The sequence below is a fragment of the Spirulina sp. LEGE 11439 genome, assembly GCF_059821285.1.
Genome location: NZ_JCAMRX010000040.1, coordinates 1 through 57,671, shown reverse-complemented (window position 1 = coordinate 57,671; position 57,671 = coordinate 1). Strand labels below are relative to the sequence as shown.

General features: G+C 42.0%; 48 protein-coding genes and 1 pseudogene (1 of these 49 running past the window's edge). 29 read left to right on the top strand and 20 right to left on the bottom strand.

Annotation, left to right across the window (positions count from 1 at the left end; all coding sequences use genetic code 11):
• Nucleotides 1-868, bottom strand: the start of a protein-coding gene (locus tag AC6RV6_RS21850) for a glycosyltransferase family 2 protein (RefSeq protein WP_500242998.1). The gene continues 1,223 nt to the left of window position 1, outside the view; 868 of the gene's 2,091 nt are visible here — the first part of the coding sequence; the start codon lies at nucleotides 866-868; its stop codon lies off the left edge, out of view.
• Between the two features lie 190 nt (nucleotides 869-1,058).
• Here AC6RV6_RS21850 and nblD point away from each other — a divergent pair, with 190 nt between their 5' ends.
• The 5 genes from nblD (at nucleotide 1,059) to AC6RV6_RS21825 (ending at nucleotide 7,322) form a co-directional block, all read left to right on the top strand.
• Nucleotides 1,059-1,307, top strand: coding sequence for an NblD family protein (gene nblD, locus AC6RV6_RS21845; protein ID WP_500242997.1), 249 nt, complete (start codon nucleotides 1,059-1,061; stop codon nucleotides 1,305-1,307).
• A 403-nt stretch (nucleotides 1,308-1,710) separates the two neighbouring features.
• Nucleotides 1,711-2,499: a pentapeptide repeat-containing protein gene (locus AC6RV6_RS21840; RefSeq protein ID WP_500242996.1), complete on the top strand. Its 789-nt coding sequence runs from the start codon at nucleotides 1,711-1,713 to the stop codon at nucleotides 2,497-2,499.
• Between the two features lie 343 nt (nucleotides 2,500-2,842).
• The gene (locus AC6RV6_RS21835) at nucleotides 2,843-5,386 is read left to right on the top strand and encodes a CHAT domain-containing protein (RefSeq protein WP_500242995.1); all 2,544 of its coding nucleotides are present in this window, start codon (nucleotides 2,843-2,845) and stop codon (nucleotides 5,384-5,386) included.
• Between the two features lie 11 nt (nucleotides 5,387-5,397).
• Nucleotides 5,398-5,784 carry a hypothetical protein gene (locus AC6RV6_RS21830; RefSeq protein WP_500242994.1) on the top strand — a complete coding sequence of 129 codons (387 nt, stop codon included), beginning with the start codon at nucleotides 5,398-5,400 and terminating at the stop codon, nucleotides 5,782-5,784.
• A 41-nt stretch (nucleotides 5,785-5,825) separates the two neighbouring features.
• Nucleotides 5,826-7,322, top strand: coding sequence for a hypothetical protein (locus tag AC6RV6_RS21825; protein WP_500242993.1), 1,497 nt, complete (start codon nucleotides 5,826-5,828; stop codon nucleotides 7,320-7,322).
• 68 nt (nucleotides 7,323-7,390) lie between these two features.
• On the opposite strand, the gene rpsR is transcribed toward AC6RV6_RS21825, so the two are convergent.
• The 3 genes from rpsR to AC6RV6_RS21810 all read right to left on the bottom strand — a co-directional run bounded on the left by rpsR (nucleotide 7,391) and on the right by AC6RV6_RS21810 (nucleotide 8,463).
• Nucleotides 7,391-7,606, bottom strand: coding sequence for a 30S ribosomal protein S18 (rpsR, locus tag AC6RV6_RS21820; RefSeq protein ID WP_500242992.1), 216 nt, complete (start codon nucleotides 7,604-7,606; stop codon nucleotides 7,391-7,393).
• 83 nt (nucleotides 7,607-7,689) lie between these two features.
• On the bottom strand, nucleotides 7,690-7,884 hold the full coding sequence (gene rpmG, locus AC6RV6_RS21815) for a 50S ribosomal protein L33 (protein ID WP_500242991.1): 195 nt from the start codon (nucleotides 7,882-7,884) through the stop codon (nucleotides 7,690-7,692).
• A 45-nt stretch (nucleotides 7,885-7,929) separates the two neighbouring features.
• Complete coding sequence (locus AC6RV6_RS21810; RefSeq protein WP_500242990.1) at nucleotides 7,930-8,463, bottom strand: RDD family protein; 534 nt, start codon at nucleotides 8,461-8,463, stop codon at nucleotides 7,930-7,932.
• Between the two features lie 177 nt (nucleotides 8,464-8,640).
• On the opposite strand from AC6RV6_RS21810, the gene AC6RV6_RS21805 reads away from it, so the two are divergent.
• Together AC6RV6_RS21805 and AC6RV6_RS21800 are read left to right on the top strand one after the other, a co-directional pair.
• Nucleotides 8,641-10,641: a ribonuclease catalytic domain-containing protein gene (locus AC6RV6_RS21805; RefSeq protein WP_500243001.1), complete on the top strand. Its 2,001-nt coding sequence runs from the start codon at nucleotides 8,641-8,643 to the stop codon at nucleotides 10,639-10,641.
• A 76-nt stretch (nucleotides 10,642-10,717) separates the two neighbouring features.
• Nucleotides 10,718-11,107 (top strand): hypothetical protein, encoded by a 390-nt coding sequence (locus AC6RV6_RS21800; RefSeq protein ID WP_500242989.1) that lies wholly within the window; start codon nucleotides 10,718-10,720, stop codon nucleotides 11,105-11,107.
• Nucleotides 11,108-11,178: 71 nt separating this feature from the next.
• On the opposite strand, the gene AC6RV6_RS21795 is transcribed toward AC6RV6_RS21800, so the two are convergent.
• Complete coding sequence (locus tag AC6RV6_RS21795) at nucleotides 11,179-11,373, bottom strand: hypothetical protein (protein ID WP_500242988.1); 195 nt, start codon at nucleotides 11,371-11,373, stop codon at nucleotides 11,179-11,181.
• Between the two features lie 381 nt (nucleotides 11,374-11,754).
• On the opposite strand from AC6RV6_RS21795, the gene AC6RV6_RS21790 reads away from it, so the two are divergent.
• The gene (locus AC6RV6_RS21790; RefSeq protein WP_500242987.1) at nucleotides 11,755-14,082 is read left to right on the top strand and encodes an ATP-dependent helicase; all 2,328 of its coding nucleotides are present in this window, start codon (nucleotides 11,755-11,757) and stop codon (nucleotides 14,080-14,082) included.
• An 11-nt stretch (nucleotides 14,083-14,093) separates the two neighbouring features.
• Here the strand turns inward: AC6RV6_RS21790 and AC6RV6_RS21785 are convergent, their stop codons facing one another.
• The 5 genes from AC6RV6_RS21785 to AC6RV6_RS21765 all read right to left on the bottom strand — a co-directional run bounded on the left by AC6RV6_RS21785 (nucleotide 14,094) and on the right by AC6RV6_RS21765 (nucleotide 20,650).
• A complete protein-coding gene (locus AC6RV6_RS21785) occupies nucleotides 14,094-14,573 on the bottom strand; it encodes a helix-turn-helix transcriptional regulator (RefSeq protein ID WP_500242986.1) in 480 nt (159 codons plus the stop codon).
• A gap of 17 nt (nucleotides 14,574-14,590) precedes the next feature.
• Complete coding sequence (locus tag AC6RV6_RS21780) at nucleotides 14,591-17,200, bottom strand: tetratricopeptide repeat protein (protein ID WP_500242985.1); 2,610 nt, start codon at nucleotides 17,198-17,200, stop codon at nucleotides 14,591-14,593.
• A gap of 346 nt (nucleotides 17,201-17,546) precedes the next feature.
• Nucleotides 17,547-18,878 carry a TRAP transporter large permease gene (locus AC6RV6_RS21775; RefSeq protein WP_500242984.1) on the bottom strand — a complete coding sequence of 444 codons (1,332 nt, stop codon included), beginning with the start codon at nucleotides 18,876-18,878 and terminating at the stop codon, nucleotides 17,547-17,549.
• Nucleotides 18,879-18,930: 52 nt separating this feature from the next.
• Entirely contained in the window at nucleotides 18,931-19,461 is a 531-nt protein-coding gene (locus AC6RV6_RS21770; RefSeq protein WP_500242983.1) for a TRAP transporter small permease subunit, read from the bottom strand.
• A gap of 76 nt (nucleotides 19,462-19,537) precedes the next feature.
• Nucleotides 19,538-20,650 carry a TRAP transporter substrate-binding protein gene (locus tag AC6RV6_RS21765; RefSeq protein ID WP_500242982.1) on the bottom strand — a complete coding sequence of 371 codons (1,113 nt, stop codon included), beginning with the start codon at nucleotides 20,648-20,650 and terminating at the stop codon, nucleotides 19,538-19,540.
• A gap of 123 nt (nucleotides 20,651-20,773) precedes the next feature.
• On the opposite strand from AC6RV6_RS21765, the gene AC6RV6_RS21760 reads away from it, so the two are divergent.
• Both AC6RV6_RS21760 and AC6RV6_RS21755 read left to right on the top strand, forming a co-directional pair.
• Nucleotides 20,774-21,535 carry a YebC/PmpR family DNA-binding transcriptional regulator gene (locus tag AC6RV6_RS21760; RefSeq protein WP_500242981.1) on the top strand — a complete coding sequence of 254 codons (762 nt, stop codon included), beginning with the start codon at nucleotides 20,774-20,776 and terminating at the stop codon, nucleotides 21,533-21,535.
• 119 nt (nucleotides 21,536-21,654) lie between these two features.
• A complete protein-coding gene (locus tag AC6RV6_RS21755; protein WP_500242980.1) occupies nucleotides 21,655-22,896 on the top strand; it encodes a hybrid sensor histidine kinase/response regulator in 1,242 nt (413 codons plus the stop codon).
• 21 nt (nucleotides 22,897-22,917) lie between these two features.
• On the opposite strand, the gene AC6RV6_RS21750 is transcribed toward AC6RV6_RS21755, so the two are convergent.
• Nucleotides 22,918-23,415 carry a GNAT family N-acetyltransferase gene (locus tag AC6RV6_RS21750; protein WP_500242979.1) on the bottom strand — a complete coding sequence of 166 codons (498 nt, stop codon included), beginning with the start codon at nucleotides 23,413-23,415 and terminating at the stop codon, nucleotides 22,918-22,920.
• Nucleotides 23,416-23,435: 20 nt separating this feature from the next.
• On the opposite strand from AC6RV6_RS21750, the gene pheA reads away from it, so the two are divergent.
• Entirely contained in the window at nucleotides 23,436-24,386 is a 951-nt protein-coding gene (gene pheA / locus AC6RV6_RS21745) for a prephenate dehydratase (RefSeq protein WP_500242978.1), read from the top strand.
• On the opposite strand, the gene AC6RV6_RS21740 is transcribed toward pheA, so the two are convergent.
• From AC6RV6_RS21740 to mltA, 3 genes are all read right to left on the bottom strand, one after another.
• Nucleotides 24,378-25,016 (bottom strand): LON peptidase substrate-binding domain-containing protein, encoded by a 639-nt coding sequence (locus tag AC6RV6_RS21740; protein ID WP_500242977.1) that lies wholly within the window; start codon nucleotides 25,014-25,016, stop codon nucleotides 24,378-24,380. The two genes, pheA and AC6RV6_RS21740, sit on opposite strands and share 9 nt — an antisense overlap.
• 175 nt (nucleotides 25,017-25,191) lie before the next feature.
• Nucleotides 25,192-25,776 carry a Uma2 family endonuclease gene (locus tag AC6RV6_RS21735; protein ID WP_500242976.1) on the bottom strand — a complete coding sequence of 195 codons (585 nt, stop codon included), beginning with the start codon at nucleotides 25,774-25,776 and terminating at the stop codon, nucleotides 25,192-25,194.
• A gap of 132 nt (nucleotides 25,777-25,908) precedes the next feature.
• Complete coding sequence (gene mltA, locus AC6RV6_RS21730; RefSeq protein WP_500242975.1) at nucleotides 25,909-27,066, bottom strand: murein transglycosylase A; 1,158 nt, start codon at nucleotides 27,064-27,066, stop codon at nucleotides 25,909-25,911.
• Nucleotides 27,067-27,333: 267 nt separating this feature from the next.
• Here mltA and AC6RV6_RS21725 point away from each other — a divergent pair, with 267 nt between their 5' ends.
• From AC6RV6_RS21725 to AC6RV6_RS21715, 3 genes are all read left to right on the top strand, one after another.
• On the top strand, nucleotides 27,334-27,969 hold the full coding sequence (locus AC6RV6_RS21725) for a TMEM175 family protein (RefSeq protein ID WP_500242974.1): 636 nt from the start codon (nucleotides 27,334-27,336) through the stop codon (nucleotides 27,967-27,969).
• 72 nt (nucleotides 27,970-28,041) lie between these two features.
• On the top strand, nucleotides 28,042-28,500 hold the full coding sequence (locus AC6RV6_RS21720) for a hypothetical protein (RefSeq protein WP_500242973.1): 459 nt from the start codon (nucleotides 28,042-28,044) through the stop codon (nucleotides 28,498-28,500).
• Between the two features lie 228 nt (nucleotides 28,501-28,728).
• Complete coding sequence (locus tag AC6RV6_RS21715; RefSeq protein WP_500242972.1) at nucleotides 28,729-29,682, top strand: pentapeptide repeat-containing protein; 954 nt, start codon at nucleotides 28,729-28,731, stop codon at nucleotides 29,680-29,682.
• 266 nt (nucleotides 29,683-29,948) lie between these two features.
• Here the strand turns inward: AC6RV6_RS21715 and recA are convergent.
• Nucleotides 29,949-30,953: pseudogene (gene recA, locus AC6RV6_RS21710) on the bottom strand (recombinase RecA); the annotation flags it as partial.
• A 203-nt stretch (nucleotides 30,954-31,156) separates the two neighbouring features.
• On the opposite strand from recA, the gene AC6RV6_RS21705 reads away from it, so the two are divergent.
• The 9 genes from AC6RV6_RS21705 (at nucleotide 31,157) to AC6RV6_RS21665 (ending at nucleotide 44,883) form a co-directional block, all read left to right on the top strand.
• Nucleotides 31,157-32,818 carry a DUF3352 domain-containing protein gene (locus tag AC6RV6_RS21705; RefSeq protein WP_500242971.1) on the top strand — a complete coding sequence of 554 codons (1,662 nt, stop codon included), beginning with the start codon at nucleotides 31,157-31,159 and terminating at the stop codon, nucleotides 32,816-32,818.
• 107 nt (nucleotides 32,819-32,925) lie between these two features.
• Entirely contained in the window at nucleotides 32,926-33,969 is a 1,044-nt protein-coding gene (locus AC6RV6_RS21700) for a class I SAM-dependent methyltransferase (protein WP_500242970.1), read from the top strand.
• 63 nt (nucleotides 33,970-34,032) lie between these two features.
• Entirely contained in the window at nucleotides 34,033-34,752 is a 720-nt protein-coding gene (locus AC6RV6_RS21695) for an AzlC family ABC transporter permease (protein ID WP_500242969.1), read from the top strand.
• A gap of 31 nt (nucleotides 34,753-34,783) precedes the next feature.
• Entirely contained in the window at nucleotides 34,784-35,104 is a 321-nt protein-coding gene (locus AC6RV6_RS21690) for an AzlD domain-containing protein (RefSeq protein ID WP_500242968.1), read from the top strand.
• A gap of 159 nt (nucleotides 35,105-35,263) precedes the next feature.
• Nucleotides 35,264-37,045 carry a ShlB/FhaC/HecB family hemolysin secretion/activation protein gene (locus AC6RV6_RS21685; RefSeq protein WP_500242967.1) on the top strand — a complete coding sequence of 594 codons (1,782 nt, stop codon included), beginning with the start codon at nucleotides 35,264-35,266 and terminating at the stop codon, nucleotides 37,043-37,045.
• 44 nt (nucleotides 37,046-37,089) lie between these two features.
• Nucleotides 37,090-38,106 carry an L-histidine N(alpha)-methyltransferase gene (locus tag AC6RV6_RS21680; RefSeq protein ID WP_500242966.1) on the top strand — a complete coding sequence of 339 codons (1,017 nt, stop codon included), beginning with the start codon at nucleotides 37,090-37,092 and terminating at the stop codon, nucleotides 38,104-38,106.
• 66 nt (nucleotides 38,107-38,172) lie between these two features.
• Nucleotides 38,173-39,684, top strand: coding sequence for an alternate F1F0 ATPase, F1 subunit alpha (locus AC6RV6_RS21675; RefSeq protein WP_500242965.1), 1,512 nt, complete (start codon nucleotides 38,173-38,175; stop codon nucleotides 39,682-39,684).
• Nucleotides 39,685-39,710: 26 nt separating this feature from the next.
• Nucleotides 39,711-40,592, top strand: coding sequence for a F0F1 ATP synthase subunit gamma (locus AC6RV6_RS21670; RefSeq protein WP_500242964.1), 882 nt, complete (start codon nucleotides 39,711-39,713; stop codon nucleotides 40,590-40,592).
• Between the two features lie 493 nt (nucleotides 40,593-41,085).
• On the top strand, nucleotides 41,086-44,883 hold the full coding sequence (locus AC6RV6_RS21665; RefSeq protein WP_500242963.1) for a DUF7149 domain-containing protein: 3,798 nt from the start codon (nucleotides 41,086-41,088) through the stop codon (nucleotides 44,881-44,883).
• A gap of 20 nt (nucleotides 44,884-44,903) precedes the next feature.
• Here AC6RV6_RS21665 and AC6RV6_RS21660 read toward each other — a convergent pair whose 3' ends face one another.
• Entirely contained in the window at nucleotides 44,904-45,950 is a 1,047-nt protein-coding gene (locus AC6RV6_RS21660) for a PDDEXK nuclease domain-containing protein (protein ID WP_500242962.1), read from the bottom strand.
• Nucleotides 45,951-46,069: 119 nt separating this feature from the next.
• On the opposite strand from AC6RV6_RS21660, the gene AC6RV6_RS21655 reads away from it, so the two are divergent.
• The 5 genes from AC6RV6_RS21655 to AC6RV6_RS21635 all read left to right on the top strand — a co-directional run bounded on the left by AC6RV6_RS21655 (nucleotide 46,070) and on the right by AC6RV6_RS21635 (nucleotide 50,266).
• Nucleotides 46,070-46,870 (top strand): CobW family GTP-binding protein, encoded by an 801-nt coding sequence (locus tag AC6RV6_RS21655; protein WP_500242961.1) that lies wholly within the window; start codon nucleotides 46,070-46,072, stop codon nucleotides 46,868-46,870.
• Entirely contained in the window at nucleotides 46,867-47,682 is an 816-nt protein-coding gene (locus AC6RV6_RS21650; protein ID WP_500242960.1) for a metallophosphoesterase family protein, read from the top strand. The genes AC6RV6_RS21655 and AC6RV6_RS21650 overlap by 4 nt, the downstream gene beginning before the upstream one ends.
• Nucleotides 47,683-47,739: 57 nt before the next feature.
• Entirely contained in the window at nucleotides 47,740-48,753 is a 1,014-nt protein-coding gene (locus AC6RV6_RS21645) for a CobW family GTP-binding protein (protein WP_500242959.1), read from the top strand.
• 133 nt (nucleotides 48,754-48,886) lie between these two features.
• Entirely contained in the window at nucleotides 48,887-49,549 is a 663-nt protein-coding gene (folE, locus tag AC6RV6_RS21640) for a GTP cyclohydrolase I FolE (protein ID WP_500242958.1), read from the top strand.
• Nucleotides 49,550-49,564: 15 nt separating this feature from the next.
• Nucleotides 49,565-50,266 (top strand): metallophosphoesterase family protein, encoded by a 702-nt coding sequence (locus AC6RV6_RS21635; RefSeq protein WP_500242957.1) that lies wholly within the window; start codon nucleotides 49,565-49,567, stop codon nucleotides 50,264-50,266.
• A 37-nt stretch (nucleotides 50,267-50,303) separates the two neighbouring features.
• Here the strand turns inward: AC6RV6_RS21635 and AC6RV6_RS21630 are convergent, their stop codons facing one another.
• From AC6RV6_RS21630 to AC6RV6_RS21620, 3 genes are all read right to left on the bottom strand, one after another.
• Complete coding sequence (locus tag AC6RV6_RS21630; protein WP_500242956.1) at nucleotides 50,304-52,202, bottom strand: tetratricopeptide repeat protein; 1,899 nt, start codon at nucleotides 52,200-52,202, stop codon at nucleotides 50,304-50,306.
• Between the two features lie 288 nt (nucleotides 52,203-52,490).
• On the bottom strand, nucleotides 52,491-53,498 hold the full coding sequence (locus AC6RV6_RS21625) for a CobW family GTP-binding protein (protein WP_500242955.1): 1,008 nt from the start codon (nucleotides 53,496-53,498) through the stop codon (nucleotides 52,491-52,493).
• 321 nt (nucleotides 53,499-53,819) lie between these two features.
• A complete protein-coding gene (locus AC6RV6_RS21620; RefSeq protein WP_500242954.1) occupies nucleotides 53,820-55,850 on the bottom strand; it encodes a GAF domain-containing sensor histidine kinase in 2,031 nt (676 codons plus the stop codon).
• 278 nt (nucleotides 55,851-56,128) lie between these two features.
• Between AC6RV6_RS21620 and AC6RV6_RS21615 the strand changes: the two genes are divergently transcribed.
• The gene (locus tag AC6RV6_RS21615; RefSeq protein ID WP_500242953.1) at nucleotides 56,129-56,572 is read left to right on the top strand and encodes a hypothetical protein; all 444 of its coding nucleotides are present in this window, start codon (nucleotides 56,129-56,131) and stop codon (nucleotides 56,570-56,572) included.
• A 1-nt stretch (nucleotide 56,573) separates the two neighbouring features.
• Here AC6RV6_RS21615 and AC6RV6_RS21610 read toward each other — a convergent pair.
• On the bottom strand, nucleotides 56,574-57,671 hold a 1,098-nt coding region (locus AC6RV6_RS21610; RefSeq protein ID WP_500242952.1), incomplete at its 5' end, for a sensor histidine kinase.

Below are 57,671 nucleotides of genomic sequence, written 5' to 3'. Positions count from 1 at the left end.
TTGGCACGGCTTCCACTTGGAGAAAATCGCCATAGGGGAGAATCAAAACAGTACCGATCGCTAATAATAATACGCTTGCCCAAAGGAGAAAAACTTGAGGGGGATTCATTCGTTCTAAAAATAATTTTCCCAAGGTACTGAGAATAATCGTCCCGGCTTTAAAACTGCCCGAAATCGTCCCGGAAATCTTCGATCGCCCGCCTTGTCGGGGATAATAATTCACAGGGAGTTCGCAAATCTGCAATTGATGTTCGATCGCTTTCACCTGCATTTCTACCGTCCAACCAAAGCCCCGATCCTGCATTTGTATCGCTTCTAAAGCCGATTTGCGAATGAGGCGCAAGGGTCCCAAATCTCGATAACCATAGCCCCAACCGAGTTGAATGAGAAACGTCGCCAATTGATTGCCAAAATGCTGTACGGGGGTGAGATTTTCGCGTCCTTGTTTTGTTGCCCCCCGATCGCCGAGAATGAAATCGTAGCGATCGCAACAAGCAAAAAATCGCGGTAATTCTTCGATCGCATCACTCCCATCCCCATCGCAGAACAAAATCCATTTAATTTCTCGGGGAATATCCTGTAATCCCCGCCAGCAGGCGCGTCCGTACCCCGGTATCGGCTCGCTAACCACCTCAGCCTCCGCAGATCGGGCAATCTCTGCACTGCGATCGCGGCTGCCATTATCCACCACGCGAATGTGACTCAACCCGATCGCTTGTAATTTGCCAATCACCTTCGCGATGGTGGCTTCTTCGTTACAAACGGGGATAATGACTAAAATTTCGTTGAACCTTGTAACGCGGGCATCTGTTGGGGTTTCTCCCTCGATAAAAGTAATGGGGGATAGATTAAAGGTGCTGGCAGTCATTGTTAAGACCGTAAGAGAGGAAGGCGATCGCTTCACAATTTAAGGCCATTCCCTGAATTCTCTCTGAGAGCCAGTTTAATTGAATTTGAGATTATGTATTATTTTACACGCAAAAAGTCAAGCAATTGCAATAAAACGTTAGAATGAATTCGCATCCAACTCGGTCTCTCAATTGAGGAGTGAATGATTGATGACAGCAAACACCAACCCAGACAATCGCCAAACTTGCCCGGTTTGTCACGTTGCGATTACCCCAGACGATAAAGTCTATTTTTCCTCTGGCAAGCCCGGAACCCGCGCCCGCCTTTACGCCCGAGTCTGTCAGTATGCCCAGCAAGCCGGCTGTATCAACCAAGATCGAGAAGCGATCGGCACTTTGACTAAAGCGGATGGGTTTAGTACCGGGGAAGAACTCAAAAAACTTTTAAAACTCAATTAACCTGAGTTCGGGTTAAGCCAAAACCCTAAATCCTTGCAAAACTAAACCTTAGAGCGTGTCAACCCCCGTAAAAATTCACTGAACTTGCTGGGTAAGCGGAGCATGCGCGGGGGGCATGGGGGCGGCGCTTGCGACCCCATTGGGGGGTCTGGGGGGCTAGTCCCCCAGAAGAACTTCTCCCAGTCAAGTTAACAATCAAAACAACTTAATCTCTGGCTAATCCAAGAATATTTCTTAACCCGAACTGATGTTCAATTAAGACGATAAAAACAAAATCGATCGCGGGTAAAATGCTTGCGATCGCTTTCCTGTTCGGGAAAAGGCTGATTGTTGCGCTTTATTGACGATCTCATCCCCCTCGATTGTCGATAAGATAGGAGAAATCTCGCACCGATCGCCCACCATGAAAAAATCAGCGCATCCGTCAGCTTTTGCGATCGCCATTTCCCTCGCGATCGCAACCTTTTCTGTTGCAACTCCCGCAAAAGCCGAAAATTTACAAGCTATTCGTCAACTTCTTTCTCGTAAAGAATGCGTTCAATGCGATTTGAGGAATTCCAGTTTAATTTTGTCGGATTTACAAGGAGTCGATCTACGCGGGGCAGATTTACGTTTTGCTAATCTCAGCCAAGCTAACTTAAGTAGAGCTAACTTAAGTGGAGCTAACTTAAGTGGAGCTTCTCTTAATGGTGCTAATTTGTCCGGTGCGATTTTAGTGGGAACGATTTTTGCCGGAGCCGATTTGCGAAATGCTTATTTAACGGGAGCAAATTTCTCGGGGACGCGCTTTGATGGAGCTTATATCCAAGGTACGGTTGGTTTGCCTTACTCGAGAGAGAGCGTAGAATCTCTTTATGCGCGAGGAATAGCAGAAGCCAATCGTAACAATTATGTTGGTGCGATCGAATATTATAATCAAGCCTTGCAAGTAAATCCTCAATTTGCCGTCGCTTATTTGGGGCGGGGGTTTATGTTATATCGTTTAACGGATGAAATGGGAGCAATGCGAGATGTACAAATTGCGGCTCAATTATTTGAGCAACAGGGCAATGAGCAAGGGGTACAAGCTGTAGAAGAGTTTGTGAAGTATGTTAAACATCAAAACAATCCTACCAGTGGAAGTGGACTAGGAATTGATTTACTCAACATTCTTGGCGGAATTGGTTCCTCTATTTTACCGATACTATTTTAACCTGAGTTCGAGTTAAGCTAAAACCCTAAATCTTCGAGAAACTAGGCTTTAGAACGTATCAACACCCGTAAAAATTCACTGAACTTGCTGGGCAAGCGGAGCATGCGCGGGGGGCATGGGGGCGGCGCTTGCGACCCCATTGGGGGGTCTGGGGGGCTAGTCCCCCAGAAGAACTTCTCCCAAATAAAGTTAGCAATCGAAATAGATTATCTCTAACTAATCAAAGGAGTATTCTTTAAACCGAACTGACGTTATTTTAAATTTGTTACGGGTTGATGTTCTTCCACTCACAAAACTTTTGCGGCATAATTGGGAGGAACTTGGAGTAACTTTGCCTGAAATTATGGGACCAGAAGATTTAGAAACTCGGTTGGCTGCGGGACGCGATCGCTGCGATCGGGGGGACTATGCAGGTGCATTGGAGATATTTCAAGCCGCTTGCAAGGAAGCACCGGATAATGCTGAGGTGTTGTATTTGTGCGGTGTGACTTATTTTCATTTGGAGAAATATGAGGACTGTATTCAATATTGCAACCTAGCTCTAGAGATTAAGCCAGAATATCCTTTAGCTTTAGGATTGCAAGGTTTTGTTTATAAACAACTTGACCAAGATGAGCAAGCCAAAGCAAATTTTGAGCAGGCTATATTGATTGAACCACAAAATGATGAAGATTGGCGAGGTAGAGGCATGACCTTAGCTCAACTAGAGAGATATGAAGAGGCAATTTCTAGTTATGATCGAGCCATAAAAATCAAATCGAACTCTTACGTAACTTGGCATAATCGAGGAATTTCATTATTTTATTTAGAAAAATATGAAGAAGCAATTGATAGTTATGATGAAGCTATAGAAATTAAACCTAATTATTACTTTTCTTGGCATGAACGAGGAATTTCATTATCTAAGTTAGAAAAATATAAAGAAGCAATTGATAGTTACAAGAGAGTCCTAAAAATTAAACCTGATTATCACTTGGTTTGGTATAATCAAGGAATCGTGTTGTCTAAGTTAGAAAAATATGAAGAAGCAATTGATAGTTATGATGAAGCTATAAAACTCAAATCTGATTATTACGCTCCTTGGTTAAATCGAGGTAGATGCTTTTACTTTCTCAAACAATATGAAAAGGCTATCTCAAGTTTAGACAAAGCTCTAGAAATTGAACTTAGCGAAGAACTAATTTGGCAAAATTGGTATCACATTGTTCAACGTCATCGAAACCCTTTCCCTTATTTGCTCAAAGCCAAGAATTTATGCAATAAAACTCTTGATTCTTTTTCTTTTACTGAGTCTCCAGAGAAATATATTATAGTCTTACAACAACTCATAAAACTTTGTCATTACCTCGACGATAAACAAACATTTCAACAGCGTATCGAACAAATATCTCAACTACTCGAAAGAATTCTACAGGATACGGAAGTTCGAGAAAAATTCAATTCTGTTAATTCTGCACGAGCGTTTGCCCTATTCTATCAACTCCAACTCGATCGCAAAGCCAACTCTACCAACCCCAAAGATATCATCGAAGCCCTCAACATCGCCGAACAACGAAAAAATACTTGTCTCCACTGGCTGCAAAAAGGTTGGATTGATAGCCTTCCCCAAACCACCTACTCAGATATTAAACAACTCCTCCAACCGAAAACAGCCCTGATTTACTGGCATATCAGTCCCGTTGCAATTACAACCTTTATCCTCAAATATAACCAAAATCCCATCACTCTTCCCTATCCCGAATCAAAGAACATCAAACAAGATCGAGGCTTTGCTTTTTGGCGTTCTCCCACCAAACCCTATCCCCCTGCTTTAGAACAACTCCAACGCTTTGAAGAATGGTTAAAAAAATGGCAAAATGCTTATGAAACTTACGATCCACAAAAACAAAAGACCCCCGATGAAAGAAAATTAACACCTTGGTTTCGAGATATGGAATCGAGATTAAGACAACTCTACAATATTCTCAATATTACAGAACTAGCGCCTCATCTTCAAGGAATAGAGCGCGTCATCCTTATTCCTCATCGTCAACTCCATTTACTTCCCCTCCATAAACTCTTTAATAATTATATTGTCACCCATCTTCCCAGTGCGAGAATTGGTCATTACCTGCAAAACAATCTCAGTAATAATCGCAATAATCAAGACAACAAAAAACCAATACCTTTACCGTTTCTCCTGAACATCGAACAAGCCAACGAACTCCCTTTCGCCTTCCTCGAAGCAGAAACCCTCAATCTCTTCTTTCCTCATCACAAAACCTATCGAGGAGAACAAGTCACCCACCCACAAATCATCGATGCAGTTGCCAATAATCAAGGCATATTCCACTTTACCGGCCACGCCTACCATAATATCAATAATCCCCTACAATCTGCCCTCATTCTCGCCAACGACCAAGAATTTACCCTAGAAGATATCTTCCACAACGAAACCTTAAAATTGAGCAATTATTTCCTCATTTGTCTCTCCGCTTGCGAAACCGGAATCACCAGCCAACAAAACCTCATTGATGAATATGTCGGATTAGTCAGTGGCTTTTTAAAAATGGGTGCAAACTATATTCTCAGTACCCTCTGGACAGTAGAAGAACGCGCGACAGGACTCCTTTTAAGCAAATTTTACGACTACTACCAACAAACCCAAGATCCTCCCCAAGCCTTGAAAAACGCCCAAAACTGGCTCAAACAAGCCACTCATCAGGATATCGCCGATTGGTATCGCGACCTCGCCAACAGGTTTTTAAAAACCGATCGCCCCGAGAAATTGCAACGTTTCTTAGCAAGAGAAGCCCGACGAGAAACAGACTTAGCTAAAATAGAATTCACTCCTCCCTATCAAAATCCTTATTATTGGGCTGCTTTTATCCTCACTGGAATTCATTAACAAATTCAACCATGAACGCAACTTCGATCGCCAACCTCGATCCCCTCGATCGCCAAATTCTCCAAGCCTTTATCTCTGCATTGAGCCAATTCAATGACCCTTTACCCGCTTCTCTCGTTACCAAAATCAATCAAGTCGGTCGCGATTTACAGCACAACTCGATTGACTCCATTTCCACCTTAGAAGAAATCGCCCACGAATACAATCCTCTCAAGGAACTTTACGAACAAACCTGCATCAACTTGCAGAGAGACTACGAACCTCAAGAACTTCCTCGACGCAAACGATCCGAGAATTTAAACACTCATCTTAACCAGCAATTGACCAACTTGATCATCCCTTCCTTAACCAGTAAAGATCCTGTTGAGGAAGCCAAGAAAAGGAAAAAAGAAGAATAGAGCGATGTAATTCCTTTAATTATCCTACCTTTACCAATGAAATGACATATAAAATCAGTAACTTGACTCTCGATCTCTTTTTCTTTAATATTCGTCAAGGATTAGGAGACAACCCAGAAACACAACAAAAACGAAAACAAGAATTTTTAAAAAACTTTCCTTTTCCTCGTCTCCAAGAACAATTAGAAATTGCCTTAAATCGCGAAGAAGAAGCCCCGAATCCAAAATATACCGAACTACTTAATCTAGCAAGATATCAAGATTCAATTTACTCAATCGAGAATGGTTTTATTCGATCGCCAGATTTGCAGAACATTGAAGGTTATTACTTTCCCGTACTCATGGGCGATATTTATGGAGTTTTACTCGAACTAGAACTCAATGAGAAAAATATTGCGATCGATTATTTTAAACGACTCAAAGCAGAAGTTTCTAAGCCGGGTCATTCAATTTCCTCCCCATCCCCCAAAACAATTGAAGGAAATGTAGGAAAAACATGGTTGTTGTCTTGTCAAACAGAATATCCTGAAAAATCTGATGCGATCGCTAAAGCTATCTATAGAGAATTTATCTCAGATACATTAACAAATGATGATGATATTGAGTATTATTGGCGAGAAAATTGTACGCGACAAAAAGAAAATTTAAAATTCTTAGGTGCAAATCTATATGAGATTTGGATCCCTCCCCAGCGCTGGGATAGCATGAAAAATAATCATCATATTGCGATCGCAATCTATCCGAGTACAGTTGACAAAATTGCCGGATTCACTGATATATTGGGAGAACTTTATGACTATTGGATGTTAGCATTTGCCCATCGCAATAAAATCTTATACGCTTATATTCAAACGCGACGCATAAAACGAGAACTAACCGTTAAATTTGGAGAAATTCGAGAAGCGATCCAACTTGTCAAAAGTAAACCAACGTTAAAACAACTGCAAAATCATTTAGAAAGCAAAATTGAACCTTTTTCAGAATATGTTTATCAAATCAAAGAACTAAAAGGACAACTCAATACTATTAGAATTAATATGCGAAACTATTCGGAAAATATTAAATGGTTAGAAAAAGAAGGACAAAAGATAAAGACTCTCAAAGCCGAGATCGGTGACACAAACCTCACTCCTTTATTAAAATCATTTACCAACAATGGCACATCAATTTATGAAGATCAAATCGAACATGATTATGATAGTTTGAGTGCAGGTATCGAAATGATCGATACACTTCTCAACACCATTCGAGGAATTGTTGAAACCAGACAATCTCAACGCGATCGCAACTTTCAAGAATTAGTCGGAATCATCGGAATTGGCTTAGGATCTGCATCTATCACCGCCTCAGCCGTTTCCTCGTTTGTACCGCAACAGATTGAAGAATGGCAAACTGTAGCAACAGTCATTGACTATTTGCCTATTCCTAAATCCTTAATTAATCGTCCTGTCATTGCGCTGTCCTTGAGTGTGCTAAGCGGCATTTTCTTTGCTTTAATCACCTCAATTGTCGTGTATTCATTGAGAAAAAAGAGATAAAATCCCCCCATCATAAAAAGCGATCGCCAAAGTGCGATCGCTTCTCAGATAAAATAAAGGAAATGAACCTAGCTTTCAATATTGATATAAGGTAAAAGTGCCATATATCTAGCACGCTTAATCGCTAAAGTTAAATCCCGTTGTTGTTTCGCCGTTAAATTGGTAATGCGACGGGGAAGTACTTTTCCGCGTTCGGTGATGAACTTGCGAAGTAATTCAATATCCTTATAATCGATGGGATCGCCCGGTTTAATAGGGGAAAGGCGCTTGCGGTAATAAGCCATGTTTTCTCGGTTATCCTAATGGTTGACGAATGGTTGACGAATAATTAATTAACGGTTAACTAATTTTTACAGGCACGAATCAATTATTTGATTTCTTTGTGGACGGTATGCTTATTGCAATGAGTGCAGAACTTCTTCAATTCCATCCGTCCGGTGGTATTGCGACGGTTTTTCATAGTCGTATAGCGAGAAACCCCTTTCGATCGCTTATCGGGGTTCGTGCGACATTCCGTACACTCTAAAGTAATGATGATCCTAGCGCCCTTTTTGCTTGCCATAATTTAAGAAATTCCATTCGTGTCTAATATTTTTAACGCAACTTCTCATTTTCGCATACGATAGCGCAGATCTGCAAGCAATCTTCGCAAACGAATATCGAGAGAATATCCCCGCTTGGTTTGTACCATCACCGTCCCCGTGAGGCGATCGTGAAAGGCTTGATTCCAGTCATCATCAGCATAGGCGATCGCACAATCGACAATCAAAGGCGAAACCAACAGCAAAGTCGTAAACGGGTTGAGAAAGAACAAATTGAAACCAATAGAAGCAAACATCGCCAGTCCCCCCACAATGCCCTCGCGCTTAGCCAGTTCAAAGATATCCGGCACCTTGCGAAAGCGGAGATTCAACACCTTGATATCCATGCACCAAGATCCCAAACTCTGACCTTCATTTTTATCCACCACCACCACCCGCAAAAGCAGCCAAACCAAGAAAAAGACGATCGCTTGGACGGCACCCTTTCCCGCAAAAGAACTCAGTAGCCATGTCACCGTTAAATCGATCGTAAAGGCATAAAAACGTCGTTCAAAAGGAACGCGAGGAAATTTTTTCGGAGCAAGGCGATCGGGCTGCATAGTGTTTGAGAGACCGGGAGAGTGAGATCGTGCCAGTTTGTCCCAGATATTATTAGCTTATCAATCACCGCGTTAACATGGGGAAAAATGCGATCGCAACAACCCATAAAACTCGAACCCCTGTTGCCTGTTGCCTGTAAGATAAGAAAAGCAATTTATGGGAGAAATAAGGAGCGGGTGGACAAAGGAACGCTGATCGAATTCAGGTTGCACGGAGAACGTCGGCTAGCCGTCGCAGAGCGTCCTGAAGGGAAAAAAAATTGGATATTTGTGGACGAAAAGGGTCAGTCTCACTCCCTCAAACCCCAACGGATCGAGTACGAAATTGCCAAAGGCTATGAAGCAACAGAGATCCCTGCTTTTCTCGAGTCCATCGCACCTTATCTCGATCCGGCTAACTTAGAAGTCGCGTGGGAGTTATTGATAGAAGAAAGAGAAGGCGTGACTCCGGCAGATTTGGCGCAACTGCTTTACTCAGAAGATACCCCAACAGTTTGCTATGCAGCCTATGTGCTGTTAGCAGACGATAAAATGTATTTTAAACGCAAAGCCGATCTCTACGAACCTCGCCCCAGCAGTCAAGTTGAAGAGATTAAACACCAAATTGCCGTTCAAGAACAAAAACAGCGCGATCGCGAAGAATTTTTAGAACGACTCAAACAGGCACTCACCGGGGAATCCCTAAAATGGCCCGATCGCGATCGCCTTCGTTTGGAATCTCTCGAAAAATTTGTCCTTCAACCCGAGCAAACCCATCGATCGGCAAAAGAAATCCTCGAAATGCTCGATCGCTCCCCAACTTCCGAAGCAGCTTTTAAACTATTAGTAGAGTTGGGTCGATGGTCGGTTCACGAAAACTTATTCCTTCGGCGGAGTGCTTATCCCGTGCAATTTTCTCAACCCGTCCTCGCAGTGGCCCGAGGGCGTTTAACCTCCCCCCCCGAGGATATCGATCGCGATCGCCTCGATCTCACGCATCTGAAGGTTTACACCATTGATGATGAAGCAACCGAAGAAATTGACGACGGGTTAAGTGTGGAAGCGATCGACGGGGAAAATCAGTATAAGTTATGGATTCATATCGCCGATCCCACTCGCTTAGTCTCATTGGGAGACGAATTGGATCTCGAAGCACGCCGACGCAGTACCAGTTTGTATTTACCCACCGGGACGATCCCCATGTTTCCCAAAGAACTCGCGGCCGGTCCGATGAGTTTGGTACAGGGTCAACAATGCGCGGCGCTGAGTTTTGCCGTCATTTTAGACGAAACAGGAGCCCCGCAAACCTATAGCATTCATGCCAGTTGGATTAAACCGACCTATCGTCTCACCTATGATGATGTCGATGAGATGCTGGAGTTGGGAGTCAAGGCGGAACCAGAAATCGCCCGTTTGGCCGAAGCTGCTTTGCTGAGACAACAATGGCGCAAGTCTCGCGGGGCGATCGATATTCGGATGCCGGAATCTTCTATTAAAGTTAAAGGAGAGGACGAGATCGCGATCGAGCTTTTAGACGATGCTCTCTCTCGTCAACTGGTGGCAGAAATGATGATTTTAGCAGGGGAAGTGGCGGGACGCTATGCCAAAGATCGCAATCTTCCCTTACCCTTTCGAGGACAGCCTCAGCCAGAATTACCCCCAGAAGAAGAGCTTTTGCAATTACCAGCCGGCCCGGTGCGTTTCAGTGCCATGCGACGGTGTATGCCTCGCAGCGAAATGGGAATTACTCCCTCTCGCCATGCTGGGTTGGGACTCGATACCTATACCCAAGTGACTTCTCCCATTCGCCGCTATACGGATTTATTGGCTCATTTTCAGCTTAAAGCACATTTACGCGGGGAGGCTTTGCCCCTCACCGGGGAAGAGTTACAGAGTATTATGTTTAGCGTCACGGCTTCCGCCTACGAAGCCACCCAAGTAGAACGTCAAACCAATCGCTATTGGGGGTTAGAATATTTGCGTCGCAATACGGAAGAAGTTTGGCAAGTATTAGTCTTGCGTTGGTTGCGTGAAGACGACCGATTATGCTTGATTCTCTTGGAAGATTTGGGCTTGGAATTACCCCATCGCGTTTCTCGAGCCGTGGCCTTGGGCGATCGCTTTGAAGTTCAAGTCAGCAGCGCCGATCCTCGTTTAGATACGATTCGCTTCCGAGAGTTAGTCGTTTCCGAACCCTAAATTGATAATTAAGATCGGGGGAATACGCACCGCCATTCGCCTTGTCCAACCGACCTGTTGATAATTCTTTATTGTGATGAGCGATCGCATTCTTCCCGATAAATTCTCTCCTTCTCGCTTTCAACCCCAGCAAATTGTTTATTTAGCCCATCAAAATAGTTGTCTGTATGCAGAAGTCGTTCAAGAAATTCCCGATCGGCAAATATGTTGGGTGCGTCCCTTATTATTAGCAGTAGATGCACATTCCCTTTCTCCACAAGTTTACGATTTGCGTTTGGCTTCCGACCTTGTTTGGCCGATCCAAGCCTTTGCACCCGCTCTCGATACGGACGTTATTCCTTTTCTTTCTACATTAGAACCACAAGAATTAGAGACCTCTGAAACTGTTGAAACTGCGCGATCGCGTCTCAATCAATTTATTAAACAAGTTTGGCACGAAGAACAGAAAACACAGAATGAAAAATAACAATTTCAAATAATATATTGTTCACTGCTCATTGCTCATTGCTCACTGTTCACTGCTCACCATTCACTAACTCAAGGGCTGGCGACCAGTTGGACTCGCCCTGCATCCATTTCATACATGAGTAATTCTAATGCTTCGTAATCGACATCAGAAATATGACCCAAGCGGGTGAGTTCGGCATTAATTTGGTTTTCAATATCAGGGGTTAAACGTCTAACATAAAGGGCTTTTTCAACTAGACGACGAATCACTCTAGGAGTTTCCACTGCTTTTATTACCAATTGAAAGTATTATTATATTCTTCTGGATCTGCCATTGAGAAAGTGATCTGTTCTCAGTTAAAATCGTGATCTGAATCACTATATTTTGCATTCTTTACTTTTCTAATTAGAAAATAAGTTACCTTTATATATCAATCCTTTTCAATTGGACTGTTAAAACGAAAAACGCGATCGCCAACGCAAGAATCGATCGCATGAGGTTTTTCTGTTAGGTTTTCTTAACAAAAACTTAAGATTGTTGGCAAGCGGTTAAATCTGTTGAATTGATTGCCCAATCTCTTGCGATGGGAGTGCGATCGCATCTCTCTCAACCGCCTCGTATTTTTGTATTATCAAGAGACGAATGACTGGTGAGCGAGATAACGAATGAAGGAACAGCAAAAACAAGTTTTACACGATCTGTGTAACGGTTTGCGACCCGGACAGCGCAACCTCGCCGAATGGGAAGGGGGAGAATTGGCAATTTCTGCGGTACCGGGGGCGGGAAAATCTCATAGCATGGCGGTAGGGGCTGCGATCGCGATCGTGCGCCATCAACTCCATCCCCGCAAACAACTAATCGCCGTCACCTTTACTCGTTCTGCGGCGGCCAGTATCAAAAACAAAATTCGGGAAAATCTGCAAAAACTGCAATTACCCCAAGGGAGTTTTGTGGTGCAGACTTTGCACGGGTTAGCATTACATATCGCCTCGCGTCACCCAGAAGCCTCGGGGTTGAAGTTAGAGACCTCTACGGTAATTACACCGAACCAAAGCCATCGGCTGTTAAAAGGTGCCGTAGAACAGTGGATCGGCAAGAATTTTCCCCGCTATCAAAAACTCCTCGAAGGTATGAGTTTTGATGGGGAAGAAACAGAAAGATTGCGCCGTCAGTCGGTATTGCGAACGGAGGTTTTGCCCAATTTAGCCAGTACGGTTATTCACGAGGCGAAAAGTTCGGGTTTTCTGCCCGAGGATTTGTGGCGAGTGAGTGAAGAATTAGACGACCCTTACGCAACTTTAGCCGTTGCTGCGGGGATTTACGACGAATACGAGAAGATTATGCGATCGCGAGATTTCATCGACTACGATGACATGATTCTGGCTGCTTTACGCGTCTTAGAACGCCCAGCAATTCGCCAATTATGGCAGAAACAAGTCTTTGCGGTGTTTGAAGACGAAGCGCAGGATTCGACCCCCTTACAGACGAAATTACTACAAATTCTCGCGACTTCTCCGACCTCGTCACAAATCAATCTCGTCCGCGTTGGCGATCCCAACCAAGCGATTAACTCGACGTTTACCCCAGCCGATCCCCTTTATTTCAATCATTTTTGCGATTTGTGCCAAAAAGAAGGAAATTTAGCCACAATGGATCGATCCGGACGCAGCAGCCCCATTATTTTACAAGCGGCGAACTTTGTTTTGCATTGGACAAATCGATTGTGGTTGGAAAACAGGAAAGAAGAGAAAAAACAAGATAATTTGCTGCTTCCTTTTAGAAAACAAGATATTCGCCCCGTCGATCTGGGGGATCCTCAACTGGATGCAAACCCGATCGCCACGGGAAAAGGGGTGGAAATTTATACGCCCGATGATATTTATCAAACTGTAGAAGAAATTGGCAAAAGAGCGATCGCTTTATTTGCTAAAAACCCCAAACATAACGCCGCCATTTTAGTCAGAGAAAATCGTCAGGCCCGTTTCCTTGCCGAAAAACTGATGCCTTTACAAAAAGATCGGGATTTTCAAATCTATGAAGTGGGAGAAATGGAAAGACATTCCCGTATCCCTGAAGAAATGCTGAAATTACTGGCATTTTTAGATCGTCCCCATTCTCCAGACAATCTCAAAGGGGCGTTAGAAATCCTCGAACAGCGCCAACTCATCGCTACGCAAGATCTCAATGCGTTAGCGACTTCTCCAGAACAATTCCTCTATCCCACGCCTCTCGATCCGCCTCAAAAACAGCAGGTTAAAAACGCAAGGCGTTACTGTAGCAATCTTCTTCGCGCCCGTTTAGAATTACCAGCCTATCATCTCATTTCTTTTTTAGGCATGACGATGAAATATACGGGATCGGAATTGGCAACGGTGCAGAAGTTAGCTGAGAGGGTTTTTAAACAAACTATTGGTAATAAATCCCTGAAAGCGATTATTGAAACTTTGCAAGAAATTGTTGCTTCCGAACGCTTTGAAGGAGTGCAAGAAGAATCCGACGATTTGTATGTGCGATCGGGTCAATTAACGATTATTACGATGCACAAAGCTAAGGGATTAGATTGGGATTATGTTTTTATTCCTTTCCTACACGAGGATATCATTCCGGGGTCTCCTTGGGTACCGACAGCCAGTAAGTTTTTAGGGGATTTTACCTTAGATGAAGTTGCCCGGGCGCAAATCCGCACGGCGGTTCATAATACCCATTTAGAGTCATTAGGAGAACGAGATAAAATTACATCTTTTTCGCCACCTTTGTCAGCGTGGGAAGAAGCAAATCAGTTAAAAAAAGCGGAAGAATATCGCTTACTTTATGTGGCCATGACGCGGGCAAAACGCCTACTCTGGATGTCTGCGGCAAAAAAAGGTCCTTTTCGCTGGAGTGTTTTTAACGGACAATCGGCGGATAATTTGCAGAATAAGCGGCCTTGTCCTGCGATCGGGGTACTCAAAAACAAGTTACCGCTTTTATTGCAGGAAGTACAAAAATGTTAAAATAAAAACTCTCAACATTGAGCAGAAAGTTGTACTGTTTTAATTTCATCAAAATCGACCCTTACGACTGCCGTTTCTAAAGATATACCCAAGACTGTTGCAACTTCCAAAATTTCTAAAAAACTGGCAGATTGATAATTATTTTTTTCATAATCATAAATATACTCTGGTTCAAGTTGTAATTGTTCTGCCAATTCTTCTTGACTCAAACTTGCCGCTATTCGTGCTTTGATCAAGATATCGGGAAGTTTGGCTAAACTTTCAATTGAGATTTTAATGGGTTGGGTATGATGACAATTTTTCAAGCTCTCATATTCACCGATTTCTAGCTGTAATTGCTCAATCTGGCATTGTAGTGCATCTCGATTGAGTTGCCATTTTTGCAGATCGCGATCACTTTTCTCTTTTTCCCGATCCATGATCTCAATAGACTGTTTAAATTTGTTCACCCATTCTTGAGTAGCCTGATATTCTAATTGATTTTTAATCATAGTTTCCACTATTTCGTTTATTTCGGAATCTTCCAAAGATTAATTGTTCCATCATATCCCGCACTCGCTAGAATTCGACCCTGTAAACCAAAAGCAACCGATTCAACATAAGAGGAATGTCCTTTTAACGTTGCGATCGCTTCTTCTATATCTAACGACCATATTTTGACAGTGCGATCGTCGCTTCCACTAGCTAAAAATTGATTGTCTGGACTAAAAGCAACTGAAGTGACGCGATCGCTGTGACCTCGTAATGTTTTCAGTTTTTCTCCTGTTCTCCAGTCCCAAAGTTGAATCGTTCGATCTTCACTTGCACTTGCTAATAGATTACCATCTGGACTCAATGCCAGCGATCGAATACATTCTCGATGTGCTTCCAAAGTTTTGATTAATTTTCCTAGTCTCCAGTCCCAAAATTTGATTTTATTGTCGCATCCAGCACTAATTAAAAATTCACCATTCGGAGTAAATATCAGCGCTTTAATATAGTTCGATTGCTGTGGTAAGTTTGTAATGACTCCATTTCTCCAATTCCATAATTGAATGGTTTTGTCATGTCCTCCACTTGCTAAAACTCGATCGTCTGGACTAAAAGCTAATGTCATAACCCAATCAGAATGAGATTGAGAATCTACTGAAATTTCCTGTTTTGTTTCTACATCCCAAACTCTTATCGTCCCTTTTTTATTTCCACTAGCGATAAGTCGATCATCCTTACTCAAAGTAATTGATGTGATTGCATCGTTTTCAAATAAATGTTTGTAACCTAGATTTTTTACGTTATATAGATTTTCTAAATCCCAAATTATGATTGTCTCTTTTGAATTTCCTGTTACTAAGAATCGACCTGAAGAATTCGTTACTAAGGAGTAAATGTTGTTCAATTTTGTAAGAGTTTTTCCGAGCTTAAATATTTCGAATTGTATTACTTCATCTTTTTTTTCTTCGTATTGAGGATTTAAAGAGAGCGCTATGTTAAATTCTTGGATTCCGCTATCATATTCTTTAAGCTGATACAAAGATTTTGCGAGTTCAAAATGAATCCTGCTATCTTTCGGAGACAATACTAATGCCTTATTAAAATCGGCGATCGCATTTTCATAATATCCCAACGCATAATAAGATTTTCCTCGTCCTAGATAGGATTCAATAGATTTAATATTGAATTCGATAGCGCGATCGTAATCTACAATGGCATCAAAATAATCTGCACGCAAATACTTCACTTCACCTCTTTTTAAATAAATTTCCCTCAGATTATTATTGAGTTCTATTGCTTTAGTATAATCCTCTAGAGCTAAAGTATATTCATTCATCTCATCATTTTCTTTCCCTAAATTAAGATGAGATAATCCACGAGATACATATGCCTCTGCATAATTTTCATCTTGTTCAATCGTCGTCGAAAAATTCACGATCGCATCTTTAAATTTTCCTTGTTGTTCATAAATTAATCCTCTCTGATAATAGACCTCTGTAAAATTAGGATTTTGCTTGATTTCTTTCTCATAATCTTTCAATGCTTTTTTCTCATCATCCAGAAATCCATAAGCTAAACCGCGATTGTAATAAATTTCAGGATAATCGCGATCGCTTTTAATAACGCGATCGAAATCTTGAATTGCTTCTTGATATTTTCCTAAGTTGAGATAAGCTAATCCTCTTTTATAAGAGGCTTCTGTTAGATAATATTTTGCTTTCTCATTATCAATGATTTTAGTGAAATCTTGGACTGCTTCTTGATAATAACCGAGTTCTCCTTGAATTGAACCTCGTATCAAAAAAGCAGCCGGATCGTTTATCGTTTTTTGTAAGGTAATGTTTAAATCGGAAAGAGCTTTTTGATAGTTCCCCAAACTTAAATGAATAGCTGCACGACCTAAATAAGCAACAGATAATTCAGAATTTCGCTGAATTGCTGTAGTAAAATCATCTAAAGCTGCTTGATAATATTGCTTTCTTCGCGGATCGTTCAATGGCGATTTAACTTTCTCTGCCAATTTGATCCAAACTTCTCCTCGTCCAATGAATGGATCGACATACAAATTAGCATCTTCTGCTAATCTGGGTTCTACGACAATTGCTCTCTTGTAATCAGTTAACGCTAATTGTAAGCGTCCAAGTTGACTATAGGCGCGGCCACGACGAGTATATGCCTCAGCAAAATCTTGATATTTGCTTAATGTCTGACTGAATTTATCAACAGCTTTTGCATATTCTTTATTCTGTAAATCTTTTAATCCTTGTTTGTATATATCCAAAGATTTTTGCTTAATCGCTTCGCTTTTGTTTATATTATTGACTGTAATCAGGCTTAAGTTAAGTTCTTCAATATCAAAGAAGAAGTTAAAATTAATGCCAAGGAGTTGTACAAAAGGAACAAATTTTGGAGAGAAGTTGAAACTAGAAAGTGAAACGTTTTGACCCAAGTTTAGAGTAGGTGCAAGTGTTGGAATCAGTGCCAATTCTGCTACTCGAAAACTGGGATCGATCAAAGAACTGATTGATTTAACAACATCTACTTTACTTAACTCTTTGATTCCTTTTTTTACGAGAGATGGAGGTAAACTTTTTACAGATTTAATCGTGCTAGCATTTGCAATTGAAGGAGCAAAGAACTCACGCAAAGAGATTCTCTCTCCTGAATATGCAAGGCAAAAAGTCAAAATTAGAGCGCAAAGAAATGTAACAATTTTTCTCATTTACCTTAATCTATCAAATAAAATTTACGATCGCCTCTCATAATATCTAATTTGCACTCAGAATGAGTCAAGTATGACAAAAATATGCCCAGTCTGAGAATAAGACTTTCTCTCACCCCGAGTCAAGCAGAAGCAATTATTCTACGAGAGAATCATCAAAATTAATTTTGCTATCATGACAATCCGAGATCGCTTATTTCCAGTCCCATATTTTTACGCCATATTCTGCAAAATTACTCTCTTTCAATAGAGTATAAATACGATCGCAGCCTTAACTACTCAAGGACGGTAAAAATGTCACCAATGCAGGAAAGAGAATAATTAAGAGCAAAACGCACAACTGAAGAACAATAAAAGGAATTGCGCCGCGATAAATGTCTTCTGTTTTCACTTCTTTTGGTGCAACCCCACGCAGGAAAAACAGTGCAAACCCAAAAGGAGGAGTTAAAAAAGAGGTTTGTAAATTTGCCCCCAAAATAACCCCATACCATAATAAATCTAATCCTAATGCTTGGGCAACTGGGGCAAAAATAGGAATAATAATAAAAGCAATCTCAAAGAAATCAATAAAGAAACCCAAAATAAACACAACTAACATATTCACCAGCAAAAATCCTGCCGTCCCTCCCGGTAAATTGGAGAGAAGATCGAACATAAAGCGATCGCCATGCAGTCCTCGAAAAACCAAACTAAACGCAGTGGAACCGATTAAAATTAAGATCACCATACTACTGATTCTCAGGGTAGAATCGCAGACTTGACGCAGTGCAGACCAACTTAACTGACGGTTGGCAAAAGCAAGGGCGATCGCACCGAATGAACCCACCGCACCCGCTTCCGTCGGCGTTGCAAAGCCAAAAAAGATACTTCCTAACACTAAAACAATCAGTAATAGAGGCGGGATCATCACGCGAATGACCTGTTGTGTTAACGCTTTTCTCCCAATTTCTCGCACTTCAGGTGGTAAAGGTGGGGCAATTTTAGGCTTGAGAAAAGAAACAATAATAACGTATAATGCAAAGGCTCCCGACATTAAAAGACCGGGAATTAAAGAACCTATAAATAAATCCCCAACAGGAACGCCTAGTTGATCTCCTAACACTACCAAAACCACACTCGGGGGGATAATTTGCCCTAATGTTCCTGACGCAACAATGACCCCGGTTGCTAATTCTTTGTTATAACCATAGCGCAACATAATTGGGAGAGAAATGAGTCCCATCGCGACGACTGTTGCGGCAACAACTCCCGTAGAAGCTGCCAGTAATGCGCCAACAATAATCACGGCTAATGCTAATCCTCCTCGCAGTCGCCCAAAGAGAATCCCCATCGTTTCTAACAATCTTTCGGCAATTCCTGTTTTTTCCAACATCGAACCGAGGAAAATAAAATAAGGAATTGCCAACAAGGTATAATTGGACATAATGGTAAAAATACGCTGAGGCATAGCATTCATTAATGACGGGTTAAATTCTCCTAGCGCTATACCGATCGTGCCAAAAATAATGGCAACTCCTCCTAAAGAAAAGGCAACAGGATAGCCAAACGATAAGAGGAATAACGCCCCTGCAAACATTAACGGTCCCAGCCAATCTAGTCCCATTTTTTATTCTCCTTCTAGGTTGATTTTATGAATTAAGAATTGCGAATCGATCTTATCCTTCTGTCCTGCGATCGCAGTTCTGAATAATGTCCCAATTTTTAATGGCTTCAGAAATTCCCTGTAATATCAATAAGATAAAACAAATAATAATCATGGATTTAATCGGATAGCGCGGTAAACCACTTGGATCTGGAGACATTTCCAGAATTTTCCATGAATTTAAGACAGTTTTCCATGAAAAATAAATCGTGAGTCCAGAAAAAGGAATTAAAAATAAAAGTGTTCCTAAAAAATTGACCCATGCTTTCCTCTTTCGACTCCAATCTTTATAGAAAATATCGACGCGGACGTGACCATTTTGGAGCAGAGTATAAGGCGCACCCAGAAGAAATACAATGGCGAAAAGATACCATTGTATTTCTAAGAAGGCATTAGAGGTTAAAGATTGCCCGAAGAAGCGCCCTAAATTAGTAGCAACGACATTCCAAACCCCAACAATAACCATTATCAAAACTAACCCATAAGTTAGCTGGCCGATCCATCGATTTAATCTATCGATCGCCCGCGAAATCTTTAAAAGCATTTTTTCAATGAACAATGAGCAAATCTGTAATGGCGATCGGTGAAAAACCAACAACGAACTAATAGCCAACAACGAGCTACTTATTATTCGCAATAAAACTAGCAATGCTTAATTCGTTGATACTATTCCAGAAAGAAATGCGATCGCGGAACTGTTTCCATGGTTCGTAAACCTCTTTAAAAGTCGGATCGTCACTCGCACTTTCTTCGTACAATTCAAAGGCTGCGGTTTGTGCTGCTTTGAGAATATCTTGAGAATATTCCCTCAACTGCACTCCATGTTCTTCCTGTAGGGTTTGCAACGCATCTCGATTTAAGGCATCGTATTTTGCCAACATATTCATATTGGCTTCATAGGTCGCTGTTTGTAAGATTTCTTGATATATCTTAGGAAGTGTTTCCCAAGCCTCTTGATTCACGAAAACATCTAACGTGGGACCCGGTTCCCACCAACCCGGATAATAATAAAATTTAGCGGCTTTGTATAACCCTAATTTCTCATCATCGTAGGGTCCAACCCATTCAGCCGCATCAATGGCACCGCGATCGAGGGCAACAAAAATCTCTCCTCCCGGCAAGGCTTGAGCATTAACCCCCAAGCGTTCCATCACTTTTCCTCCTAACCCCGGAATTCTCATTTTTAAACCTTTGAGATCTTCCGGCGTATTAATTTCTCGTTTGAACCATCCTCCCATTTGCGCTCCGGTATTGCCGGCGGGAAAATTAATAATATTAAAATCAGCGTAAATTTTTCGCATGGCTTCTAAACCGCCCCCATGATAAAGCCAAGCGTTCTGTTGTTGGGCAGTTAAACCGAAAGGAACTGAGGTACCAAAAGCCAAGGCTGGACTCTTACCAATATAGTAGTAACTTGCCGTATGACCGCATTCTACTGCCCCATTTTGGACGGCATCGAAAACTTCCAAACCGCCGACAATTTCTCCTCCCGGGTAGGGGGTAATGTCAAAGCGTCCGCCAGTCATTGCCCTAACGCGATCGCAAGTGGTTGTCGCCCCTCCATAAATGGTATCGAGAGAGAGAGGCCAGCTTGTGGCCATACGCCATTCTATCTTGGGTAAGCTACTGTCTCCTTCCTTGCTTGAAGGGGTACTCGTGGGACTGCAAGCGGCTAATGTTGCTGCCGTGGTCGCCCCGATCGCGGTATTGGTAATAAAATTTCTGCGCTTCATGGTTTCTTTATAAAATAAAGGGAAACTTCAGTAGTCTACAACACATTTATTGCGCTACAACCAGTAACATAAGATTTAAGGTTAAAACAGATACAATCCGTTACAACTGGAGGTTTTCGCATTATGGCCGGTCATAGTAAATGGGCAAATATCAAACGCCAAAAAGCAAGAGTTGATGCGAAAAAAGGGAAAACCTTTACCCAATTATCTCGAGCAATTATCGTGGCTGCACGGAATGGGATTCCAGACCCCGCAGGAAATTTTCAACTCCGCACGGCGATCGAGAAGGCAAAAGCGGCGGGAATTCCTAATGATAATATCGATCGCGCCATTGCTAAGGGTGCAGGAACCTATAAAGATGATGAAGCTCGCTTTGAAGAAGTCCGTTATGAAGGTTATGGACTTGGGGGTATCGCGATTTTAATTGAGGCCTTTACTGATAATCGCAATCGCACGGCGGCGGACTTGCGATCGGCATTTAACAAGAATGGCGGTAATCTCGGTGAAACGGGGTGCGTGAGTTGGATGTTTGAGAAAAAGGGAGTTATCTTATTAGAAGGAAAGGTGGAAGAAGAGAAACTTTTAGAAACTTCTGTCGAAGGGGGAGCAGAAACCTATGAATTAATCGCAGAGGAAGACACTTGCGGAGCAGAAGTTTTTACGGAAATTGATAATTTAAACTTACTTTCACAAATGTTACAGGATAAAGCCTTTCCTGTTAAAGAAGCAGAAATACGCTGGATTCCGAGTAATACTGTCGAAATTGGCGATCCGGAACAAGCGCGATCGCTGTTGAAGTTAATTGATGCTTTAGAATCGTTGGATGATGTGCAGAATGTGACGGCAAATTTTGCAATGACTGACGAGTTGCTGACTAATTATTAACGAGGGATAAGAGGCGATCGCGAAATTCTTCGCTCGGCTTTGACTTCGCTGCTCCCGACGGGAATGCGGGTGAATCCTACGAATCCCTCGATGCAGACCAAAAACAACCCATAAAAAATATGAATGCCCTCAACAATATAGATCAAAACCCAGAAATTTTGATTGTTGATGATACTCCCAATAATATTCGAGTTCTCACTGCTATTTTACAAGAAAAGCAATATCGAGTCCGAACATTTTTGCGAGGATCTCGTGCTTTGGAAAACGTGCAGAGAAATCCGCCCGATTTGATTTTACTCGATATTCAAATGCCCGAAATGGATGGGTATGAATTTTGCGATCGCATTAAACAATCTCCTCTTCTTTGTAACATTCCAATTATTTTTATCAGCGCCCTTGACGAACCAATGGATAAAGTTCGCGCTTTTAAGTTGGGTGGTGCCGACTATGTGACAAAGCCTTTTCAAGAGTTGGAGGTTTTAGCGCGAGTCGAACATCAATTAAAATTAAAAAAAGCAAATAATGCCTTGAAATCCCTCAATCAAAACTTAGAAGAGCGTGTTAAACAACGGACAGAAGAATTAGAACAAGCCAATCTACAAACAGAAAATCTCTTGGAAGTTTTAAAAGAAAAGAATATTGCTTTGCAGGAAATCGATCGCTTAAAAGATGAATTCTTGATGATTATGTCCCACGAACTTCGCAATCCTTTAAATGGAATTTTGGGGGCATTACAGTTGATTTTAGAAGGATTTTGCGACAATCGAGAAGAAGAGACAGAAAATCTGAAAATAGCGAATGAATCAGCTTTACATTTACTCAAAACAATTAATAGTATTCTCGATATTGCTAAAATCAAAGCAAGGAGAATGCAATTAGATTTACAAGATCTCGATGTGCGAATATCTTTAAAATCTGCGATCGATATTCATTTGCATCGATTACAACAAAAAAAGCTCATTTTAAACTATCAAAATTTCCCAGAACCTTTGTTTGTTCGGGGTGATGGAATCAAACTCACGCAAACTTTTTTAAATGTTATTGATAATGCTATCAAATTCACTAAATCTGGAGAGATTACGATAATAACCCAGCGACAAAAACAACAAAACAAGGCAGTTGTTATCATTCAAGATACGGGAATTGGGATCGAACCCGAAAAGCAATCTCACCTCTTTCAACCGTTTGTCATGCTTGACAGTTCTACAACTCGAAGTTACGAAGGATTAGGGTTGGGATTGGTTATTGCTAAAAGTTGGCTGGAGTTGATGGACGGGGAAATTAAATTAGAAAGTGCGGGGAAAGATTGCGGTACAACAGTAACAATTTCTTTCCCGATATCTGAAGTAATTGAAGTTTAGGCAGATAACCCATACAGAAGTTTATTGAATCTCAGCAAGAGCGCATAAATTTTCCCCAGTTACCCGACAAGTTCGCCAATCATCGAGAATCATTGCTCCCATACTTTTGTAAAATGCGATCGCGGGTTCATTCCACTCTAAAACATTCCATTCAAAGCGTCCGTATTGGCGATCGACAGCTAATTGTGCTAAATATTGAAACATTTTTTTACCGATCCCTCGACGGCGATAATCGAGTAAAACAAATAAGTCTTCGAGATAGAGTCCGGGTTGAGTTAAAAAAGTTGAATAGTTGCAGAAAAATAAAGCAAAACCGACGCTTTCTCCTTCCCATTCCGCGAGAATTGCCTCAATATAGGGGCGATCGCCAAATAAATGTTCTTGTAAATCGGTAATATTCCCGGTCACTTCATGGGATAGTCGTTCGTACTCGGCAAGTGCTTTAATTAAAGAAAAGATCGTCGGCACATCTTCCGGTTTCGCTGGACGGAGATTTAACGAAGGAGTCGAGTTTTGCATATTACTGGTTTATTGATAAAATGACAATTTCGATTGCTCACTTAGGACCTGCGGGAACTTATACAGAAACGACCGCTTTAGCTTATGCAGATTGGCGCGATACGGCTAATGCCAAGCTTTGCGACCGCGAAACCGGTCAAAAATCATTTTTATGTCCGTATCCTACCATTGCTCAAACTTTACACGCCGTTGCGAATAAACAAGCCGATCTCGCTGTGGTTCCTGTAGAAAATTTAATCCACGGTAGCGTTACCACGACTCTCGATACATTATGGCAGTTAGAAGGGTTAAATATTCAACAAGCACTTATCTTACCCATTGTCCATGCTCTCATTTCTCGCGCTCCCACTTTAGCATCCATTAAAGCTGTTTATTCTCATCCTCAGGCCCTCGCCCAATGTCAAAATTGGCTCAATCAATATTTACCGACCGTACAGCAAATTGCCAGTAACTCGACAACCGAAGCCCTCGAACATTTAAAAGAGGATAAAACAGGAGCTGCCATTTCCTCAGAACGTGCCGCCAAATTGTACAATCTTCCTATTCTTGCCAAGGATACCAACGATCGCCAAGGCAATTGCACTCGTTTTTGGGTGGTGGGCTGGCCGAAAACCGAGCGCGGGGGCTATATTTCCCTTGCTTTTAGCGTTCCCGCGAACGTTCCGGGAGCGTTAATGAAACCCCTACAAGTATTTGCCCGTCGAGATATCAATCTCAGTCGGATCGAGTCTCGTCCCACCAAGCGATCGCTGGGAGAATACCTCTTTTTCATCGATCTGGAAAGCGATCGCAATACCGATAAAGTCCAAGAGGCCTTAGCGGAATTGCGACAATATGTCGAAGTTCTCAAAATTTTTGGACGCTACGACCTTTACACCATTCAGGACGGTAAGGTTTTTGATGGAGAAGATGGGGAAGTTAGGGGAGTCGTGTCTACGTCTCAGCATCACCCGTCTTCCCCACTAATTTAAAACATCTTTTAATGCCGTCCTTGCGGCTAAATGATTGCGCGTTGAGGTTAAAATCTCGATTTCTCGCGTTAAGCGTTCTCCCGTGTCTACCATTTCTAAGAGCATCTGTTGTTCGGAGGCAACCCCATAGAGGTTACTGGCGACCCAATAGGATAACTCTAGGGGTAAATTGGGTAGATCGTCGGGGAGCTCAATTTTGCGATCGGTGAGTTTGGCCGACAGCCGCACCACATCTCGCAATAATTGTTCGACTTCGGTAGCAGTAGAACGGAGGTCTTCTGAGGTCGGTTTGTCTTCTATCCATTCAACTAAACCCACGCGATAGGGTTTTTCGCGCACGTATTCCAAGACGCGAAAACGCTGTTGTCCCAAGGTTAGGATTTTCATGCGATCGTCGGGAAGGCGTTGAAAATGAATCACTTCCGCACAACACCCTACAGCCGCAATTTCATTTTGTGTCGGATCCAACATTAAGACTCCAAAGCGGCGATCGCTCTCGAGGATGGTGTTCATCATAATCCGATAGCGAAATTCAAAGATGTGCAGGGGTAGGGGACGACTCGGAAACAGCACCACATCGGGCAGGGGGAAAAGAGGGAGTTCTCGCACGGCAATGGAGGAGGAATTCATTCTGATTGCGTTATAGTCACGAACCTTTCTTTCTTTACTTTAACGAATGATGTTGGCAGAATTGTGACAGACTTTCCGGAACTTGGCAAATTTCTGCTCAATTTTGGCATGATTTACGATCCCCACAGGAGCGCGATCGCTGTCTTAAAAGTCAATGTGCCATTGATAAACCCGATTAAACAGGGGGTAAAATGTCTTGGATAGCGATCGCAACTTCAGGAAACTGTAAAGGGGATACCACATCATTTTCCGAGAGAATATCTACTCGCTCATAGCCTTCTGGGGTCGGATCTCGGAAGAGATGAAGTTGACGATTTTCTACATCTAATACCCAATAATCTACAATTCCGGTATTGGCATACGTTTTTGCTTTTAGTCCGCAATCTCTGCTCAAGGTTGTATCGGCAATTTCAATCACTAAATACACTTGTAATGCGATCGGATGACGATCTACATAGTCTCTCGGATCGGTTTGCACGAGAGTAATATCCGGTTCGGGTTCTGAATATGGACTCAACTCAATGGGAAGTTGAATTCGCAATAAAGCTCGATCGCTCAAACCATTTCTGAATTGTCTTTCCGTTCGCGTAATGGCCGCTGCATGAGAAGATTTTTGAGGACTCATCTTGCGAATAATTTGTCCGGCAATTAATTCTACAGGTTCGTCGGCTTTTAAAATACCAGCCTCCGCCATGCGGTGATATTCTTTTACCGTCCACAGACGCAAGGACTGTTCGAGAGGAGGTGAGATCGCGGCCATAACGACTAGCTTGAAGAAGAACTTTATTCTATTTTAGCGAAGGTCAGCCGAACAAAAATTTGTAGAGACATTGCCCGCAACATCTCTACAAAAATAATGGCTCGTGAATTGTCTCAAAGGGAAATTTTGAGCTTATTCTTTCAACATTAAGTAATACAATGAACCCCGATAACCCATAACACCCGCCCTGTTTCCGGCAACTTCTCCCGTTCCCATGAAAACATCCACGCGACCCGGGGTTTTAATGGCACTGCCTGCGTCTTGATCCAAAACATAGCGACTGACCCGAGGGGCTTGCATCCGTCCTCGACTGTCGGGGATAGGAATTTTCGTATCAATCAAGGCTAAGGCACCTGGGGGCATTAAAGCTTTATCCGTGGCAATGGAGCGATCGGCCGTGACGGGAACGCTCAAACTCCCCGAAGCGGGCGCACCGTTGGTGTTGCGGAAGAAAATAAAGCGATCGTTTTGGGGAATATAGCGATCGAGCAGATAGGGACGCTGACGGAAAAGATTAATCATTTTGGGCAGGGTAAACCCATCTCGAGGGTGCAACCCATCGCGAATCATGGCTTGTCCGACGCTCACGTAAGGATAGTCCGTACTGCCGTGATAGCCGACGCTCATGGTGCCGCCACCCGCTAATTTGAACTTAGCTGAGCCTTGAATGTGGACGAGAAAGGCTTCGAGGCGATCGCGCAACCACACCAATTCTGAGCCGCGCAAGAGGCTATTTTTGCCGGTTCCGTCTGCTCCTTCCAGTTGGGCGCGATGGGGGTGAGGGGTACGCCATTGCTCTAAGTTCCCCGGACGGCGATAGAGGGGATAGCGATATTCTTCTGTCGGAACGCGGCTGGCTTGATAAATGGGTTCGTAATAGCCGGTAAAATATACCGTCCCGCGATTATCTCGCCCGGTGGAGCGATAAAAGACAAATTCTCGCTTGACGGCGGCTTGTAATTCTTGGGGGCTGCGTGCTTGCTGAACCAGTTGACGGAAGCGCACGAGGGAACGACGGACGCGATCGCGAGTAATCCAGCGAACGGGATAATTGCTGTAGACTTCTGCGGCTTTGGGGGTGTTTAAGTAGCGCAGGCTGTTATTGATAGATTGTATCAGGGCATTTTTATCGCCAGCGCCCCGGAAACTGCGCCAGAGTTGCTCGTCGTAACCTAATGATGAATTGTGCTGGGGATTCGACCATTCAAGGGGTCGGGCTTCAGCCTCTAAATGAGGAGTTGTAAACGCCAATCCGAGTCCGAGGGAGAGTAGGGCAAATGTTCTTTTCATACGTTAATTTAACGGGGAAGTAACCTCTAAATATTGTTTTTGCACCGCTTTTGTCTTCGATCCGAATGATTTGGGATTTGTTCCGAAAAATTTGTCCATTTAGCGGATGTTTTTAGCAGAATTCCTGAAAAAAAGCAAGGCCAATGATTAAATTAAGATAAAATAATCCTAGTCTAGAGTTGCACTTCGGGCAAAAAAATGCTGCTCTGTTACCATGCGTGTAGACTCGAGTGGAAATTGTACTGTAAAGAAAGCCTTAATTGAAATATGTCCAGCGATCGCAATGATTTTTTCTTCCCACTCCATCGTCTAGAACTCCTCAGTGATTTGATTTTTGCGACGGCCATGACCATCATGGTTTTAACCTTCAATTTTCCGCCAGAAAATTTGCATCGACAAGAACTGTTGCAATTCCTCACAGCACAACTTCCTTCATTAGGAATTTATTTAACATCTTTTGTGTTGGTGGCATTCTATTGGACTTCTCACTTAGAACAGTTTAAGCATTATCGAAAAACGAATCAAGTTCATATTTGGTTGCAGCTATTTTCTTTGCTTTTTATCGTTCTCATTCCTTACGCAAACGATTTATTGAGTTATTATCCGGAAGATTATCTGATTCAAGTTCTTTACAGCTTGGTTGTCTTTTTTGTGGGAATCTTTTCTTTTTTCAATTGGCGTTATGCGGTTCACGATCGCAGGCTAGTTTCTGAGGATATCTCTGATGAGGAAATTGCCAAAATCTCGCGACAATCTTTGATAGAACCCTCGGTCATGTTATTGGCGATCGCGGTAGGTTGGATTCATCCTTATGCTTGGTATATTGCCTCGGCTTTAATTGTTGTTATCTATCCCTTACAAGAACGTTTCTGGGTTAAAAAATTGGCAAAGCAAGAGACTTAAGGGAAAGCGATCGCCTGACTTCGTTCCCAGAGCGATCGGTTAAAATAGGTTTAGTTTTGAGGAATAATTTTAATGTCTAATCAAAATACGGATTATCTTAACTGGTTTTGGCTGGTTTTATTACTTTTATTTCTGGCGATCGCGTCTCTTTATTCTTTGTGGGGAAATCAGCCTAAATTTAGCGATACAATGTCTATTGTTGACAAACATTGGGAACGAAAGGTTATGCTACAACGCGAAGAATGCGATGAAGATAGCTGTGGCTGGCAAACATTTAAAACAGAACGATTAAAAGGGAATAATTATCGACCCGTTCGCTGGCCGAAAATTCGCGAACCGGAATCTTGGGAACGATTAAAAAAAAAGGAAACTTATTTTATTGATTTTAGCGATCGCGAGGATAAAATTCATACTTTTAAAACTCATAAGTATTGGCAATACAAATCGTCTAAAATTTCTTCTGTTCATCCGGTGATTATTAATAACTTTGGTGGAGTTAAAGAAATATTGCCCGAAACAATAAACAATTAAAAAAACTGGCGATCGCGTGTCATCCAGTATCAACTTTAGCGAGCATTCGGGGTTAAAAATTGAGAAAGTTTCCCCAAGTAGGTAGATCGATCGATAAAACTCTAAGTTTAATTTTCTCTGGAAAGTTATTAATTAAACTTAATTTTATTTTTGTGAATTTAATTCCCGTTCTCTTGACGATAAATTTTCAGGTGATATATTGAATACTATCTAGAGTAAGAAAAAATAATGAAACACAAAATTCTCGCGATCGCGGCGGTTCTTATCGCCGCCTTAGCATGGCTTGCACCTACTGCATCTGCTTATTCTTTAAATGACTTATATGTTAGACTGGCAGCCACGAACAGATGTCAACAATGTGACTTAACTTGGGCTGACTTGAGCCGAACAGATCTACGTAGAGTAAATCTTAATGATACCAATTTAAGAGATGCTGACTTGAGCAATGCTGACTTGAGCAATGCTAACTTAGATGATGTCGATCTTGTTTATGCTAATTTAAGTGGAGTAAAGCTAATAGAGGCAAAGGTGGAGGATGCTCAAATGACTAAGGCTGATTTAAGTGGAGCTAATTTAACTTTGTCCCAATTTAATAGAGCTGAGTTGACTCTAGCTGACCTGAGCAGAGCTAGATTGGTTAAAGCCTTCTGGGGGAATATAAGATCGATTGGAACTAAGTTTATTGAAGCAAACTTAACAAATGCCAACTTAGTTGATTCCAGTTTGAGAGCATGCAACTTTACAGGCGCTAACTTAACAGATGCCAACTTAAGAAATGTTGACTTACAAGGTTCCAACTTTACAGGTGCTAGCTTAACAGATGCCGACTTAAGAAATGTTGACTTACAAGGTTCCAACTTTACAGGTGCTAGCTTAGTGAGGGCTAATTTGGTAGAGGAAAACTTAAGGCGGGTCAACTTAAAAGCTGCTCACTTAAGAGCTGCTCACTTAAACAGGACGAACTTAGAAAGGGCCAACTTAATTGAGTCTATTTTAAGGCGTACCATTTTAAGAGAAGCCAACTTGAGCAATGCCAACTTAACGAATGCTAATTTATCTGGCACTGATTTAACAAATGCAAATTTAACGAATGCAAATTTAGCTGGTACTAATTTAGGTATTGCTATACTCTGCAATACTACTATGCCTAACGGAGAAATAAGAAACGATAATTGCCCTTAAATATTAGATCGGAAAGGCAATTTTTCTCAACCATAAAAATGTAGGGATATAAAATTTTACATCCCTACATTTTTTTATTCCTCTTCTTTCACCGCCGTTACTTTCGGTTTCCGTCCTCGCTTAGCAGTCCCAGAATTGTTAGTTTCAGGCACAAGCATAACGGAATTATTTGTTGTTTCTTCTTTCTGTTTTTCTTCCTTTTCTTTTTCCTTGGCTTTCTTCGCCTCAGCCTCAGCCGCAGCCGCTACGGAATTCGCCGAAACCTCTGCCCCTGCCATCAGTTTCTCTCGCACTTGTTGGGAAACTTCCTCGGCGATCGCAGGATTTGCTTCTAAATATTTCACCGCATTATCGCGACCTTGAGCAATATTATCTCCTTTATAGCTGTACCACGCTCCTTTTCGCACGACCACATCGGTTTGTTCCGCCAAATCCAACACGCAACCCAAACTAGATATTCCACTACCAAAAATAATATCAAATTCAGCAATACGAAACGGAGGTGCGACCTTATTTTTTGCGACCTTCACTTTAGCGCGAATCCCATATTCTCCTTCACTGCCTTTTTTCAGGGTTTGAATACGACGAATGTCCAAACGCACTGAAGCATAAAACTTAAGCGCATTTCCTCCTGTCGTTACTTCCGGACTACCATAAGTAATGCCGATTTTTTGCCGTAACTGATTGAGGAAAATAATCGTGGATTCCGATTTACCCACATTCCCGGCAATTTTCCGTAGAGCTTTACTCATCAGCCGCGCTTGTAAGCCTACTTGTATATCGCCCATTTCTCCTTCAATTTCCGCCCGAGGGACGAGGGCCGCCACAGAGTCCACGACAACGATATCAACCGCAGCAGATCGCACCAATTGATCGACAATTTCCAAACCCGATTCCCCCGTATCCGGTTGCGCCACCAGCAGGTTTTCAATATCTACCCCCAAAGCCGCAGAATAAGCCGGATCGAGGGCGTGTTCCGCATCCACAAAGGCTGCGACACCACCTGCCTTTTGCACCTCGGCGATCGCGTGCAGTGCCAAGGTTGTTTTACCGGAACTTTCCGGCCCGTAGATCTCCACAATTCGACCCTTGGGCAAACCACCGCCCAAGGCCAAATCTAAGGTTAATGCCCCAGTGGAGATGGTTTCCACCCGCATTCGGGTCGCATCCCCCAAACGCACGATCGCGCCCTTACCAAAATTGCGCTCGATTTGATTGAGAACTAATTTAAGTGCCTTTTCTTTTTCGGGATTCTGAGAGATAGTAGCCATATAATGCCTCGACGATAATAATTTCTAGAACTTTCGCTTGGGGTTAGCCGATCGGATTGCGTTTATTGTAAACACAAATCCAGTTTAGTACATCAGTCTGTCTTCACTGATGTCGGTTTCGTTGACTTTTTAATCATGTTAACTCGTTTTGGCAAAAAACCCAAGAGTGAAATAATGGAAGTGCATTGCAATCGGAGTTCCCCATGAGACTGCGTTCTCTCTTTCTCGTTCTTATCGCTGTTGCTGTCGTTTTTCTCTCTGTGGCGGCTGGCGGCCTGTTTTGGGTCTTGGCACAAAGTCCCCTCAGTTTGAAAGATGGCGGCTCTAGATCGAGTCCGGAGGGGGCGATTTTTGTTCCCGCACAGGCTCCGGCGATGGTGTCGCTACTGGTGAATCCCGATCGCTTGGAAGCCCTCTTACAATTGGAAACGCCCCTCTCTCAGAGACGGCGATCGCGGCGAGAACTCGATGAAATTAAATCTGGGTTGTTGGCAAAAACGAACTTGAACTATTACGCCGATGTGAAAGGCTGGTTGGGGAATGAAGTGACGGTGGCGATGACCTCTCTCGACTACGATCGCGACCCGGAAAACGGACGTAAAGCTGGCTATTTACTGGTTGTCTCGGCCAAAGATGGGGAATATGCCAAAGAATTTTTACAATTGTTTTTCTCTCGCAGTGCGATCGCGGGGGATGCGGATCTCGTGTTTGAACCCTATCAGGGGGTGAACTTGATTTATACGCGATCGCGCCAAACCGGAGAAACGCCCCTTGCTAGTGCGGTTGTTGGCGATCGCTACGTCCTGTTTGCCAATCATCCGAAAGTGTTACGAGATGCCATTAATAATGTACAAGCCGCCAGCATTAATCTCGCCAATTCAGAGAATTATCAAGCAGCCTTGGCAAGCATCGAGATGCCTCGCATTAGTGTCGCTTATGTGAATCTCCTTGCGTTAACGAAAGACCTCGAAGGCGAACCCACAGAACCCACCCCGACTTTAACCCTAGCCTTTGCCCTCGATCCGCAAGGATTGCTGGCTCAAAGCGCCCTTTCTGGGGTAGTGAAATCAGAAGCGTCTCATCCTTTGCTTTCCGAACCGATCCAAGCCTTAAATTATTTGCCCTCACAAACAATTCTAACGGCAGCAGGTATTGATTTAAAGGGATTTTGGCAGCAAATTCTCACAGGTTTTGGGGAAAATAGTCCTATTTCTGATTTATTAGTGAGTGCGGTCGATCGCTGGCAAGAGCCTTGGGGCTTAAATCTGCCCGAGGATATTTTCAGTTGGGCTAAAGGAGAATATGCTCTCTCTCTCTTACCCAATGGTTCGGAAGGTCAAAATCGTTGGTTATTTGTCGCCCAAGGTGATGAGGCGGAGAATGCAGATATAGAGGCGAATTTAGCGCATTTGGACGATTTGGCGCAAGAACAAGGGTTAAATGTAGGAATCGTTACCCTAGGGGAACAACCCGTGAAAATTTGGGCGGAATTTGTCGCCAAGGGTAGCAAGATCGATGCTGATGTGCGAGGAGTGCGGACGGCGATCGACGATTATGAGTTAATCTCGAATTCTTTGGGTGCGATCGCTAAAGCGACAGATCCGAGTTTTACCTCCTTAGCAGAAAGTCCGGTGTTTCAAGATGCGATCGCGCCCCTCCCTTCAGAAAATAATGGCTATCTTTATATCAATTGGCGCAAAGTTCGCCCGCTTTTCGAGGCACAATTTCCGGGTTTGCGCTTGTTAGAACTGGCCGGACAGCCTTTATTCGATCGCTTGAATTCTCTAACTTTAACCAGTATCGGCGAGCGCGAAGGAGTCAGCCGGGCAACTATGTTGTTAAAAATCGGCTTAAAAGATCGTTAAATTCAACCCATACTTTGCGATCGCATCTCATTGATAATTGCTCATTGTTCATTACAAAAACGTTTATTATAAAAACGTAACAGAAGTTAATATTTCAATTTTCCACCGTGTTCGATTTACTCGATAATGCTTTAGAGCAAAACGCCTACACAGCGTTTAAAGCCGGACAGGCACTATTTGCCCTGACCCATAAAGAGATCGCCTCTCAAGTCCGTCAGTGGCTCTTTCCGTCCTTTGAGAAGAATACTCAGCCCATCCCTCCCGATGCCTTGCGCTTGCTGAAAGAATACCGCGATCGCTTAATCGAAACAGACTGGCAAGAGGCTCAAAAGGGGATTTATCCCATTGAGATTTTGTTTGATAATGATATTGCAGAATTGGTCAAGGCTTACGCTTTAATTTGGCAAGATTATCCGCAAACATGGCAGCGTGTCGCGAAGAAAAAGTATCAAGATTTTGCTCCCGAAATCGAGAAACAAGAGCAAGATTATCCTCAATATTACTTTCGCAACTTCCATTTTCAAACCGACGGCTATTTAAGCGATCGCTCTGCGGATATTTACGATTTGCAGGTAGAATTGCTCTTTAATGGGGCAGCCGATGCCATGAGACGGCGAATTATCGCACCTTTAAAAACTGGATTGAAAAGCGATCGCGGCGATCTTTTAGATATTGCTTGTGGAACCGGGCGATCGCTACAATTTCTGCAAAAAACATTTCCCAAAATGTCACTTTATGGTCTCGATCTCTCAGAACCCTATTTACAAAAAGCCAAACAAAGATTAGGTAAAAGTGTTAACTTAAAAAAGGGAAAAGGAGAGGAATTGCCTTATTCCGATCGCTTTTTTACTGCTGTTACCTCTACTTTTTTATTTCACGAACTCCCGCGACCCATTCGCAAACAAATTCTCTCAGAATGTTATCGCGTCTTAAAGCCCGGTGGAATTCTCGTCCTTTGCGATAGCTTGCAAGCCGAAGATATCCCAAAATTCGATTCGATATTAAGCAATTTTGCCAGTATATTTCACGAACCATTTTATCACGATTACATGCAAGATGATTTATGCGATCGCTTACAAGAAGTTGGTTTTGAGCAAATCGAAACCCAAATACATTGGTTGAGTAAATATTGGCTCGCCCAAAAATGCTAGAGTAGAAAAGGATTGTCTATTCATAACCGCGATACATATTTTTAGACGCTGGAGTTAAAGCATTTGACTGGGGGGAATTCCGATCGCAACTCAATTATTGTACAAGAATTTGTCGCCGGAGCAAGGGCTATTTTCCCACTTGTTGTTGGCGCAATTCCTTTTGGTATTATTTTTGGGACATTAGCCAATAGTAGCGGGCTTTCTTTTTGGGGTGCAATGGGGCTATCTGCTTTTGTTTTTGCGGGTTCCTCTCAATTTATTGCCTTGGGACTTTTAGCAAATCAAACCAGTTTATCACTCATCATTTTTACCACATTTGTTGTTAATTTACGCCATTTACTCTACGCAGTCAGTTTAATTCCTCATATCAAACATTTATCTCAACGCTGGAAAATCCCGATCGGATTTTGGCTGACAGATGAAGCCTTTGCAGTAGCAATTAATCGTTATAATCAAAGCGATCGCTCTCCTTACAAACATTGGTATTATCTCGGTGCGGCGATTTTTATGTATACCAATTGGCAATTGTGTACATTTCTGGGCTTAACGATCGGTCAACTCATTCCTAATGCTGCCCATTGGGGCTTAGATTTTGCCATGAGCGTTACTTTTATCGGTATGATTATCCCTTATGTTAAAAATCGCCCCATGCTTGTTACTATTTTAGTATCGGGTTGTGCTTCTTTACTGAGCTATTCTCTCCCTCATAAACTCGGATTAATGATTGCCGCATTTGCTGGAATTATCGCAGGAATGTATGTCGATCGAGTCTTTCAAGATTGATAATTGCCGATTAATAATTATTATTAAAAAAGTGGAATTTTATTTAGTTTTAGGCATGGCTGTTGTTACCTTTAGTATTCGCTACTTTGTTTTAGGGATGAGCGATCGCATTCAACTTCCTCCGCTAATAATTGAAGCATTACGCTATATTCCACCCGCTATTCTTACTGCAATTGTCGTTCCAGAAGTCTTGATTTCTAATAGTAATACAATTAATTTTAATTATACTAATGCTCGGCTTGTGGGGGCAATTGTTGCGATCGCGATCGGTTATTGGCGCAAAAATCTCTTACTCACGATCGTTGTCGGAATGTTAACCTTTTTTGCTTGGCAATGGGCGATCGGCAATTGAACGTAAGTTTGGGAAAATATCTGTTAAAATATCCTCAATCTAGAGAAATTTTAAGGTTTTTCTCTTGCGATCTGAAAATTTCTTGTCATGCTGGATTTATTACAAAGAAAAAAAATAAACAAGCTACTATCTTTTTCTTTATTGTATTTAACAATAGAGATGAGTTTAGAAGTTAAAGCGGTAGAATTCTCGCGAGAAAGTTTTAAGATAAATCTTGCACAAGAGAGGATAAGATCAAACACGATTGCACCGCGATCTTCTCAAATCAAAACAGAAAACCGATTAAATGTTACTGAATACAAACAATCCGAACCGAACAACTTTCTACAAGCACAAATCGATCCACCCGATCTGCCTTCCCAAGAACCCCTACCCGAACAAAATATCCCCCTTCCTTCACCTTCAGATCTCCTCGATCTGCCATCTTCAACACCAGCAATACCAAACAATGGAGAAGTTCCCGGTACAATCGTCGTCAACCGATTTGAAGTTCGAGGGAGTACAATTTTTAGTGCGGAAGACTTTGCAGAATTGACAAAAAATTATATTAATCGTCCTATTTCTTTCAGTGAATTACTGCAAGTTCGTTCGTTAATTACAGAAAAATATAATCAACAAGGATATATTACCACTGGAGCATTAATTCCCCAACAAGAAATAACCGACGGAACAATTATTGTGCAAGTTATTGAAGGTGAAATCGAAGAGATCAATATTATTGGAACGCGGCGGCTAAACACCGAATATATTCGCAGTCGTTTGGGCTTAGCCGTACAAAAACCATTAAATATCAATCGGTTGCGAGAAGGACTACAGCTATTACAACGCGATCCTTTAATTGTCAATTTATCTTCAGAATTATCTGCTGGAACGAAAACCGGAAAAAATATTTTAGACGTGACAATTAAAGAAGCAAAAACTTTTAACTATGCAATTTCATTAAACAATAACCGATCGCCTGTCGTAGGCAGTTTTCGGCGCGGTATCGGTGCCACTGAAGCTAACTTATTGGGTTGGGGCGATCGCATTGCTCTATTTTATAATAATACTGATGGCAGTAATAGTGTTGATGTTAGCTATAGTATGCCTTACAGCCCAACTAATGGTATAATTCGTTATAGTTATGGGCATAATACCAGCCGAATTATTGATAACAATTTTTCAGTTTTACAGATTAAATCTGATGCCGAGTATCACGAATTAAACTTGCGCCAACCCTTGCGACAAACCCCCGCCGAAGAACTAGCAATTGGCTTGATTTATTCTTATCAATCCAGTCAGTCCAGAATCGGATTATTTGACATTCCTTTAACATCCCGAGGAACAGATAATAATGGAAGTACGAGAGTTTCAGCCTTGCGCTTTTTCCAAGAATGGACAAAACGCAATCAAAGCGAGGTATTTTCAGCGCGATCGCAGTTCAGTTTGGGGACAAATTGGTTTAATCCGACTGAAAATGATACCTCTCCCGATAGTGCTTTCTTTTCATGGCGAGGACAAGCACAATGGATAAAACGCATCGATCCTGATATTCTTTTCATCCTGCGAGGAGATATCCAATTATCCGATCGCCCGCTTCTCACTTTAGAACAATTTGGCATTGGCGGACAAGCAAGTGTGCGAGGATACCGTCAGGATCTTATTTTTGCCGATAATGGTTTTTTAGCTTCGGCTGAAGCTCGAATTCCTATTTTTCGGGTCTCAAATGGAGTTTTGCAAGTTGCTCCCTTTGTGGATTTTGGCATGGCTTGGAATAATGATAATATTGAAATTGAATCCAATACCTTAACGTCAGTTGGTATTGGACTGCGTTGGCAGCAAGGAAACAATCTAATCGTTCGTTTTGATTGGGGAATTCCTTTAACAAATCTTGATACTTCTCGCAATACATTACAAGAAAATGGGATTTATTTCTCGATTCTCTATAATCTCTTTCCTTAACTGCATTCAAGAATGCAATTAATAACTACTTACTGATTACAAAAATGGCGATCGCAGCTTCAATCCAGCCGGAATTTTACTCTGTTTTTTCTCCAGAAAAAATTGCTGAAATCGTGGATCATCTGGATACCGACAAAGAAATTCCCTTCAAATTTTGCTATCAAGGGAATATGGTGCAAGAATGGCAAGACTTTAATGAGGCTCAAGAGAAAGCAAAACTCAGTAGTGCCAAAACCGATGATAAGTTTCTGAAAAATATTTGTATTCATCTCTTCCAAGCAGAATCGAAGTGCGATCGCTGGAATATTGTGGATATTGGGGCAGCAAATCCCGGTTTGATGAAAAAATTGGTAGGAACCTTTCTCGACTCCGATATTCTCAATGCTTACATTGCTTTAGATATTAGCCAAGGGATTCTCGATCTATCCCGCACTCAATTAACAGGATGGTTTCCCTCTCTGAATTGGCAAGGATATCTTTGGGATTTTGAACGGGAGAAAATTCCCGAAAGTATTGCCGAAAGACGATGCGATCGCGCTTCCGAACAAATCGAAAATTTATATTTATATGTTGGCGGTACTTTTTGCAATGTCAAAGATCGCATTAGGGTCTTAAAAAATATTGCCGCAAGAATGACTCCTTCAGAATGGCTTTGCGTCAGTTTTGGCGTTGACTATACGGGTTCTAAAAATAAAGACTTTGACTTTGAATCTCATATTTCTGCGGCAGCTTGTCGGTATTTCATCAAGATTTTAGGGGTTAATCCCAACGATGTACAAATTGTCGGAAATTTTGATGAAGAATGGGGAGGGTATACAACAGGAATCCAATTTAAAGAAGATTATCACCTCGAATTTAATCTTAAAGAGGATAAAAAAATAGTATGCTTAAATCGAGGCGATCGCATTATAGTGTACCGATTTTTTTCCTATGGCATTGAGAGCGATACCAGTTGTCCTGAAATTTTCGAGGATTTTCACAATGCTGGATTGGAAATTATTTCCTATCGAATTGAAGCATTACTGTCTCGAGTGATGATTGTTTGTCAGTTAGTAACTTAAAAGAAATCTACATAAATCTCACAAAAACAAAATCACGCAAACACCTCGATCGCAAAAAAGGCTGACATGAACGGCAACTTCCAATCCCTCAAAACTGTCCTTGATGCTACTTTCAAGGTATCCGATCGCATTTTAAGCAACCACCGCAGCCCATTGCAGGCGCAAGAGATAGGAACGGTGACTTACTTAGGCAATGGAATTGCCCGTGCAGCCGGCTTACCGAGAGTACAAGCCTCTGAATTGGTACGATTCCCGGGCGATTGCTTGGGGATGGCCTTCAACCTCGACCCCGAGGAAGTGGGCATCATTTTACTCGATGAAAGTGAGGAATTAAAAGCAGGTTGTGAGGTTTATCGCACCGGGCGCGTGCTGGATGCTCCAGTCGGTGAGGAATTGCTGGGGCGAATTGTCGATGCGACGGGTCGTCCCTTGGACAACAGGGGGACGATCTCCACCCAAGAACGCCACCCGATCGAACGAGAAGCCCCCGCCATCATGGAACGCGCCCCTGTTACCGTCCCCCTGCAAACCGGGATTAAAGCGATCGATGCCCTGATTCCCATCGGTCGAGGACAGCGAGAATTGATTCTCGGCGATCGCCAAACGGGAAAAACTGCGATCGCCCTCGATACGATCCTGAATCAAAAAGGAAAAGATACGATCTGCGTATATTGCGCGATCGCTCAACGCAGTTCTGCCGTGGCCAAACTCATTGCCGATTTGCACCAATATGAAGCAATGGACTATTGTATCGTCGTCGTTGCCGGTGGAGAAACCCCCCCCGGATTGCAGTACATTACCCCCTATGCTGCGACAACAATGGCGGAATACTTCATGGCCCAAGGGCGAGATGTTCTCATCGTTTACGACGATCTCATTCAACACGCTCGCGCTTATCGCGAATTATCCCTCTTATTGCGTCGTCCTCCCGGTCGAGAAGCCTTTCCGGGGGATATTTTTTACATCCATTCCCGCCTGCTGGAACGCGCCACCCGTCTGCGTCCGGAACTGGGAGGAGGTTCCCTGACTGCTTTACCCATTGTGGAAACCGAGGCTCAGAATTTATCCGCTTATATTCCCACCAACCTCGTCTCCATTACCGACGGTCAGATTTACTTAACTCCTGACTTGTTTCAAAAAGGAATTTTACCCGCGATCGATATTGGTAAATCTGTTTCTCGTGTAGGAGGAAAAACCCAATTGCCTGCCTATCGCAGTGTTGCCGGAGATCTGCGCCTCTCTTACTCTCAGTTTGAAGAATTAGAGGCCTTCTCTCGCTTTGGGACGAGACTGGACGAGGCCACTCGCCAAACCCTAGAACGAGGTCAGCGCGTCCGAGAAGTCCTCAAACAGCGCCAATACGAACCGATACCCGTAGCCGAGCAAATTGCCGTACTGCTAGCGGTAACTCAAGGACAATTCGATCGCCATTCCCCAGAAGGAGTCAGTTCAGCAGAAAGGGCATTACGCCAAGCAATGGTAGAGAAATTACCCGAGGTTTGCCGACGAATCGAGGCCGGAGAAAAGCTGAGTCAAAGCGATCGCCAAGCCTTACTCGAGTTAAACATTCACCGATAACTGATAAATGATAACTGATAACTGAAATGACTCTTGAAGCCCTGAAACGCAAAATAGACACTGCCCAAGACCTGCAATCCGTGGTTAAGACCATGAAAGCACTGGCCGCCGTCAGCATTCGCCAGTATGAAAAAGCGGTGACATCCTTGAGCGAGTACAACCGCACCTTAGAGATGGGAATGCAAATTCTCCTGAAAAACAACCCAGAAAGTTTAGTCGGCATGAAACCCTTTCCCACTCATCGCCTCGGGGTAATTGCCTTCGGATCCGATCAGGGGATGTGCGGTCAGTTTAATGAACGTATTGCCGATTTTACCCAGCAACAAATCAATAGTCTTGCCATTCCTCGCGATCGCTGCATTGTGTTAACGGTGGGGACGCGGATTCGCGATCGCTTGGAAGCCGCCGGACAGAAAAGTGAGAGATGTTTTATCGTACCAGGATCTATCGCCGGGATCGTGCCGATCGTGCAAGAAACTGTATTAACTTTAGAAACATGGCGACGCGATCGGCAACTCGACCAAATTTTAGTGTTTAATAACCGTCCCATTTCGAGCGCCACCTATCGCCCTCACCAACAGCAAATTTTTCCCATTAATCTCCCTCGCTTGCGACAGTTGCAAGGGCAAAAATGGAACTCTCGCACGCTCCCTGCATTTACCATGAGTCAAGAACGTTTAGTTTCTGCTCTCTTTCGTCAATATTTCTTTGTCTCGCTTTATCGAGCCTGTGCGGAGTCATTAGCCAGTGAAAATGCCAGTCGTTTGGCTTCAATGCAGATTGCTGAAAAAAATATCCAAGAACGCTTGAGCGAACTACAAGCAGAATTTAACCACCAACGCCAAACGTCGATTACGGAAGAACTTCTCGATATTGTTTCGGGCTTCGAGTCAATCCATCAATCTTAATCTCAATAACATTGCTCTTGCTCTAATTTTATAAATTCAATCCTAAAGCTACAAGGAAGCGACTTGGCGATCGCCAACCATAGCACCCTTGCTAATAAAACCTGAGTTCGGGTTAAGCCAAAACCCTGACCTCGACTGAGATTGGAAAGCCTATCGGTTGTTACCCCATCCTGACGATCGCCGGAACAATGCGATCGCAAGCTAACCCCCCTCCGATAATTAAAATTCGTTCTCCCGATCGCACATTCGCGGTAGCTAAAATGATAATCATTATCATAATAGGTGACTCGGAAATCACTCAAACCCCCAATCCTGTTATCCTCGGTATGTCAGAACTCCCAAGGCCGTGAAAGAGTATCGCACCTTGGCCAAAGTCGTTTTTAAAGTCGCGATTTTGGCAGTTCCGGTCGCCTGTTCTCGGCGAATTTGTTATCGGGCGATCGCGACTATACTAAAAATATGACTGAATTTGCAGACTGGAAAAAAAGAACTGATGAACTCGATCGCTATTTCTCCTAGAAAGGCACTCAATAAAGCATTTCTGAAGGTTAAACCCGATCGCGAGACGATCGAGCGATTTAAGCACAATTTGTTGCAATTGATAGATGATATTAATGAGGCCGAGTCGGAAGAGTTTCATAAAAATCTTGCGGTTAATTTTCTCAGAGATACTTATTATCATTCCAATTATTTTATTAATACCAAAGGACGCACGGATCTGGTCATTCATAATGATAAGGATGCACAAAGCAGCGTGGGGACGATTTTGGAGGCGAAAAAGCCAACCAATCAAGGGGAAATGATTCGCATCGATCGCCTCAATGCGAAAGCATTACAAGAGTTGCTGTTATATTTTTTGCGGGAACGCATTCAAGGCAATAATTTAGAAATCAGGCATCTGATTGTGACCAATATTTATGAATGGTTTATTTTTGATGCTCGCATTTTTGAGTTATATTTTGCAGGCAATAAAGCGTTAGTTCGGCAATTTAATGATTTTGAAGCGGGGAGACTATCGGGACGGAAAACCGAGTTTTTCTATCAAGAAATTGCGCGTCCTGCGATTGAAGCAGTGGCGGGAGAGCTTCCGTTTACCTATTTTGATTTGCGGGATTATGAAGCAATTTTAAGGAGTGAGGGAGAAGAGAGCGATCGCGAGTTAATTTCGCTGTTTAAAATCTTTTCGCCGGAACATCTGTTAAAGTTACCTTTTACCAATGATAGCAATAGTTTGGATCGGGCATTTTATAGCGAGTTATTGCATATTATTGGTTTGACGGAAACCAAGCAAGGAAGCAAGAAACTCATTCAACGGAATAAGGATCGCGATCGCCAGATCGGTTCTTTGTTGGAAAATGCGATCGTGCAGTTGGATAGTTTGGATAAAATTGCTCGCTTGCAGGATCGCGATCGCTTTGGGGAGAGTGATGAGGAACAACTGTTTAATGTGGGGTTGGAATTGGTAATTACTTGGGTGAATCGCATTCTCTTTTTGAAGTTGTTGGAGGCGCAATTAATTGCCTATCATCAAGGCGATCGCGCCTATGCTTTTTTGAATTTGGAGAAAGTGAAAAATTATGACGATCTCAATCGTTTATTTTTTAGCGTTTTGGCAAGAAAGGATGAAGAAAGACAGGGAGAAATTAAAACAATTTTTGCTAATGTTCCTTATTTGAATAGTTCTTTGTTTGAACCGACGGACTTGGAACAAGAGACAATTGTTATGGGCAATCTTCGGAATGAAAAATTATCGCTTTTTTCGGTAACGGTGTTAAAAGATAGTCAGGGAAAGCGGCGATCGGGAGAAATGAATGCGCTGGAATATTTATTTCAGTTTCTCAATGCTTATGATTTTAGCAGTGAGGGATCGGAGGAAATTCAGGAAGAGAGAAAAACCTTAATTAATGCGGCGGTGTTGGGTTTGATTTTTGAGAAAATTAATGGTTATAAGGATGGTTCTTTCTTTACGCCCGGGTTTATTACGATGTATATGTGTCGGGAAACGATTCGCCGTGCTGTGGTACAAAAGTTTAATGAGATGAAGGGTTGGAATTGTCAAAATTTGGCGCAATTATACGATCGCATTGAGGATAAGGGGGAAGCGAATGCAATTGTAAATTCTCTAAAAATCTGCGATCCTGCGGTGGGATCGGGACATTTTTTGGTGTCTGCTTTGAATGAAATGATTGCGATTAAAAGCGAGTTGAAGATATTGCGCGATCGCGAGGGGAAAACGTTACGAGATTATCAGATTGAGGTAAGCAATGATGAGTTAATCGTGACGGATGATGATGGGAAGTTGTTTGAATACAATCCCAAGAATAAGGAGAGTCAGCGCATTCAGGAGACTTTGTTTCACGAGAAACAAACAATTATCGAAGGGTGTTTGTTTGGGGTGGATATTAATGTTAATTCGGTGAAGATCTGTCGCTTGCGGTTGTGGATCGAGTTGTTGAAAAATGCTTATTATCGTCGGGATAGCAATTACAAGAAGTTGGAAACGTTACCGAATATTGATATTAATATTAAGTGCGGGAATTCTTTGATTAGTCGTTTTACGTTGGATGCAGATTTGCAGTTAGCATTGCGGAAAAGTCAGTCGGATATCGAAACCTATCGCAATGCAGTGCAAACTTATCGCAATGCGGAAAATAAGGCACAAAAGCGGGAGATGGAAGAATTGATCGCGGAGATTAAAGGGAATTTTCGTCAATCTTTGTTTGAACGCGATCCGAAAAAGAAAAGGCTGAGAAATTTAGAGTCGGAGGTGAATCATTTGGAGAATCAGTTATCTTTATTTGAGGAAACGAAGACGGAGAAAAAAGCACGAGAGAAAAAGATTGCTAAGTTAAAGAATGAGATTGATAAGTTAAAAGTTGAGATTGAAGAGATAGAAAGTGGGAAGATTTACAATCATTCATTTGAGTGGCGTTTTGAGTTTCCTGAAGTTTTGGATAATGAGGGGACTTTTATTGGGTTTGATGTGGTTATAGGGAATCCTCCTTATGTATCCTTTCAAAATTTAAAAAGAATTGATAAGAAATCAGCCGATCATTATAAAGCAAGTTTTCAGTCAACCAAGTCTGGTAATTTTGACATTTATGTGATTTTTATAGAATTGGCTGACTTAATCACAAATAATAACTCAAATGTATCCTTGATTTTACCAAGTAAATTTTTAACTACCAATTATGGTAAAAGTATTAGAGATTATTTAATAGAGAAAAGTTTAATTTCAGATATTATTGATTTTGAACATCATCAAGTTTTTGATACAGCCACAAATTATACCTGTATAATATTCCTGAACAACTTAAAGAAATCATTATTTAATACTTACAAAATTGAACCATCAAAAATACTAGAAATAGATTATCCCAAAAACTCTGTTACATATTCAGAAGTATATTCAAAAACATGGACATATAGCAATGATAAAATATCACAATTAATTCAGAAACTTAAAACTCAATCTATCTGTTTACAAGACATTCCATGTGCAATTTCTCGAGGCTCAAGTACGGGGAATGATAAGATATTTGTTTTAACGTATAAAAATGATACCTTCATAAATGGATATGGAGAAAATCTTGACATAGAATCAGATCTTTTGGTAAGACCGATCTATGCGACAGATTTTAACAGATATATTTTTAAAGGAAAGACAGAAAAATATTTGATATTCCTTTATGATATTAATTCAAAACAATATGATCTTTTTGAAGAAATTGAAATAAAACAAAAATATCCAAAAGCATATGAATATCTATTAAAAAACAAAGAAAAACTTCAAGAAAGAAAGCAATCTAAAGTATGGTACGCTTATAGTGCATCTAGAAGCCTAAAAAATCATGGTGTTTCTGATATACTAATTCCATTACTTGCTGATAAAGGTTTATTTACCTTAACCCCTAAAGATGATATTTACACTCTAATGGCAGGCGGAGGATTTAGTATTTCCATTGGAAATAGATCAATTGATAAAAACTTCCTATTAGCTCTTTTGAACTCAAATTTATTATTTTTTCTACTATATAAAGAAAGTAATAAGTTTCGCAGTGGTTATATTACTTGCACAAAACAATATTTTAAAAATTTACCAATTAAAATCATCAATAAAAATTCACAAAAACCATTTATAGAGTTAGTCGATCGCATTCTCGAAGCGAAAAAAGCTGACTCTCAAACCGACACAACCCCATTAGAAAAAGAAATCGATCGCTTGGTTTACGACCTCTACGGACTCAGCGAAGAAGAGATTAAAATCGTCGAAGGAGAAACCCGTACATGAAACATGGGTTTCTGCTTCGTTCATTGTGATTCCTCCTCAATGGCAAGTCGCTGTCGGGCATCCGCGATCGCTTGTTGCAGCCGTGCTTGTAAGATTTCTTTGGGGGGCAAAATTGTGAGATATTCGGCAACGTGAATGCCGCTTCGATCTAACTCTAGCAGTTCGATCTGCTCTTGTTTTTTGCCCGCACAAAGAATAATACCGAGAGGGGGATTCTCGTCGGGTTCTCGTTCGTATTTGGCCAGCCAACGCAGGTATAATTCCATTTGTCCTTTGTAGCCCGGTTCAAAGTTGCCGAGTTTGAGGTCAATCGCGACAAGGCGCTTGAGTTTGCGGTTGTAGAAGAGGAGATCGAGATAAAAGTCGTCGCCATCGATTTGCAAGTGTTTTTGTCTGGCAACAAAGGTGAATCCTGCTCCCAATTCGAGGAGAAATTGTTCGATGTCTCGCAGGATAGCATCTTCGAGGTCTTTTTCGAGATAGCGATCGTTCAGTTGCAAGAAGTCCAAAATATAGGGGTCTTTCAGGAGTAAATCTGGGGAGATTTCGTTCTCTTGGCGCAGGCGACCCAAATCGTGGCGAATGGTGCTTTCAGGTTTGCGGGAAAGGGCGGTACGTTCAAATAACATGGAGTCGATCCGGTTTTGCAGTTGGCGGGTACTCCAGTTTTCCAGTTGGGCGATTTCGATATAAAAATCCCGTTTGAGGGGATCTTCGATTTTGCTGAGAGTGCGGAGATGCGTCCATGTCAATTTTGAACGCAGTGCGTTCACTTTCTCCAAGTCAGGGAAAGTTGTAGCAAAATGGACGCAATGATGCAATTGTCTGGCTCCCCATCCTTTCCCGTAGGTTCGCGTGAGTTGTTGGGAAAGTGTATTGATGATTTGCTTGCCGTATTCAGCGCGATCGCCTCGCAAAATTTGGTTGTGAATGCGATCGCCCACTTGCCAGTAAAGTAGAGTGAGTTCGGCGTTGACGGCAATGGCGGCGCGTTGTTTGGCTGCGTCGATGAGTTGGCGAATGTCTTGGAATAGCTGGCGATCGCTTTTCGGTTCGATGTTACTCATGCGACGGCCTCCTCAATGGATTGTTATTAGTTTACCTGAACTTTCATTTTTGTTAAAAAGATGAACCTTACCTTTCGACTTTTGGGTTACAATGATAATGATTATCATTCTATTTGCCTATGATTGTTGCTGTCAGCGGCCCCCCAGGGGTAGGTAAAACCCATTGGATTGCTCGACATCTTCGCCAAAATAACCCCCAAAACGCCTGTTACTTGAGTCCTAAGACGGAAACTCTACCCCTTGATGCAACATGGCTCGGGACGGAATTTCCGAACCTGAAAATGTTACCCTCTGAACTAGAAACGCAAGTGTTCGCTCTGTTTGAGGGAATTGTTTATCTAGAATTGCCTTGGTACTTGGACTTAGGGGGAATCGAACCCTTATTGCAACGCGCTGAGTGCGATCGCATCGCGATTCTCCCTCCCAATAGCCCAGAAACCCCTTGGCACAATTGGGCCGATCGCATTCACGCAGGAAACTCCCTCACTCTCTCCCCAGACTTCCATCAGCATCCCCCCCAAATTCATCGCATTCAACTCAACGGCAAAGTCTTTGATTTTGACAGTTTAGCCGTCTTTTGGTACGAACTCCTTCAAGGAGCCTATGGTGAAACAATCCGGGCTAAAGGTATTGTAGAAATTGCTAGCGGTGAAGCCGTTTACGGAGATTTTGTCCGGGGTCGAAGGAATGACGAATTTCCTGCCTTAGAGTGGCCGCAATGGCTGGATGGTCGTCCCCAACGGTTGAGTGGATTAGAAATTTGCGGCGATCGCGCAGCGTCTCCAGAGGAGAATCGCTTGCAACGCGATGCGATCGTCCAAACCCTCGAAGATTGTTGTCTCTCAGACGAACAACTCAACTATTATCAACAGCAAATCAGAGCATCTCTCGACCGAGAACCGGAGGTAACAGTGGTATGAAAATTGCAGTTATGTCTTGCATTCACGGCAATTATGAAGCCTTGGATGCAGTTTTACGGGATATCGATCGCCACAAAGCGGACAAAATTTATTGTCTCGGCGATCTCGTCGGTTACGGGCCCTTTCCCAATGCAGTCGTCGAACAAATTCGGTCTTTAGATATTCCCACGGTTCAAGGGTGTTGGGATGAAGATATTGTGGAAGGATTAAATGCTTGTGAATGTAGCTATCCCTCTCTCATTGCGGAACGACGAGGATATTTAGCGCATGAATGGACGAACCAAGAAGTTCACCCAGAAACCCGCGAATATTTAGCGCAATTGCCTTTAACTTTCAAAGAAGATAATCTCTGTTTTGTTCATGGTTCTCCCCACAGCAACCACGAGTATTTATTGCCGGAAATGAATGCTTTTGCTGCCTTAGAACGGGTTTTAGCCACAGAAACCGATGTTTTATTTTGCGGCCATACTCATATTCCCTATGCCCGAACCCTCGACAGTGAAACTTTACAAGTCAAGGTGAAACAACCCGCAACAGAAGAAGTTCGAGAATTGACTTTTAGTGCGCCATTGAAACGGATTATTAATGTCGGGTCGGTGGGAGAACCCCGTCACGGACGACCAAATGCAACCTATGTTCTTTATGATACGGACTCCCAAGCGGTGAATTTACGGGAAGTAGAATACGACTATCAAAAAACTTGTGCGGCGATTCTAGATAAGGGATTGCCCGCTATTTTTGCTTGGCGTTTGGCAAAGGGGTTAGAGTTTGCTGAAAAGGCCGAAGATGCGAGTCATGTCTGCGAACGATAAAGAAGAATTTTATCTCTCTCAAAGAAATTAAATGTACTAGAGTTTATCCAAAAAAAGATGATGTCTAATCAAGTTGAAGTTCCCAAACGAGGACTACCCATTACAATTATTACGGGTTTTTTAGGGAGTGGTAAAACAACACTACTCAATCACATTTTACAAAACGATCGCGATTTAAAAATTGCAGTCTTGGTGAATGAGTTTGGAGATATTAATATTGATTCTCAATTACTTGTTTCTGTCGATCGAGACATGATAGAATTAAGTAATGGTTGTATTTGCTGTACCATTAATGAGGGGTTAATCGATGCGGTTTATAGCATTTTAGAGCGCGATACACCCATTGATTATTTGATTATTGAAACCACTGGAATTGCCGATCCATTGCCGATTATTTTGACTTTTGTAGGGTCTGATTTGCGCTATTTAACGCACTTGGATTCGATTATTGCAGTAGTTGACTCAGAAACTTTTACCCTCGATTGCTTTGATAGTGAAGCTGCTTTACAACAGGTTGCTCTGAGCGATATTGTCCTCCTTAATAAAACAGACTTAGCGACAGAGAAAAAAGTTGAAGAATTAGAACAATATATTCAAACGGTCAAAAATAGAGCGAGAATCCTTCGCAGTCAATACGGAAAAGTCCCTTTACCGCTTATTTTAGATGTCGGATTAACGCAACCCGATCGCTATCAAAGACAAGGCGATCGCGAGCATCATCACCATTCTCATCACTTAGAAAATGATGAATTTATGTCCATGTCTTTTCAAAGCGATCGCCCTTTTGATGTCAGTCAATTTGAGAAAGTTTTAAATCGAATGTCAACGGAAATATTTCGTGGCAAAGGGATTCTTTGGTTTTCTGATACTCCAGAAACTCGTTATATCTTTCAACTCAGTGGGGGAAGATATGACCTAAAAGCCGAAGATTGGCTAGAAAAGCCAACAAATCAATTAGTTTTAATTGGCCGTCATATTGATACACAAGAACTTTATCAACAACTCGAAGATTGTCTCCAGACTTCTGCTGCTGAAAAGGACAAAGATGCCACCCATGTCTGCGAACGATAAGAGGATATTTTGTCTCACCCAAAATCAATCAAACCTAATAATTTCTACTCGGTTTCTTGTTTCTGTAAAACAATATATGTTATATTTCTTTACAGAAGTTTTTTCTATTCCTTGTTTTTCTTACTTCAAACGCATGACTTTTTTAACCCAACGAGAATCCGAACAAAATCCTGAAGAAAAATCTAACACTTTCCCTCCTTCTTTAAACACTGAGCTTCAACCTATTGTCTCTGAAGAAGAAATGCGTCAAGCCGTTCGCACTTTACTTTTAGGATTGGGAGAAAATCCAGATCGTGAAGGATTAAAAGATACGCCAAAACGAGTCGTTAAAGCCCTGAAATTCTTGACCTCTGGTTATCATCAATCTTTAGATGAATTGCTGAATGGAGCAGTTTTTCACGAAGATGCCAATGAAATGGTGTTGGTACGAGATATTGATTTATTTAGTTCCTGCGAACACCATATTTTACCGATTATAGGTCGCGCTCATGTTGCGTATATTCCTGATGGGAAGGTCATTGGTTTATCAAAAATTGCGCGAATTTGTGAGATGTATGGACGACGCTTACAAGTTCAAGAACGCTTAACATCACAAATTGCGGATGCTTTGCAAGGACTTTTACAACCGAAAGGAGTTGCAGTCGTCATTGAAGCGAGTCATATGTGTATGGTGATGCGAGGGGTTCAGAAACCGAGATCGTGGACTTCTAGTAGTGCAGTGCGGGGAATTTTTGCAGAAGATGCAAAAACTCGTCAAGAGTTTATGAGTTTAATTTGTCATAATCCTAGTTTTTAGAATTCAATCAGAATAATGTGGGCAATTTTAAGTGGAATTGAGGGGAATTTAACGGCCTATGAAGCAGTTTTAGCCGATCTGAAGCGGCAGACTGCGGTGGAAGCGTTGTATGTGCTGGGGGACGCGATCGGATTGGGTTCCAATAATAACGCAACAATCGATCGCTTGCGTTCCCCCAAACCGGGAGACCTCGAACCCCAAGTTTGCACGGGTTGGTGGGAAGAACAATGTTTTGCCTTGCACGCAGTTGGGACGAGTAGCGATCCGGTAGAATTGCGCGAACGCTATGGCAGTGACGCGATCGCGCAACTCTGGGATTCTGTCTCCCGCGATCGCGTACAATGGTTACGCAGTCTGAACTTTGGGTTTGTCGAGTTGGATTGTTTGCTGATTCACGGCAGTAGCGTCAGTGCCAGTGAAGAACTCAGTCCCAACACTCCCCCGTGGCTCATGTTAGACCGTTTGCAACGCATGGGAGTGAATAGCTTATTTTGCGGTCGTTCCGGTCTTGCATTTGAGTACCAGTTAGAAACCACTACCCTGAGTACGACTGTCACCACCTTGGGCGGTCAGCAATCCCCAGAAACCATCCAATCTCAACCCCGACAAGCGATCGGCGTGGGAAATGTGGGCAGGAAACTGGGTGAAGCAAGTTACGTGCTTTATTCTCCGGGAAGCGAACGCAATGCCGTACAATTCAAAACAGTCCTTTATTAGGACAAATTTTGGGTTAACGGCACGTGAATTGAAGAGATTATTGTTTTCTGGCAACATGAAAGCCAAAATCTGCTAATAATTTTGCCTCATCGATCGCGGTAGATTCTGTATTTTGTAGCAACTCTAGGGCTTTTTCGCTTTCATCTTGTTGGACGAGCAAAGCAATCGCCTCTTTCACAAGCCCCACTTTGAAAGTGTTTTCATATACATGACCTTCTGTTGATTTTCTTGACTCGATCGCATCGACTAAATGATATCCGCGTTCGATCTCGCCAAGTTTAATCAATTGAATTCCAATTCTTCCACGAATAAAATCCTGCCCCAATTCATGTTTTTTAGCAATTTCTAACGCTTCTTCAACGCGATCGAGTCGGGTTATTTTCGCTAAGATATCTGCCCATAATTTACCAGTCAAACCCGTGCGATCGCTCCAAAAATCTAGAATCTTATCAATCTTCTCAGGTCGTGTCGCGTTCGATAATATTACTTCCCATACTTTGGTACTTAAACCCGAATAATGATCTCGCAAACTCGTGCGATCGTCCCAAAAGTTCAGAGCTTGGTCAATTTTTCCTTCTTTAGCAAAATGAGTTCTAATATTAAATAAAGACCACGGTTGCTGGTATTCGGAAATAGCATTGAAAACTTGTATTGCTTGTTCTTCTTTATCAATTGCCATTAGATGTAGAATAAATTCTTCACATAGACTGGAAATAGTACATAATGTTTGATAAGGCAATAAAGTTAAAAATCTAGCGATCGCTTCTTCTGTTGTATCGTCGAGAAGCCTTCTTTGAGCGATTGCCACTTCAATCAATGTATTCGATTTTTCTATGTCATCTTTAGGGATGAGTTGTATGAGTTGTTTTGCTCGTTCAAATTCACCATTTTTCACTAAAGCTGTAGCAATATTTTGTAAGTAGCTTGTTTGAAGGGAATCCTCGATAAATATTTCTTTAGGTGTTGAATTTCGGCGATCGGGAATCTGAAAAGGATCGGTTAACTTCCGAGCAATCAGAATTGCAAAATTATACTCTCCCATTTCTAACAATTTATGAGAAATCATACTCCATATTGGCGGAGCTTCAATAACATCAATTTTATGTGATATTTCTTGTGAAGCTATCCATATTTCTCGAACTTCTTCAACTCGTTCGGACTTCTCTATAATTTCTTCAAAAGCATCAGTTTTATAATACGCAACAGCTAGATAGGGTTCAGACATTCCATAACAATTCCTTAAGTCTTTTGCAATATTTAGAGCAGATTGTAACTCAAATATACGACTGAGATTTTGGGCAATTTGAGACAGAAGAAGATGCTTTGGACTATGGCAAGAACCATTAGATAAAGAACCATGAAATTCTTCTTCTGCTTTGGCAGCGCGAGCAGCCTCAAGAAGAATCTCTCGAGCCGATTCTAAATTATTTCGGTCGATAAAAACTTTTGCAATTTCATGCAGGGCTTCAGCACGAGCGAGAGGAGATGCGATCTTACGAGCCTCTTCTAAAGCGCGATCGTAAAATCCTGTTTGTACCATACTTGTGACGACATCTCGCAACAATCCATCTTGCCGATATTGGTTATTGTAAAAACCTTCTTGTTTGTACTTGCTTAATTTCAACGCACGATCGAAAACAATTTTAGCACGATCTGTAAAACCAGCTTTTGCTAACTGAGTAGCAATATAAGAGAGTGTTTCGATCGATTTGTAATTTCCCTCAATTTTTTCCCAGCGTTCTAATGCAAGATCAAATAATGTTAAAGCCTCTTTTTTTGTATCTGTTTCTGATGGAAAACTATTCAAAAAAATCATGTGAAAATCAGATTTTTCTGGCGATGTCGGCTCGAAAGATTGCACAGATATTGGAGAAATAGTAACGATCGCAACAGATCCGAAAGTTATTCCTATGATATAAGACCTTAATACTCGCATTTTCTTCTCGAGTCGTCAGAACTCAATAGGTGACAAAATTATTCTACAGCAATTTCAGTCCCTAAATTGGCTAGAGTTCGGACTGCAATCGCGGGAATCTCGATCTCAAAGATCGAGTTTAAGTCTATTTCTCCTTGTTGAATCAATTGACTGATTGTCTCTTCAACAGTTACAGGATCTAAATTTTCACCTTGTATCGAGTTTATATCCCTACCAATGCAACTCTCCAATGATTTGAGAGCTTACTCTGCAAGAATTTTATTTTTTCTCGGAAGGAGTCACTTTCCTTCAGTCATCTAACTCTGCCAAACACGCATTAAGCTGTTGTTTAATTAAAGACTCATTCAGATTACGCCCGATGAATACAAGTTCATTTTTGGATTGACTCGTCCAATCATCTGCTTGTAGATCGTAGCGAGGTCCACTCAGTTGAAAAATATGTCGGTTAGGACTTTCTTGAAACCATAATATTCCTTTGGCACGAAATATATTATTTGATAATTGTTGGGTTAAAAAATGCTGGAATTTCTCAACTTCAAACGGGCGATCGCTTTGAAAGGAAACGAAATCAAAGCGATCGTTAGCTAAATGCTTATTAAGCGCAGATTTGTCCCGTCGAAAGTCAGAAATTTCACCTTGATAATTATCTATTTGAGTTAAACCAATATCCAAAATTAGCGGTAAAGGTACTTTTCCATATTCGCTGCGTAAAATTCTAAATCCCGGTTTAATATCTTCAATAAATACCTTTAACTCACTAATTTTTTCTTCAGTTGCCAAGTCAATTTTATTTAAAATTACTATGTCACCGTATCTGATTTGACTTAAAGCCGCTTCACTATCAAAATGTTTAACATCAAAACTGGCTGCATCTACAACTGTAATGACCGCATCAAGACGAGTTAAAAACTTTAATTCTGGACTCAGAAAAGTCAAAATAATCGGTAACGGCTCGGCTAATCCCGTGGTCTCAATGACTAAATAATCTACTTTTTCTTCTCGTTCTAAAATTCGATAAACCGCATCGACTAAACTGTCATTAATGGTACAGCAGATACAACCATTATCGAGTTCTACTATATCTGATTTCTCTGAGATGAGGAGTTGTTCGTCAATATTAATATCACCAAATTCATTGACCAATACGGCTATTATCAGCTTATCTTTATTCTGTAAAATTTGATTGAGTAAGGTGGTTTTTCCACTCCCTAAGAAACCAGTAATTATCGTTACGGGCATTCCACTTTTAGGTAAGGATGGCAGAGCATCGGATAGGGTGAAGTTTAGAAGAGTCATTTTTTTGAGTGAATTCGTTTCCGAATATTTCGATAATGATTATCAATTTATAATATACTGATAATGATTATCATTACAATAATTTGCCTATAGTCAGTCAGTGAACCCAGTCTCCGTAATTTGGCTCAATTGATTCCGAGATTGACCGAAACTTAGAAATGATAAAGCGATCGCTCAATTGCCGGATTCTCAGTCTTAATACTTGTCAATAATGTTTTGTAAAAGCTATCATTCTTGACATTTAGAGGATTAAAATTCTTTGAACGACACGCTCTATTTTTATTCTCTCTACTTTGTAGCTCCCTTGTCACCCCGTAAACTCTAAAACTCTTCAGAGCGCAGAATGGGAATAGAAATACGAAATTGAGTGCCTTCACCCACTTGGGAAAAACATTCCAGTTGACCGCCGTGTTTTTCGACAATAATTTGATAGCTAATGGAAAGCCCCAAACCCGTTCCTTTACCAATTTTTTTAGTGGTAAAAAAGGGATCGAAAATTCGCGATCGCGTTTCTTCGTGAATTCCGGTTCCATTATCGGCAATTTCAATCTGAATGCGATCGCCTGCTCGAGCGGTGCGAACCCAAATCGTAGGAATTTCCCCCCGAGCTTCCTCCTCATAGCGTTCCTCAATGGCATCGAGAGCGTTGGCGAGAAGATTCATGAACACTTGATTGAGAGGAGCCGGATAGCACTCGACTAAGGGTAAATTCCCATAGTCTTTAACCAGTTGAACGACATGGCGATCGCCATGAACTTTCCAACGATGTTGTAAAATTAAGAGCGTACTATCCAAGCCTTCGTGAAGATCGACGGCTTTAATTTCTGCCTCATCGAGTCGAGAGAAGGTTCGCAAAGAAAGAACTATTTTCCGAATGCGATCGCTCCCCATTCGCATTGATTCAATGATTTTGGGCAAATCTTCTCGTACAAAATCGAGATCGATATCATCAATTTTTTGACCGACTTCTGGGTTAGGAATGGGATTGGCTTTGTTATAAGCACCGATCAAATCGATCAAATCTTGAGCATACCCCTCGACATGAACGAGATTGCCAAAGATAAAATTAACAGGATTGTTAATTTCGTGGGCAATTCCTGCCACTAACTGCCCCAAACCCGCCATTTTTTCGCTCTGAATTAACTGCGTTTGTGTCTGTTGCAATTCTTTCAGGGTGCGGGAAAGTTCGTCGGCTTGAGTTTGCGTGGTTTTTAACAATTCTGCCTGTTGGAGGGCAATGCCCAATTGACTCCCGATTTGAGCCAGCAAATCGACCTCATATTCCTGCCAGTGGCGAGGTGCGGAGTTTTGATAGGTTGCCAGCAAACCCCAAAGCGTCTCTCCCTGCAAAATCGGAACGATAATGCAAGCTTTTGCTTCTAAGCGTTCGAGGAGTTGAATATGACAGGGAGAATATGTGGTTTGATAAATATCGTCAATCACTGTTACTTGATTGTGACGATAACGCCCGCCTTGGGTTTGTTGCAAAACGCTATCGACAATAAAAGCGCGGTCTTTCATTAACGGAGTCCAACCGGGTGCGATCGCTTCAGCAACGATCTGACCGCTCCAATCGGGGTTAAAGTGATAAATAACCACCCGCTCGCTTTCAAGGAGTTGTAGGGCTTCACGAGTCGTCGTCTCGAAAATCGTATCGATATCGAGGGAACGACGAATTCGATCGATAGTCCCCACAAGGGTTTTATGGCGTTGGGCGGCTTTTTCTCGTTCGGCGGCGATCGCCAGTTGAGCAGTTTGCGCTCGGGTTTGTTTGAGATATTCAGCTTGTTGCAGGGCAATACCGAGATGAGCGCCAATTTGGGCGAGGAATTCGGCTTCGTAGTTCTGCCAGTGACGGGGTGAGGAGTTTTGATAAGCTGCTAGCAAGCCCCAGAGGGTTTCCCCTTGTAGAATGGGAACGATGATATAGGCTCTAGCTTGGAGTTTTTCCAGCAGTTGGAGGTGACAGGAGGAAAACCCCGTTAAGTAAATATCATTCACAATCGCGCTTTCGTTGTCTCGATACCGTCCGCCGCGATTTTCTTGGAGAAAGCTATCTGTAATGGTAGATCGATGAGACTTTTGTACCAGAGGAGTCCAACCCTGCGCGAGGGATTCGGCGACAAACTCTCCACTCCAATCGTCATTAAAACGAAAAATGGCGACTCGTTCGGCAGCAAGTAATTGACGAACTTCTCGAGTGGTGGTACTAAAAATCGTCTCGATATCCAAGGACCGCCGAATGCGATCGATAACTTTTGCCAATGCTTGGTATGATTGGCGATTACCATTCCGAGAATTCTCTTGAGAAAGCAAGGAAGCCTCGACTGTTGCAGAGTAAGCGTGTTTCATAAGAGAAGATACCGCCGAAATTATCGAGATTGCGATCGTAGCAATCTCAATAACAATCTCAAAAAGAGAAATTTTGGCTAAAAATTTTGATTTTAAATAGATATTGATGATGAGGGATCCACCCTTCGATATGCGATCGCCCCATTTTATTAACTATACCACATTGTTTAGATTTTCTTTATGTTTCGCTAGTATTGAAGTAAATGCCAAGTCGATCGCCTTGGCATTTGCAGAAATTCTGCGCGACAATTAGTAGCGTCTAGTTCGAGGTTCGAGAGATGAAAACCCTGAAAAAAATTGTAGCGGGAATCTGTTTGACATTGGGTATCGGACTATCCGTTGTGATGATTGCGGATATGATTAATCCGGAAACGTCTTCTGAGGATAAGGAAGGTGCTTTTGCTGCATTGATGTTATTTGGACTGCCACAAGTTGCGTTAGGAGGCAGTTTAATTTGGCATTTGCAAAGCCAACATAGTCAGAAGCAAAAGATTCTGTTCCTTCAGCAAGAACAACTTTTTCTCGCATTGCTTCAGGAACAACAAGGAAAGATTACTGAAATCGAATGGGCTACTGTGGCGAAAATTCCTTTGGAGGAAGCAAAAATATATCTCGATCGCAAAGCAAATGAACTTAATGCCTATTTTCAAACAACAGAAGCCGGGGCAATTATTTATCAGTTTCCTCTGCGTCAAGTTGATTTATTGAATTCTAGCCCTTAGTTCACTGCTGTTTGGGTAAAGTAATCATAAATTCAGTATACTTGCCAAGTTCGCTTTCTACTTCTAGTTTTCCCTGATGTTGTTCAATGACAATATTGCGCGTGAGAAATAATCCCAAACCCGTTCCCTCTCCAATCGGTTTGGTTGTAAAAAAGGGAGTAAATAGTTTTTCTTTGATTTTGAGAGGGATGCCTTCACCGTTATCGCGAATACAGATGACAATTGTTGTTTCTCGATTGTAAGTTGTTAACCATAACGTGGGAGATTCTTCATCTAGGTTTCCGGTTTTATATTTAGTTTCAAGGGCATAACAGGCGTTATCAACTAAATTAATAAATGCACGGCTCATATCTCCTTCTGAGATATCAATTAAGTCCAAGGAATCATCATATTCTTTGCGGATATTAATAAAAATACCTTGTTTGCTGGCTTTCCGACTGTGATAGGCGAGTTGTGCGGCGCGATCGAGTAATTGATTGATATCTGTAGGCTGACGAGCAATTTCTTCCGAACGGGCGTGCTGCATCATACTATGAATAATACCTTCAACGCGCTGTCCTTGTTGGCGCACGATCGCAGCATTATTTTTCACGTCTTCCAGCATTTCTTGAAAATAAGCAAAATCTTTTGCGGGGATGAGATCGCGTTGTTTAGCTAACTTTTCTAAGATTTCTCCGACAATTTCTTCCGATGTTTCCGAACAATTCGTGACAAAATTAAGCGGGTTGCGAATTTCATGAGCAACCCCTGCCGTTAATAGTCCTAATGTTGCCAATTTTTCGCGATCGATAAGTTGCAATTGTGCTTCTTTCAATTCGGCTTGACTTTCGGCAAGTTGTTCCGCTAAAGTTTGTGTATATTGTTCCTTCTGTTCTTGATTTTTCGCTTTGCTGGCGAGAGCGCGATCGGATAAATCAATACGATTGAGATTAATTGCAGTTTGCAGGCAAAGGAAGTTTAATGCTTTTAATTGTTGTTGGGAAAATTTCTCTATTTTTTCTTCAGCTTCTAAATAAATAATCCCCTTGAGAGTATTTTGATAAAGGAGTGGAAAACAGGCAAAAAACAGAGGTTGATGGGTTTGAATATAAGAGTCTGC

Excerpts from the sequence above, each read along its gene's own strand:
- nblD (WP_500242997.1), top strand. The coding sequence starts at position 1,059 with ATGACAGCAAACACCAACCCAGACAATCGCCAAACTTGCCCGGTTTGT.
- AC6RV6_RS21840 (WP_500242996.1), top strand. The coding sequence starts at position 1,711 with ATGAAAAAATCAGCGCATCCGTCAGCTTTTGCGATCGCCATTTCCCTC.
- AC6RV6_RS21835 (WP_500242995.1), top strand. The coding sequence starts at position 2,843 with ATGGGACCAGAAGATTTAGAAACTCGGTTGGCTGCGGGACGCGATCGC.
- AC6RV6_RS21830 (WP_500242994.1), top strand. The coding sequence starts at position 5,398 with ATGAACGCAACTTCGATCGCCAACCTCGATCCCCTCGATCGCCAAATT.
- AC6RV6_RS21825 (WP_500242993.1), top strand. The coding sequence starts at position 5,826 with ATGACATATAAAATCAGTAACTTGACTCTCGATCTCTTTTTCTTTAAT.
- rpsR (WP_500242992.1), bottom strand. The coding sequence starts at position 7,606 with ATGGCTTATTACCGCAAGCGCCTTTCCCCTATTAAACCGGGCGATCCC.
- rpmG (WP_500242991.1), bottom strand. The coding sequence starts at position 7,884 with ATGGCAAGCAAAAAGGGCGCTAGGATCATCATTACTTTAGAGTGTACG.
- AC6RV6_RS21810 (WP_500242990.1), bottom strand. The coding sequence starts at position 8,463 with ATGCAGCCCGATCGCCTTGCTCCGAAAAAATTTCCTCGCGTTCCTTTT.
- AC6RV6_RS21800 (WP_500242989.1), top strand. The coding sequence starts at position 10,718 with ATGAGCGATCGCATTCTTCCCGATAAATTCTCTCCTTCTCGCTTTCAA.
- AC6RV6_RS21790 (WP_500242987.1), top strand. The coding sequence starts at position 11,755 with ATGAAGGAACAGCAAAAACAAGTTTTACACGATCTGTGTAACGGTTTG.
- AC6RV6_RS21785 (WP_500242986.1), bottom strand. The coding sequence starts at position 14,573 with ATGATTAAAAATCAATTAGAATATCAGGCTACTCAAGAATGGGTGAAC.
- AC6RV6_RS21775 (WP_500242984.1), bottom strand. The coding sequence starts at position 18,878 with ATGGGACTAGATTGGCTGGGACCGTTAATGTTTGCAGGGGCGTTATTC.
- AC6RV6_RS21770 (WP_500242983.1), bottom strand. The coding sequence starts at position 19,461 with ATGCTTTTAAAGATTTCGCGGGCGATCGATAGATTAAATCGATGGATC.
- AC6RV6_RS21765 (WP_500242982.1), bottom strand. The coding sequence starts at position 20,650 with ATGAAGCGCAGAAATTTTATTACCAATACCGCGATCGGGGCGACCACG.
- AC6RV6_RS21760 (WP_500242981.1), top strand. The coding sequence starts at position 20,774 with ATGGCCGGTCATAGTAAATGGGCAAATATCAAACGCCAAAAAGCAAGA.
- AC6RV6_RS21755 (WP_500242980.1), top strand. The coding sequence starts at position 21,655 with ATGAATGCCCTCAACAATATAGATCAAAACCCAGAAATTTTGATTGTT.
- AC6RV6_RS21750 (WP_500242979.1), bottom strand. The coding sequence starts at position 23,415 with ATGCAAAACTCGACTCCTTCGTTAAATCTCCGTCCAGCGAAACCGGAA.
- pheA (WP_500242978.1), top strand. The coding sequence starts at position 23,436 with ATGACAATTTCGATTGCTCACTTAGGACCTGCGGGAACTTATACAGAA.
- AC6RV6_RS21740 (WP_500242977.1), bottom strand. The coding sequence starts at position 25,016 with ATGAATTCCTCCTCCATTGCCGTGCGAGAACTCCCTCTTTTCCCCCTG.
- AC6RV6_RS21735 (WP_500242976.1), bottom strand. The coding sequence starts at position 25,776 with ATGGCCGCGATCTCACCTCCTCTCGAACAGTCCTTGCGTCTGTGGACG.
- mltA (WP_500242975.1), bottom strand. The coding sequence starts at position 27,066 with ATGAAAAGAACATTTGCCCTACTCTCCCTCGGACTCGGATTGGCGTTT.
- AC6RV6_RS21725 (WP_500242974.1), top strand. The coding sequence starts at position 27,334 with ATGTCCAGCGATCGCAATGATTTTTTCTTCCCACTCCATCGTCTAGAA.
- AC6RV6_RS21720 (WP_500242973.1), top strand. The coding sequence starts at position 28,042 with ATGTCTAATCAAAATACGGATTATCTTAACTGGTTTTGGCTGGTTTTA.
- AC6RV6_RS21715 (WP_500242972.1), top strand. The coding sequence starts at position 28,729 with ATGAAACACAAAATTCTCGCGATCGCGGCGGTTCTTATCGCCGCCTTA.
- AC6RV6_RS21705 (WP_500242971.1), top strand. The coding sequence starts at position 31,157 with ATGAGACTGCGTTCTCTCTTTCTCGTTCTTATCGCTGTTGCTGTCGTT.
- AC6RV6_RS21685 (WP_500242967.1), top strand. The coding sequence starts at position 35,264 with ATGAGTTTAGAAGTTAAAGCGGTAGAATTCTCGCGAGAAAGTTTTAAG.
- AC6RV6_RS21680 (WP_500242966.1), top strand. The coding sequence starts at position 37,090 with ATGGCGATCGCAGCTTCAATCCAGCCGGAATTTTACTCTGTTTTTTCT.
- AC6RV6_RS21675 (WP_500242965.1), top strand. The coding sequence starts at position 38,173 with ATGAACGGCAACTTCCAATCCCTCAAAACTGTCCTTGATGCTACTTTC.
- AC6RV6_RS21670 (WP_500242964.1), top strand. The coding sequence starts at position 39,711 with ATGACTCTTGAAGCCCTGAAACGCAAAATAGACACTGCCCAAGACCTG.
- AC6RV6_RS21665 (WP_500242963.1), top strand. The coding sequence starts at position 41,086 with ATGAACTCGATCGCTATTTCTCCTAGAAAGGCACTCAATAAAGCATTT.
- AC6RV6_RS21660 (WP_500242962.1), bottom strand. The coding sequence starts at position 45,950 with ATGAGTAACATCGAACCGAAAAGCGATCGCCAGCTATTCCAAGACATT.
- AC6RV6_RS21655 (WP_500242961.1), top strand. The coding sequence starts at position 46,070 with ATGATTGTTGCTGTCAGCGGCCCCCCAGGGGTAGGTAAAACCCATTGG.
- AC6RV6_RS21650 (WP_500242960.1), top strand. The coding sequence starts at position 46,867 with ATGAAAATTGCAGTTATGTCTTGCATTCACGGCAATTATGAAGCCTTG.
- AC6RV6_RS21645 (WP_500242959.1), top strand. The coding sequence starts at position 47,740 with ATGATGTCTAATCAAGTTGAAGTTCCCAAACGAGGACTACCCATTACA.
- folE (WP_500242958.1), top strand. The coding sequence starts at position 48,887 with ATGACTTTTTTAACCCAACGAGAATCCGAACAAAATCCTGAAGAAAAA.
- AC6RV6_RS21635 (WP_500242957.1), top strand. The coding sequence starts at position 49,565 with ATGTGGGCAATTTTAAGTGGAATTGAGGGGAATTTAACGGCCTATGAA.
- AC6RV6_RS21630 (WP_500242956.1), bottom strand. The coding sequence starts at position 52,202 with ATGCGAGTATTAAGGTCTTATATCATAGGAATAACTTTCGGATCTGTT.
- AC6RV6_RS21625 (WP_500242955.1), bottom strand. The coding sequence starts at position 53,498 with ATGACTCTTCTAAACTTCACCCTATCCGATGCTCTGCCATCCTTACCT.
- AC6RV6_RS21620 (WP_500242954.1), bottom strand. The coding sequence starts at position 55,850 with ATGAAACACGCTTACTCTGCAACAGTCGAGGCTTCCTTGCTTTCTCAA.
- AC6RV6_RS21615 (WP_500242953.1), top strand. The coding sequence starts at position 56,129 with ATGAAAACCCTGAAAAAAATTGTAGCGGGAATCTGTTTGACATTGGGT.